The organism is Rheinheimera soli, from assembly GCF_031457405.1.
Lineage (GTDB): Bacteria > Pseudomonadota > Gammaproteobacteria > Enterobacterales > Alteromonadaceae > Pararheinheimera > Pararheinheimera soli_A.
Genome location: NZ_JAVDWR010000001.1, coordinates 461374 through 519044, shown reverse-complemented (window position 1 = coordinate 519044; position 57671 = coordinate 461374). Strand labels below are relative to the sequence as shown.

Here is a 57671-nt window from a genome sequence, read left to right as displayed (position 1 = left end):
CGTATCTCAGCCCAAAGATGCAGAAGGAGTTGCAGCATGAAATTATGGACTATAGCCGTCTTTGAGTTTCAACGTTATTTTAAATGGAAACAAGAGCTTATCACTGTAGCTATACTGGCGGCCTTTTTAGTGTTTTCCGCCCTTTGGCCAGTGGTAAAAACCTGGCTGGACAATGATTATAAAATTGCACTGGTTAGTCAGGCAGCAGCACCCAAGGTCAGTGGTTATAGTTTTAGCCAAATTCCTGCTGATTCTGCAGAAACAGCACTCTCAGGTGTGGGTGATGTCTGGGACTTAGTGGTACAGGTGCAGGACAATAAGCTGGTGATGACAGCACAATCCAGTGCCAGCTGGCAGGACAAACTGACTCCGGAACTGCAGAGCTGGTTGCAAAAGCAACGAATTGGCGAATTACCACTCACTACAGAGCAAAAAGAGATTGTAGATAACCTGCCTGATACAGAGCTGGTTTTTCTGAAAAAAGATTCAGTCCAACAAAACAAAGAACAAAAATTAGTCAGCGGCGGCCTGCTGCTGCTGATGGTTGTTGGTGTATTTTCAGGTTTTGGCTTTATGTTTACCGCCATTACCACAGAAAAACAGCAACGAGTCACTGAACAATTATTGACCCTGATCAGCAGCAAAGAATGGATTGACGGCAAAATTTTAGGTATTTCGCTGTTTTGCTTAAAAAGTATGATCACCACAGGTTTGTTTTTTTACATTATGCTGCAGGCCATTTCTATGATGAAAGGCAAAGGTTTTTTTGTATTGCCGATCAGCCCGTCAGAACTGGCCAGCGCTTTGATTTTTGTCAGTTTAGGTTTATTGATAATCAACAGTTTTATGGCTGGTTTTGCCGCTACTATTGACGACCCAAACCATTCCAGTCGTTCGATCATTATGTTTTTACCGAGCGTTCCTCTGGGCATAGTGTTCAGCGCTATGGATAACGCTGAGGGCACATTGATGCATATACTGAGTTTATTTCCGCTCACCTCTTTTGCAGCTATGCCGATGCGAATGGCCACAGTTTCTGTGCCCTGGTGGGAGTGGGTGTTATCTCTGGTGTTATTGATTGCTTGCTTGTTCTGGTTGAAAAATGCCGCCAGCAGAGTCTTTGAATTAGGGATCCGTATGTATGGCAAGGAACCCGAATGGTCATTGCTGCTAAAAACCTTTTTATTTGCACGAGTGAAAGAGTAGAGCTCCAGGCAACTAGTCTACGCAATTGGTCTGTTAAGCGTTTGAAAACGTACTGAACTCTCTCATACTGTTATACTCTTAGAGCCAAGCCGGACCTTGCTGGTCCGGTATTAACACAAAGGATAGTTCGCATTTTGTTGTACAGGACTCTGGCCATTCTGGCGCTGCTTGCCGCCTCTGCCGCAGCAGCGCATCCACAAATAGAACTCAAGGGCGTTTCAGGCCCCCTTGCCGAGAATATTGAACTTTATCTTGACCGGTTACCGGCGAAAAACAACCTGGGCTCCAGACGTTTTCAAAACAAAGTCATTGAAGATGTCAAACTTGCAGGCCGTGCTGTAGGTTATTACCGCATGACTATTGAACCCAGCCTGGTGGGTAAAGATAAAACACAAAAACTCCGGCTGACTATTAAACCAGGTGAAGCTTTGCGGCTGAAGTCCGTCAAAGTGGAAATTTTAGGTGAAGCCTCCACAGATCCTGAATTCATCCAGTTGGTAAAGCAAGTGGGCCCTAAAGTGAATCACAGGGTGCATCATGGCCGCTATGAAGAAATCAAAAATCAGTTGAACTCTTTGGCGCTTCGCCGCGGCTATTTTCAGGCGAAATTTGTCAAGCAAGAACTCTCAGTGGCACCTCGCTTGTTACAGGGTTTTATTCATATTCAATTTGATTCGGGCCCACGTTATCACTTTGGTGAAGTTGCTTTTGAAGGCAGCCAGATTCGTGACGAACGATTACAATCTATGCTGCCCTTTCAACCCGGCGAGCCTTATTTGTCGAGTCAATTGGGCGAGCTGAATCAACGTTTGGCGGAGAGTAACTGGTTTCGCACTATAGATGTCACAGTCGATGAACCGGAAAATGCTGAACAACAGCTGGCCGTCACTATTAAAGTGGAGCCACAAATCCGTAATACAGTAGAAACTGGTGTAGGTTACTCCACAGATTTAGGTCCACGCGTTAAGCTGAACTGGAACAGGCCCTGGCTAAATGACAGAGGCCATAGTTTTAACAGCAGAATGGCGCTGTCTGGTCCTGAACAAACCGTTGAAGCGGGTTATAAATGGCCAAAGAAAAACGTCAGTAACGACTTCTACAAACTGAACTTTGGTATAAAAAATAAAGATATAGAAGATACCCGCAGTCAGGAATACAACATAGCTCTGGAGCGGCACTGGTTGCTGGCAGACGACTGGTACAGAACAGTATCCTTGCGCTGGCTGTACGAAGACTATGAACAAGGGCTGGAGTCGGGCAGCGCGAATCTGATTATGCCTGGTGTCACTTTTAGCCGAAGCTGGAACAGTGGTGGCAGCATGCCATCAGAAGCCAGCCGCTACTTAATTGCTACAGAGATTTCTGACCCGGCCTGGGGATCAGACAGCAGTTTTGTGCGGATACGCAGCCGGGTCGGCTGGATCGGTTCTTTTTCTGAAGACCATCGTTATCTGGTGCGTTTTGATGCAGGAGCCGTACTCAGAGAAGCCATCACCGAACTACCGCCTTCATTACGTTTTTTTGCCGGCGGTGATAACAGCATTCGTGGTTATTCCTACGAGTCCATTTCACCTGTCGACGCAGATGGCAAGCTGTTGGGTGCCCGTTATCTGGCAACAGCAGCGCTCGAGTATCAATACAGGGTGTCAGGCAATTGGTGGGCGGCTGCATTTTTTGATGCGGGCAGCGCCTGGAATGACAAAGCGGAGATTTACCGTGGTGTAGGTTTAGGTGTGCGTTGGGCCTCCCCTGTTGGCCCTATTCGTATTGATGTTGCCTGGGGGCTGGATGTGCCCTCCGACCAGGCCTTTCAGTTGCATTTTAGTTTGGGGCCAGAGTTATGAGTGTGGAGAAAAATACAGGAGCTGATGTAAAAAACATCAGTTCAGCCTTTAGTATTAAAAAATTCTTTTTAGCCTTAGGTTTAGGGTTGTTGTTGTGTCTTGTTGCGTTGTTTTACACCAACAAACCTTTGCAACTCCTGCTCAAACTTGTACCAGAGCATAGCCCGGTGCAACTGGGTCAGATCAGCGGCACTTTGGCCGAAGGTTTTACGCTGACTGATCTACACTTTGCACAAAAGGGTATTGAACTCAGGGTCAACACCCTGACAGCGAAAGTAGGCTGGTATTGTTTAGGCCGTTTTGAAATTTGTATAGATACAGCCACAGTGCAAGGTGTGCATCTTGTATTCAGTCCGACCGCTGAACCTGCAGCTCAATCGGAAGATACCCTGCTGGAATTCCCCAAAGTCAGTATTAACCAGCTGCACATCAGTGATCTGACCTTGCAACAAGGCGAGCTGCGACTGAGCCTGAATAGCTTAAGCACAGAGCTGAAACTCGGTGGTCAGCAGATACAGTTGGGCGAGACTCTGCTAGAGCAATTACAACTGCAATTGCCTGAAAGTATTCCGCAACAAAGCACAACAGCCAGTACAGAAGCCTGGTGGCATTATCAGGTGCCGGAGCTCAGGCGCATTGAATTGCCTTTATGGCTTAGTATAAAAAAACTCACTTTACTCCAGCCTGAAATCACAGGTGCTCAGCAATTTTCTGCACAGCAGCTTAGTTTTTCACTGCAAGCCAACCCGGATCAATTTGAATTAACTGCGCTGCAACTGATCCGACTGGAAACCAGTTTGCCTGACTTGCAAGGCCATCAGCTCAATGCCGAAGCACAACTTAGCCTGACCAACTCCACTCCTTTTGCAGTGCAGGGGTTTATCAAAGCAGACAGTGGCTCACTGGTGCTTAACAGCAGCATTGCAGGTTCACTTGAGGAGTTACAACTCAAGCTGGAGTTAACAGGCACTCAGCAAGCCACAGCACAGATAGAGATTGCTCCGCTGAGCGCCGGATTACCGCTGTCACTGCAACTGAACGCCAGCAGTTTACAATGGCCACTGCAAGGTGAAGCCTTATACAAACTGCAGGCTGTGACTCTGGATGCACAAGGCTCATTAGCGGATCTGAAGCTTTCAGTGCAAAGCCAGCAGCAATTACCGCAACTGCCCGACAGCCAGTTGCAACTGACAGCACTTTGGCAAGCGCCATTATTAAGCTGGTCAACACTGAGCCTGACCTCTTCTTTGGGCTCTGTCAGCAGTGCAGGAACTCTGGATTTAACCAAAGAATTAGCAGTGGATGCCACGCTGGCGCTGGACAAACTGCAACTGGACCCCTGGCTAAAAGAGTACCCAGGCCAGTTAAGTGGTGATCTTCAAGTCAAAGCCAGTTACCACCAGCAGCAATGGCAACTGGAATTGCCCGCTTTAGCTATTCAGGGCCAGGTGCGTCAGCAGCCATTGTCTTTGTCTGGTCAACTGAGTGCCAAAGGCAAAGCCTTAAATGTAGAAAAATTAAGCAGCAAAACCCTGATACTGCAACATGGCAACAACAGCATCAAAGCCGAAGGTGAAGTCACGGATCAATGGCTGATGCAGCTTTCTGTCACAGCACCTGATCTGGCGAGCTCAATTGCGGGTGCTCAGGGCAGCCTGAGCGCTGAAGCAAAAGTCACAGGGCCACAGCACTCCCCTGCTGTAGATCTAAAATTACAGGCACAAAAGCTGCGCTATAAAAAACTACTGCGTTTGCAGAGCCTAAGCCTGAATGCACAAATCAACAGCAATAATCTGGATCACCAGCTAGAGCTGACGCTGGGTAAAGGCATGCTGTCTGGCCAGACATTAAATTCTGCTCAACTGCTTATGACAGGCAATAAAAACAGCAGCGATCTGGTACTGCAACTGGACGCAGCTGACTACAAAGCCCAGCTGCAGGCAGCGGCCACAGCTAAACCGAAACAACAATGGCAGATCAGCGTACAGCAAGTGCAGCTGCAAACACCTGTAGGTCACTGGGCTTTGGCCGACCCCCTGCCGATAGCACTGGATTGGCCCAAACAACAACTGGCTTTACCAGCGCATTGCTGGACTTCTGAACCTGGACAGCTGTGTCTGGAAAAACCCAGTACCATCAGCAGCAGTCAGGGCGATTTATCTGTGAAACTGCAACAGTTTCAACTGGCGCTGCTGGAGCCTTTTATCGGCGAATCCCAACAACTGACAGGTGAAGCGGCCGCAGATCTGCAACTGAACTGGGGTAAAAAACAAGGTTTAAATGCATCAGTGAAGCTCACAGGTACAGCAGGCCACTGGCGACAAACGGATGTGAATCCGTTGCAACTGCCATGGCAAGGCTGGAATGCAGCAGTGCAGCTGACTCCAAAAAAGCTATCCAGCGACTGGCAAATGCAGTTTAGTGAAGACCGCTCTCTGAAAGGCTCTGCTTCATTGCCGGATTTAACTGCAGAGGATAAAAAACTTGAAGCAGAACTTAGCTTAAATCGACTGGATTTAAGCTTTTTACGTACTTTATTACCGGAGCAAAGTGAATTTGTCGCCACCTTAAACGGTCAGGTTCGTGCCGGCGGTACTCTGAACAGACCTTTGTTATCCGGTCAGATCAACGTCACTGAGGTTAAACTGCACGGTACCAATGCGCCACTGGACATTGAGCAAGGCAGTATGCAGCTGGATTTTTTACAGCAAAAAGCCATATTAACCGCCGATATTCAAAGTGGTGAAGGCAAAGCCCAATTATCAGGCTATGCCGACTGGTTTGATTTAAAAAACTATCAGGCCCGACTGGCTTTAAGTGGTCAGCAATTACCCCTGAACTTGTCGCAAGGCGTGGTCTATATCAATCCAGAAATTACAGTACTGGCGCAAAATCAGGTGGTGGCAGTGCAAGGCACAGTGCAAATTCCGCGTGCTGAACTGGCCATAGATGACTTGCCACAAAACGCTGTGCAGATCTCAGCTGACGAAATTCTGCTGAACAAAGAACTGGAAGTGCGCCGTGGTGCTGTGACCAGTTCAGTTAAATTAGTCACTGAAATGCGTTTGATCTTAGGGGATGAAGTAAGGCTGCAGGCTTTTGGTTTAAAAAGCCGGTTAAAAGGCCAGTTGCTGTTTAGTCAGAATGAGCAGCAACAACGCTTACGCGGCGAAGTGAATATTCTCGATGGTACTTTCCGTTCTTACGGTCAGGATTTGCTGATCCGCAAAGGCAAGCTGATCTTTAACGGCCCTGTTGACCAGCCGTTTTTAAATATCGAAGCCATTCGTAATCCCTCTTCTACTGAAGATGACGTGATAGCCGGGATCAGAGTCAACGGCCCTGCCGATCAGGCCTCAGTGGTCATTTTTTCCGAGCCATCTAAACCTCAGGCCAACGCTTTGTCTTACTTGCTGATGGGGCGTGACCTGTCAGGCAGTGGTGACAGCAAAAGTAACCCACTGACCAGCGGTTTAATTGGCCTGGGTATAGCCAACAGCAATGGTATGGTCAGCCAGTTAGGTCAGGCCTTAGGTTTTGAACAATTTACTCTTGATACTGCAGGCACGGGGGACGACTCACAAGTGACAGTCAGCGGCTATTTATCCCCCAAACTGCAACTGAAATACGGTGTAGGTATTTTTAACTCTTTGGGCGAATTTACCTTAAGGTACGAGCTGATGAAAAACTTCTATCTGGAAGCAGTACAAGGCATAGACAGTGCCGTAGATGTGCTTTACAAGTTTGAGTTTGATTAGGGTTTTGAGCAGATACAGAGATGGTTTCTGGCCCGTCTGATACGACTCAGAGGGGCCGCTTTCTTATAACGGCTTTGTTTTAATGGAGCAGTGTTTTGCTACTGCTTTATGCTTCAGGCTTTTGTAGTTGGCAAAACCACCACTGGAATAGCAGCTACATTGGTGATGACCTGCCGCTGCGGCAAATAAGGCAGTAAAAGTTCTGTTTCTTTTTTCACGACTTCGTAACACTCACAACTCAGCGCTTCGAGCTGCTCTCTGTCCAGCACCTTGATATGTCCACGCGAATAAGTAATAGCTCCCTGTTGTTGCAACTTTATTGCAGCGTGAGTCACACCTTCTCTGCGTACACCCAGCATATTGGCCATAAACTCCTGTGTCATCGACAGGTTGTTATGGGTTAAACGATCCATCGACAGCAGTAGCCAGCGACACAGCTGCTGATCTATGGAATGGTGCCTGTTGCACACCGCAGTCTGAGCCACCTGAGTGATCAAGGCCTGGGTATAACGCAGCATCAGCTGCAATAACTGGCCATGCCGCTTAAATTCTTCCTTTACCTGAGGTCGGGGCAGGCGATAGGCATGACCAGCACTTTGCACCAATGAACGGTTTGGCGTGCTCGCCCCGCCCATAAACAACGAAATGCCCAACAAGCCTTCGTTTCCGACCACCAGAATTGCGGTCGCAGCACCGTTTTCCATAATGTACTGCAATGAGACAATAGCGTCTGTTGGAAAGTAGACATGCCGCATAGGGCGACCAGATTCATACATCACTGAGTTCAGCTGCAAAGAAACCAACTCAAGATGTGGAAATAAACGAGCCTGAACCTCAGGCGACAACGCCGCCAGCAAATGATTTTGCTGCGGATGTGGTGTGGTTTTTGTAGGCATTAAAGTCCTCAGATGAAGTGGATTAGTAAGCACAACGAGGCAAAAAGGGCCTGATCATGCCGCTGTAGTTCACACTAACTTCCGTGCGGTAACGCACACAGCAAAAATTCCGCGCAACAAATTGCAGCTAAGAATCATCAGCCTGTACGTCACAACGTCTAAAGGTTAAATTGGAGAGGGAATGGGTTAAAAACATTTCAGGTTTTTTAACTTTCTGAAATCAGTCAAAGTCTATGGAGGAAGCCCCGGGTGAGAGTCGGGCTTAGAAATGGCAGACTGAAGCCACCATAACACAGTTCATCACAGGGTGTTGGTTTTTAATTTTTCACCCTGTGTTTGTTTTCTTACGGCATCAAGCTTATGTATCAAAGCAGTTTTTACTCTTAAATTCATAAATTTATAAAACAGATGTAACTCCAGAGCGAATTTCAGACATAGAGTTACAAACTTGGGTAACCTCAGGCTAAAAGATCAATCAACGACTTCACTTTGTCTGGATCAATAAGGGCCTCTGCGACTCTGGTTATATCCTCTGACAAAGGGCGGTCCTCTTTGAGTGGCAATGCATACTGCCTTAACCAGGCACACACTACTTGTGACGAATGGCTAAGCGAATGGATAGTTTTTAGCTCAGCCCCTTGCACCAACACCAGGGCTTCAATAGCCAATATTTGATAAAGCTGAGTCAAACTGGTGCTTGCTCTTCTGGCGGCAATAGTACCAAGGGGCACTATATCCTGATTATCAGCGTTGGTCGGGATGGATTGAATTGAGGCTGGCATCGCTTGACTGCGCAGCTCAGCGACCAGTGACGTAGCACAGACTTGCGCTCCCATAAATCCACTATGCAACCCTGTATCAAGAGGCTGCATAAACGCCGGAAGCCCTTTATTTCTTAAAGGATCAGTGATCCTCGCAATACGGCGTTCGCTATATAGCGCCATTTGGATCAGTGCATTGTTTAAATGATCGCTGGCAAAAGCCAGGTGCTGACCAAAAAAATTGCCCCCATGTAAAATAAGCTCATCTTCAGCAAACAGCAGCGGATTGTCAGTCACAGCACTCAGTTCAATATTTACTGTTGTCGCATGCTGGCTAATCACATCAAGAACAGCCCCCAATGCCTGTGGAGCGCAACGTAAGGTATAAGCATCTTGCAACAGCGGCTGATTTTGCTGAATATCCTCGCCCTTCAGATTAAGGTTCCCGGACTCTGCACACCACGGGACTAAAGCATCACTGCTGGCAGACAAACTCCATAGCCAACTGTGTAGCTTTTGTTGACCTGGATGAGGCCGTAACTGTCCAATAGCCGGGTGAAACGCTTCTCTGTGACCATTGAGTAACTCTGCGTATAACAGAACCAGTAAAGTACTAAATTTTAACGCCCGCTCTGCAGCTGTTGCGTTTAATAACGCTATGCCCACAGTTGCTGAAGTTCCATTCACAAGGGAGATAGCATCTTTTCCTTTTAATACCAGTGGCTGCCAACCCAGTTGCTGATGTGCATCCCTACTTTCTATCCAGAGTCCACCTTTTATGCTTACTTTTCCCCCTCCACTCAGGGCTCTTGCCAAATGTGCCAGCGGGGTTAAATCTCCGCTTGCTCCCACAGTACCTCGACATGGAATAAAAGGAACCATATCTGCATCCAGCCACTCTTGCATTCGTTTAATCAGCAAAGGATTGGCACCTGAGTGCCCTGACAATAAACTTATTAAACGAGCAACCATCATGGCACGAACCTGAGGATGAGTAAGAGGCTCCCCCACACCGCTGCACAAATGGTGAACTAAATTTTGCTGTAAAAGAGCTGATTGTCTTGGGTCTACCTCTGTGGTCGCTAAAGGACCATAACCCGTAGTCACACCATAAATTCGTTTTCTGTCCGAAATAGCACGGCAGAGGAATTTATGCGCGTTTTCTACAGCATGCATTTGTTTTTCGGTCACCGCCAAAGTTTGGCGTCCAAGCGCGATGGCTTCAACATCTTCAAGCGTTAGCTGCTCAGAGCGCATAAAAAATTTCCTTCAGGATTTTACCAGTCGGTGAGCTTACCCATCTCATTCGTGGGTAAATCAGCACCATAAGTGATTTGGACAGGACGCTCGGCCGCGGGCCAAAGTTTAATAGCATTGTTTATCTCTGTTGCAGTCTCATCTTCACTGGTTCTGGGGATCACAAAGGCTTTTAAACGAAGCTGAGTTCCTTGTTTAGCTACCCGAACTGTGCAGTCAGCAACACTTTCCAAGGCACGCAACTTCTGCCCTACATAGGTGACACTGACATTGACGCCACCTATGGAGATCACCTCATCAAGGCGGCCTTTTAGTACGAAGTGACGTTCGCTGTCCCACTCTACATTGTCCAGCAGCGGCAGCTCAGCCCCATCATTCTCACGTTGAATATGCTGAGCATCGCAGCCAGGTTGCCAATGCTTTAATAATTGGTACGAGGTTTCCGGCAGCCAACGTGCGGCTATACCACCAGTTTCGGTGCTGCCATAAATATCTAACAGACCTGATAATCCCTGGCTTAGCAAACTTGAACCTGTGTGCTCTGATAGTTCACCTGTGGAGCAGACTCCATAAATAGCAGGCTCCCATGCCCGGCGTGATCTTGCTAAATACTCCCAACGTGGTGGCACTGTGACTAATAAGTCGCCACTTGATAGTTTTGGCAGCACAGCATCAGTCACAGCCAACTGTGGAATAGTTGCCATAGCAGGGAACGCCATTCCCAGCATAAACCCATACAAATGATGTAATGGTAACCAACTGACCACCCGTTTTATAGGCTTGGATGAAAGCAAAACAAAAGCCAATGAATCCACTTCGGCTTTTATATGCTCCCATTTATGGTGATGCGACGTCGGGTTGCCTGTACTTCCAGAGGTTCTGAACATAAGCCCTGAGGTTTCGCATGTCGCGTGGGCAACCAGGGCTGCCCAGTCATCCAGGCTCTTTGTCATTAATAAACGATCTTCTGCGCCTGTCTCGTGTAAACAGAAAAATTCGTTGACGCAACTGGCCAGATGTAAAAGTTCCAGTGAGTCAATATCAGCTGGCTCTTGCCAGTAAGGAATAGCTATCCCCCTGTACGCACTTAACTCAGCACTCAATAATGATTGCAGCACTAGTTTGCAATCTGACACCGTCAGTTGCTGGGCCATTTCAACATCCTTAACCTTCAGGGGTGCATTTGAATAAAAATGCTGGCAAAAGCCAGCACTGGGAGGGACCGAAGCTAAAGCTTATAAGCGTTTAACAAAAATCCAAAAGCTATCGCCTGTCATCGCCTTTTTCATATGCACTTTCACTTTAGTTGGCTTCATTTGATAATCGAACACATATTCAAACATAGTGTTCAGATCGCCTTTCTGAACCCCCTCTTTAAAACGTCCCTGGAATTCTTTACTCTGGGTACAAGGGGCTACATCAGTGAAAAAGTTTTTACCAATCACACTTTTAGGATCACGACCTGTGATCGTTCCTTCTGCAGCGTTGTAATGAATGATTTTGCCATTACCGTCGAGCTGAATGGCACCAAATGCCAGTTTATCAAGAGCTTTATCATCCATTTTAGCCAGCGAGTTTTCGATATCGTCGCCGCCAAATCTTACTGTTTCCAACGTCATAGTTATTTCCTCAGCTACCTGTGCCGAAATCGGCGTAAAAAATTATGAAGAGCATATGAAAACGACAAAATGACCTATGTCTCTTGCCAAGGTATCAGTAAAGCCTGCCCCTCACAAACAAGTTTATCTTGTCCACATTGCTCTTAAACACCGTGACAAATACGTAACACATAGAATATCGATCACCGGACAAAGCAAGGTATTCCGCGCCCCTTGCTTTCTCGTTTGCACAACAACGGTGCCAGTGGCAGGACTTATTTGAATCAGGATGGATGTTGTACAAATAAAACGGACAATTTTTTATCAACGCTGAGCGGACTGAATGGTTGCAATTTGCTTAAAGCAACTTTTGCTGACTGATGCAAAAGACAGGGATGACAAAAAAATGCCCGGCTGATAAAGCCGGGCCAGAACGTGGTCTTTGGATGGGCAAAGACTTCGGAGTCTGACAACAACAGCGGAACAGTTGTTGTCATAGGGTCACAACATGTAATAGAGCGTTTATCCGCCTACGAAATCAAGCTGCCTTCCTGGCAGGGCGCAGACTTCCCACTTGATTGCATACTTTGCAAATGATAACCGTTCGCGTTACGGAATTAATAATAACAGCTTTATTCAGCACTGCAACTGTTTTTTCACATTTAATTTCAAATAGATTTGCAGCGGAAAAGTGGCTCAGCTTTCAAGCCATAAATTAAAGATCAGAGCCTGTGCTCTGATCTTTATAGAGCGCGGAGTAACAGATGCTGATAACGGCCTATAGAGGCATAAGGTTCTTGTCTGTTGTATTGCAGTTCCACCTGCAGCAAGTTGTCGAACTCTGTTTCCTGCTCTGAGCGGTCGCGCAGATAATCATGGAAACAGCGCACTCCGGTTTTACCTTCAATTACAAAACCAGCCTCTTTGCACCAGCGATACACCTCTTCAGGTTGCAGCGGATTTTGCGGGCTTAAACTGACTTTTTTCTTAAAGGCCAAATCGCGCAGCACATAGTTAAAGTTGCCATAAATAATATTGCTCAGGCGTTTAGCATCTTTGTTGTAAAACATCAGCGATACCAGCCCGCCTTTTTGCACTAAAGCACGCAGTTGCCTGATCGCTTCTGCGGGTTCATGCAACCATTCCAACACCGCATGACATAACACCACAGGAAAAGGCTGCCATTTTTGCTCCGACAACTGCTGCAAAGCCAGAGCATGGCATTGGATCTGCGCTTCCACTCCACGCTCTTTGGCATCCTGTAACGCCATATCCAGCATATCCTGCGACAGGTCAGTTAATGTGACCTGATGGCCTTGTGCTGCCAAAGCCAGTGCCAGTTGGCCCTGGCCTGCGCCTACATCCAGAATGCGGCTGGGCTGCTGTAAATCGGCACATTCAGCAAAGTCACGCAAAAGCACTGCCTGGCGCAAGCGGCCTTTGGTGGTCTGGTAAATATTTTTCTGAAACTTGCCCGCTATACCATCAAAACTGCGGTCCTGCTGCTTTTTAGTCACTGTTTATTACTCACTTCGTAAACCCCTTAAGCCGGATTGTCGATATCAATAAATTCACAGACCACACCGGTTTTTTGCTGCACAAATTCAGCCAAAGCTTTGATGCCATAACGCTCAGTGGCATGATGACCTGCGGCAATAAAGTCGATACCAAGCTCGCGTGAGCTATGAATAGTTTGCTCCGACACTTCACCGCTGATAAATAATTCTGCACCTGCTGCATAAGCCTGATCAATATAAGACTGACCACCGCCCGTGCACCAGGCCAGTTCTGTTATTGGCTTATCCAGCACTGAGTGCAACAAGGGTGTGCGGTTCAGCTCATAATGCAACCGATCTGCAATCTGCTGACTGGTCATCGCCTTAGCTAAAGTGCCACGCATCAAGACGCCTGCCGGGCTGGCTCCTGGCACTGCCTGCCACTGGGTTAAGCCCAGCTTTAATGCCAGTTGGGCATTGTTACCAAGCAGCGGGTGTACATCCAGCGGCAGATGGTAAGCAATCAGGCTGATATCGTGTTTTAACAAGGTTTGTAAGCGGCGTTTTTTGATGCCGGTGATCACATAGTCTTCATTTTTCCAAAAATAACCATGGTGCACCAGAATGGCATCAGCACCAGTTGCTACAGCCGCATCCAGCAAAGCCTGAGAAGCCGTTACACCAGCCACTATTTTTTTAATCTGGTTTTTACCCTCGACCTGTAAACCATTGGGGCAATAATCTTTGATCAGACTACTTTGTAGTTCCTGATCCAAGAGTTGAACTAAAGCCTGACGGCTGATTTCACTCATGTGTTGTCTCCTGTGCAAAGCTGTGTTTCAGCTCTGCCAATTTAGTTTTTGCTTCAATCCACTGCGCCATAAATTGCGTGCTGCGATGCTGATGATGTCTGAGCATAGCGCCCGTAAAATTCATTAATCTGTGCTGTGACAGCTGTTGCTGCACCGCAATCAGTTGCTGCCAGACCCTGGGCTGATGTTGCTCTTGTGCAAAACGCTCTGTCAGAATACGGAAGCCTTGTTGCTGCTTTTGCTGCCATAACACCTGGTCCTGATACAAAAGCACGGCGGCTTCTGCGATTTGTGCAGCAGTTTCGCCAATAAGTCCGGCCCACTGCCCCTGATGCAACATGCCTTCAGCGCCTATGGCCGTAGTGACATTGGGAGTACCCTGCACCATGGAGTCAATAAATTTGCCTTTAAGGCCAGCACCAAAAGCCAAAGGGGCCACTAACACCCGGCCATTTTTCACCACTTCAGCTGCACTTTCAGCCCAGCCTTTGACCAGAAAACCCTCTTTGGGCTGATGAAGCTGAGTGGCTTTAGGCGGCGGATAAGCGCCATAAATATGCAGTTCGGCTTTGGGCAGTTGCTTGCGGATCAAAGGCCAGATCTGCTGCTTGAGCCATAGTACGGCCTGCCAGTTTGGTTCATGCCGGAAATTACCAATAGAGACAAAATGCTGGCGCTGCTCAAAAGTTGGTAAATCCGCTTCAGGTTCAGCGTCCAGCCAAAACGGGCTGTAACACAGCAGCTCTGCTGGTACCTTAAAGTGTTCGGTCAGCAGCTGCATTTCAGCTTCTGAAATAATGAATGTCAGATCACAACGGTAAATAGCAGCTATTTCACGCTGCGCCTGCTCGTTGTGTAAATCCTCCAGTGTCACTGCCCTGCCCGCTTTAAACGCCTGCTGACGGGCTAAACGTAAAAAGTGCAGATCTTCAGTATCTAATAACCGCAGCGCATCAGGGCATTGCTGTTCAACACGCCAGCCAAACTGCTCTTCAAGCATAAAACGGTCGAACATCACCATATCGGGTTGCCACTGTTTTAATTGCTCATCAAAGCTGCTGTCGTTCAGCAAAATTTGCTCTTCAGTAATTTGCCACTGGCTTAAATCAAAACGGTGTGGGCTTTTCTCGGCCGGACTTGCAAAAATAACAGTCCAGTTCTGCGCGCGGAACATCGCCAGCAAAGACAACATTCGACTGCCGGCAGCAGAAGAATTAGGTTCAGGCCAGACATAACCGACCACAAGAAGCACAGACATAAAAGACTACTGTTTAGTATAAAAAACAAAGGTCGTTAGTTTACCTCTATCTGTCGAAAATAACGAATCAGGCTGGTTGCTTTTATCCAGCCAGTGTTAACATGATATTTTCAATAACTCAGAACACTATATAGAACATGAAAGCAGCGACCAGTTACAGTGCATCAGAAGAATTAAGCCATGCCATCAGCCATGGTTTAGGGGTGTTAGCCAGTATCATTGGCTTGTATCTGATGCTGCAGCAAAGTGCTGATACCGATTTCTGGCGGCAATTAAGCAGTTGGGTCTTTGGCCTGAGTTTAATTTTATTGTATGGCAGCTCTACGTTGTATCATGCCATTGATAACCTGCAGCATAAGCTGTGGCTGAGAAAACTGGATCATTCAGCTATTTTTATTTTAATTGCCGGCACCTACACCCCTTTTACGCTGGTCAGTTTAAGAGACAACTGGGGCTGGTGGTTATTTGCCTTAGTCTGGAGTATTGCGCTGGCTGGCGTGCTGTTAAAACTTTTTACCGGCGCTAAATATCAGAAATTATCGCTGGCGATGTATCTGATGATGGGCTGGATAGTGATAGTAGCTATCAACCCTATGCTGACCCATGTACCTGCCGCAGGCATGTGGTGGTTATTGGCAGGTGGTTTATTTTATTCAGGTGGCGTGCTGTTTTATGTGCAAAAAACCTTGTTTATGCATCATTTGATCTGGCACTTATTTGTACTGGCCGGCAGCCTTTGCCATTTTCTGGCTGTGTATTGTTATGTATTACCGCTGTCAGCGGCTGCTTAAACAACCTCTGACTGGCTCTCTTGCGTCAGCGGTAATTCAAACCAAAACAAAGCACCTCGCTCTGGTTCACTGTCAAACCCAATAGTGCCATGATGAGCCGCAATAATAGTTTTGCAGATATTTAAACCAAGTCCTGTGCCTTCAGTTTTGCGACTGCTGGAGCCATCGGCCTGAGAAAACTTTTCAAAAATACGATTGCGGAAATTATCAGGAATACCAGAGCCCTGATCCTGCACTTCAAAACGCATAAAACCAGCTTTTTGGCTTAACTGCACCATCACTGTCTGGCCTGAGCTGGAGAATTTAATGGCATTAGACAATAAATTATCCACCACTTGCCTTACCCTGGTCTGATCGGCCAACACTTGACATTCTGCAAGCTGAGTCTGAAAACTCACCTGATATTTGGCAGCATAAGGCGCAATACTGTCCAGCGCCTGAAGTACAAGCTGTTTCATATCTATCACTTCAAAAGACAAACTAAAGTTACCGGATTCAAACTTTTGCAAATCCAATAAGTCGTTAATCAGCTGCGATAATCGTTCACTGTTCCCCAAAGCGGTGTGCAGTAATTGCTGGTAATGCCCTGAATTCTGGTCCACAGCTTTACTGGCAAGTAATCCGACCGCGCCACGAATAGAAGTTAAAGGTGTACGTAGTTCATGGCTGACCGTAGAGATAAACTCATCTTTTAAGTTATTCAGCCGTTTAAGTTCTTTGTTATTTTCGGCCAGTTGCGACAAACTCAGCTCCAGCTGTCGTGAACGCAGAGACAAAGTTGCAGTGCTGTCCTGCAGCGCTTTAGTGCGTTCTTCTACCATAGCCTCCAGCACCGTCTGAGTGCTGGCTCTTTCCTGTACCGACTGCTGCAGCAGCTTATTAATTTGGCGCATATGCCTCAGCCTGTAGCCATGACCAGCCAACAGCAATAGTATTAAAATCAGTGCAAGGCCTGTCATCACCCAGCCGCGCTGCCACCATAAAGGCAAAACTTCGATAGTCAGCGTCTGAGCTTTATCAGTAAATAAGCCATGCTGGTTTGAACCCAGTACTTTGAACCTATAGCTGCCAGGCTCTAACAGGCTGTAATTCACTTTGGTATAGCCAGTATTGTGTTGCCAGCTGTTATCCACCCCTTCGAGCTGATAAATAAACTGATTCCGTTTAGGGTCATGGAAATCAAGACTGGCCAGCTCCAGACTAATGTTTTCACCGGGTTTTAATTCAATATGAGACCAGGGGCCTTGCATAATGCCGGGTTTAAGTTTCTTTTGATCAATCCAGATAGCGGAAATGCGGGTATTGGCTTTGTAGTGGTTTAGCCAGAGCCTTTCGGCGTTCACTATGGCTAAACCTCCGGCTGTGCCCAGATACAAGTTGTCACGCTTCGACACAGAAAATGCTTTGAAAATCATCTCCTTACTATTAAGACCATCTTGTTCCGTGAAGGTAGTTAAGCGCTCCTGCCGGTAAGGTTTTAAGGTTAAACCATAGGCCGATAACAACCAGATATTGTTTTGTTTATCGGTGTAAGCCCCCAGTAATTCAGTGCTGGGCAGTTTGACTGCGTCCACCAGTACAGACACTATGCGATTTTGCAGGTCCAGACTTAGTAAGCCACTTCTGCTGCAGATCAACACCGTATTGTCCGGACCAGGTGCTATGCATTGAATATCTAAAGCTTGCTGAACTGGCAACCACTCAGCCAAAGCCTGTAATTGACCTGTGCCCGGGTTCAATACAAAAGCACCTGAATAGCGGGTGCCCAGCCAGAGTTGCCCCTGAATGTGCTGCACCACCTGCACAGCGTCGCCTACTTTCTGCTGCGCCATGTCCTGCAGCCAGTGCTGATGTTCTCCGGCAGGATCCCAACGCATTAAACCATTTTGCCATAAGCCCAGCCATAAACTGCCATCAGGCAAGCTAATCAGATCCCGCACATTTTGCCATTGAGTAGTGTTGGGCCTTTGCCCGGAATCAAGCTGCACCAGCTGTTGCTTTTTCTCATCAAATTGCCATAAACCATTGTCGAGGCCAAGGTAGAGTTCTCCCTGACTGGTTCTGGTGATCGCATTGACCCGGGCAGACATAGCAAAAGATGCAACAGCACCTGTGCTGCGGTTGACCTGATGAAATTGGTCCGCTGTGCCTAACCATAAAAAATCATCTTCCACTTTCACAGCAGTAAGCTGTTTAGTGGCCAAAGTGGCTGCTTGTTCGCCCCATTCCGTCAGATCAGTAAAAGCAGACGGCTGATGCCTGCCGTAAAATAAACCTTTTTCTCTGCTGCCAACCCATAACAAACCGCTGCGGTCGACCAACAAGGAACGCACATTGATACCGGGTAATAACAGACGGTGCTCCCCAAAAGCTTCAAACCGCCCCGTGGTCAGAGATAATTTGTAGACCCCATCAAAAGTCCCTACCAGCATATTGCCTTGTTGATCACTGACCAACACATTGATGATAGGACTGATTGCATCAGCATAAAAAGGCACAGCACGAAATTCAGATGAGGCAGGGTCAAATTGAAACAAAGCGCTGCGCCCGCCAACCCATAGCTGGTTGCCATGAGCAAACAAGGTACGCATTTCATTGTTAACGTTGCCTGGACCAAATGCCTGATAGGCAACACTGAGTCCGTCTTTTGCTGTCCATTGATGTAAACCGTTACTGGTGGCAATCCAGACGGTGCCATCATCGCTTTGCTCCAGTGCCCAGATCCGCTGATGAACAAGAGGCTGAGCACTGTCCGCTGCACCTATAGTCTGCAGCGTGCCATCGGCTAACAAACGCTGCAGGCCTTTGTTGGTGCCTATCCATAAAGCGCCGGATTTGTCCATCAACAAGCTTTGAATGTAATTGCTGACTAAAGGCAAAGCGCTATCTGGCCGGTCAGAATAATGAGTGATCTCTCCGGTCTGGATAGCCACTTTGCTCAACCCCATGCCCCAACTGCCCACCCAGAGTTGCTGATGTTGATCGATCAATAAGGCATCAATATCTGGTACCAGCATATTCTCACTGACAGAGGACGGTAATATGTCAAAAGCTTCCAGTTCATAGCCGTTGTAACGCAATAAACCTGTGTTGGTTGACCCCAGCCAGATATAGCCATCATCATCCTGTACTATTTTATAGATGCTGGCATTGGGCAAACCATCATCCACGCTGATACGGGTAAAAAGAGCGTTAGCAGACAGCATAAAGCTGCAACTCAATAGCCACAGAAACAGAACATAATGACAGTGCCTGAACCTCATCAATTCAGGCCTCCTGAGTTAAAAAAAGCAGGCAGCGCATAGTGCAATTTCAACATGTGCGGAGGATCAATAGCAAATAGGTGTAAACAAACAATACCATAGCATGGATTCCTTGCCAGAGCCCAAATTGGAAAAATTGCAGTTGTGCTTTATCTCGCTGTTGCAATGCCATAAAATCGGCCCCATTAACAAATCCATTGAATACATCACTGAATACAAAATGCCGGAGTAATGCATGTCCACTATGAAACACAGCCGTTTATTGATTTTAGGTTCAGGCCCTGCGGGCTACACTGCGGCTGTTTATGCTGCGCGCGCCAATTTAAACCCGGTGCTGCTGACCGGTATGCAGGCGGGCGGCCAATTAACTACCACCACTGAAGTAGAAAACTGGCCAGGCGACCCACATGGTTTAACAGGCCCTGCGCTGATGGATCGGATGAAAGCTCATGCTGAAACCTTCAACACTGAAATTCTGTTTGATCACATTCACACTGTCGATTTCCAGCAGCGTCCATTTATTCTGACCGGTGACAATGGTCAGTACAGCTGTGATGCGCTGATTATCGCCACTGGCGCTTCTGCCAAGTACCTAGGCTTACCTTCAGAAGAAACCTACAACGGCCGTGGCGTGTCAGCCTGCGCGACTTGTGACGGTTTCTTTTACCGCAATCAAAAAGTTGCAGTGGTAGGTGGCGGTAATACAGCTGTAGAAGAAGCTCTGTATTTAGCCAATATAGCTTCAGAAGTGCATTTAGTGCACCGTCGCGATACCTTCAAAGCGGAAAAAATTCTGGTTGACCGTTTAATGGCGAAAGTCGCTGCAGGCAACATTATTCTGCACACCCACCGTGAACTGGAAGAAATTCTGGGCGACGATATGGGCGTAAACGGTATGCGCTTAAAATCCACCAATGGCCAGCCGACTGAAGATGTGGCTGTAGCTGGTGTGTTTATTGCGATAGGTCATAAACCAAACACCGACATTTTTGCCGGTCAGCTGGAAATGAACGGTGGTTACCTGAAAGTGCACAGTGGTACTGAAGGCAACGCCACTCAAACCAGTATTGAAGGTGTATTTGCTGCAGGTGATGTGTCCGATCATATCTACCGTCAGGCTATTACTTCAGCAGGCACAGGCTGTATGGCCGCTTTAGATGCAGAGCGTTATTTAGACGCTTTAGCTAAATAAAAGCTCTGAACTTTAAAGGGTAAATAGTGGTGATTTATTTACCCGAATTGTCAAAAGCATCGCTTGAATTCCCTCCGGTCAGTCAGGCTCTGACTGAACCGGATGGCTTATTGGCGATGGGTGGTGATTTATCACCGGAACGTTTGCTTAAAGCCTATCAAAGCGGCATATTCCCCTGGTTTAGTCCGGGCGATCCGCTACTGTGGTGGAGCCCGTCACAACGCGCCATTTTTAAACCCGGTGTATTAAAACCTAACCGTACTTTGCGTAAGTTATTGCACAATTCCAGCTTTCAAATCAGCATCAACAAAGCATTCCCTGCAGTGATCCGTGCCTGCAGCGCACCACGCGCTTCACAGCAAGGCACCTGGATAGTACCGGACATACAACAGGCTTACATCGCTTTGCATCAGCAAGGCCATGCCCACAGTATTGAAGTCTGGTCTGACGGCGAATTAGTCGGTGGTTGTTATGGCGTGATGGTCGGCCAACTGTTTTGTGGTGAGTCTATGTTTAATACCTTACCTAATACCGCAAAAATTGCGTTGGCGGCTCTGCAACAGCATCTGTCATCCTTTGCGACAGGCTATATTGATTGTCAGATGATGAATCCTTTTTTACAGCAGTTAGGAGCAGAGCCTTTGTCACGCAGAACTTATCTGACCTTGCTCGCCAATCATAAAAGCCTGCTCTGCCCTGCTGATATCTGGCGGGTGCAGGATATTGTGTTGGAGCTTTGAGATGTCAGGTTTAAAGCTTGGAGTGAGCCAGCAACAGCCATGCAATTACCTGCCCGACCGTCAGGAGCGTCTCTTATTTACTCTGCCGGACGAGCCCTTAGATGCACAGTTTTACCAGCAACTGCTGACACTGAATTTCAGACGCAGTGGCGAACAAATTTATACCACCTACTGTGAGGGCTGCCAGCAATGTCAATCGGTGCGACTCGAAGCTACGGCATTTCAATTGAACAGCAACCAACGAAGGCTCTGGAATAAAGCCAAACGCACGAGCTGGCGATATCAGTTGGTACAACACAGCAAGACAGAGGATTGCACAGAAAAATACTATGCCTTGTACCAATCCTATATAGACACTAAACATGCCGACAGTTCGATGTCGCCGACCAGTCCAGAGCAAATGTCGTATTTATGGCAAGCTGACTGGCTGAAAATACAGTTTTTAGAACAATATGTAGGCGAAGATCTAGTGGCTGTGACCGTAGTCGACACCACTGCCGATGCCTTTTCCGCTGTCTACACTTTTTACCAGACTGGTCATGCTTTGGCTTTTGGCACCCTGGCGATTCTGGCGCTGATTGAACAAGCCAAAACAGAAAACATCCATTTTGTCTATCTGGGTTATTACATTGAGCACTGTCAAAAAATGAGCTACAAGGCAAAGTTTTTGCCACAACAACGCTTTATAGCCGGAGAATGGCTCTCATTTCGCTAAATCTGTCTATCTTGCTTTACTTATCCGCCCTTTTTCGGCAAAATCTGCGGCAGTTTTTTGAACTAATGAATTTTAATAAGAGGCTGGCACGCTGAATGGCGAAAGAAGACGTAATTGAAATGCAAGGGACTATCTTAGATACCCTGCCAAATACCATGTTTAAGGTCGAGTTAGAAAACGGCCACGTAGTTATTGCCCATATTTCAGGCAAAATGCGTAAAAACTACATTCGCATTTTGACAGGTGACAAAGTCACTGTTGAATTAACTCCTTACGATCTGACCAAAGGTCGCATCGTGTTCCGTCAACGTTAAGATTTGACGGAACCAGATAGCGCTAACGCTATTTGCTCCATAAAGAAAAACCCGGCCAGGCCGGGTTTTTTCGTATTTTAAATCTGGTTATGAGTACGGATCACACCAAAGCTTCTTCTTCGTTATAATCAAACTCCAGCTCATCCCCTTTCAGATCAATACGCACATCACCGCCGTGCGCCAGTCGTCCAAACAGAATTTCATTGGCTAAAGGTTTTTTCAGCTGTTCCTGAATCACCCGAGCCATAGGACGAGCGCCCATCGCCTGATCATAACCTTTGTCCGCCAGCCATTGACGGGCGGCACCACTCAATTCCATCGAGACTTGTTTTTTGTCCAGCTGCACCTGCAGGTCGCAAACAAACTTGTCGACAATCTGCAGAATAATATCGCGGGATAAATGTTTAAACCAAATAATGCCATCCAGACGGTTTCTGAATTCAGGGCTAAAAGTACGGTTAATTTCAGCCAACGCATCGTGGCTGTGATCCTGCTGTTTAAAGCCGATAGTTTTACGCACCGTCTCCTGCACACCAGCGTTGGTGGTCATCACCAGAATCACATTGCGGAAATCCACTTTACGACCGCTGTTATCGGTTAAAGTGCCATGGTCCATCACCTGCAACAAAATGTTGTAGATGTCGGAGTGCGCTTTTTCGATTTCATCTAAAAGCACCACTGAATACGGATGTTTGGACACCGCATCTGTCAGTAAACCGCCCTGATCAAAACCTACATAACCAGGAGGCGCACCAATTAAACGGCTGACGGCATGGCGTTCCATATACTCAGACATATCAAAACGCAGCAACTCTACGCCCATAATTTTGGCCAGCTGCTTGGTGACTTCAGTTTTACCAACCCCAGTAGGGCCCGCAAATAAGAAGTTACCAATAGGCTTTTCTTCATTACCAAGACCAGAGCGGGATAAACGAATAGCCGAAGTTAACACTTCAATAGGCTCATCCTGACCAAAAACCACCAATTTCAGGTTACGGTCTAAGTTCGCCAGCACATCTTTATCAGAGGCCGACACTGACTTTTCAGGAATACGCGCCATTTTGGCAATAATATGCTCAATCTCCGGCACATTAATCACTTTTTTACGTTTGGATACAGGCAATAAACGCTGACTGGCACCGGCTTCATCAATCACGTCTATGGCTTTATCCGGTAAATGCCGTTCATTGATGTACTTGGCTGATAACTCAGCTGCAGCACGTAAGGCTTTTTGGGTATAACGCACACCATGGTGAGCTTCGTAACGTTCTTTTAAGCCCTGCAGGATTTGGGTGGTATCATCCACGCTGGGTTCCACCACATCAATTTTCTGGAAACGACGCACCAGCGCTGTATCTTTTTCAAAGATGTTTTTAAATTCCTGATAGGTAGTAGAGCCAATGCAACGTAAACGGCCACTGGATAACAGCGGTTTAATCAGATTGGATGCATCCATCACACCACCGGACGCAGCACCTGCACCAATGACCGTATGAATTTCATCAATAAACAGCACTGCATCTTTTTCGTTTTCGATTTCTTTCAGCAAAGACTTTAAGCGTTTTTCAAAATCACCGCGGTATTTAGTACCGGCCAGCAATGAGCCCATATCCAGTGAATAAATGGTCGCATTGGCTATCACTTCAGGCACCTGGTTATTGACGATGCGATAGGCCAGACCTTCAGCAATAGCGGTTTTACCCACCCCTGCTTCACCCACCAGTAACGGGTTATTTTTCTTGCGGCGGCACAACACCTGAATAGTGCGTTCCAGCTCCATATCCCGGCCAACCAATGGATCGATCTGGCCATTTTTCGCCAGAATATTCAGGTTTGCCGTAAAACTTTCAAGGTATTTGTTTTCTTCAATCTGCACCTCACCGTTTTCATCTTGCTGCTCGTCCTGATGCTCGATTTTTTCGGTTTTGATCACACCATGAGAAATATAGTTAACGATATCCAACCGGCTGATATCGATTTTTTTCAGCAAATACACAGCCTGGGATTCCTGCTCACTAAAAATAGCCACCAGTACGTTGGCCCCTGTGACTTCAGATTTACCTGAGGACTGTACATGAAACACCGCACGTTGCAGTACACGCTGAAATCCGAGCGTAGGCTGCGTATCGCGGTCTGCGTCGTCTTCAGGCAACAGAGGGGTGGTTGAATCGATAAAATGCGACAGGTCGAGCCGCAGGCGGTCTATATTGGCACCGCAAGACTTTAATGCCTCACCGGCTGCGGGGTTGTCCAATAAAGCTAATAATAAATGTTCAACCGTCATGTATTCATGACGTTTTTCCCGCGCAAACCGAAACGCCAGATTTAAGGTTAACTCAAGATCTTTGTTCAACATACAACATCACTCCTAATCCACCTGAGTTACTACAGCAGTTGTTTGGCGTTAAGCCCGTTCCATAGTACATAACAATGGATGTTCGTGCTCTTTCGCATAAATGGACACTTGCTGAACTTTGGTCTCCGCTACCTCGGCTGTGAACACACCACAAACCGCCATACCTTCATTGTGCACCTGCAACATAATTTCACTGGCTTTTTCATATTGCATATTAAAAAACCGGGTTAACACATCTATGACAAAATCCATTGGAGTATAGTCATCGTTGTGGAGTATCACTTTATACATGGAAGGTGGTTTCACCTGTTGCCGGGTTTTCTCCACCACTCCGTGATCTGTTACGTTGTTTTCTTTATAACCGCTCATAAACTATAGCCACGCCTGTTCAAAGCATCAAAATTGCATTGATGTATTTTTTTTGCCGGACCTAAAGCCACTACAGGCTTTGCGGCCACTTTGTATCCCTTATCTTATAGATAGTACCTGCAACCTCTGTTTACAAGTCTGCAAAAAACTTGACTAGTTGCACAAATTATCTACAGTAAATGGTGGAGTCTGCCCGCAGCTCCCTGTTGCTCCGCCTTAGAATACAGAATTTAGCTAACTTAGAGAAGGAAGTAGTATGGCTACCGGTAAAGTGAAATGGTTCAATAATGCCAAAGGATTTGGGTTTATTCGTGAAGATGGTCGTGACGAAGACATTTTCGCCCATTATTCAACCATTAACATGGATGGCTACCGTACGCTGAAGGCCGGCCAGGACGTGGTGTTTGACCTGTCTGAGGGCCCAAAAGGTTTACATGCAGTAAATATAGCACTGCCAGATGGCGAGAAGCCTGAATAACCACCTGAAGCATAGAGACCTACACGAAATGCCAGCTAAAGCTGGCATTTTTCTTTTTACATAGTGGTGATTATAGATCTACAGCAAGTAAAAAGGCGCACAAGGCGCCTTTATTTACACAGGATAATTGCCCGAAATTACAGTGCTGCTAATGCCTGATTAAAGGTATCGCTTGGGCGCATTGCTTTTGACGCTAAGGCATCGTCTGGTTTGTAGTAACCACCTATATCTACTGCTTTGCCTTGTACAGAGTTTAATTCCTGCACAATTTTGGCTTCGTTTTCTGCTAAAGCTTTAGCCAATGGAGCAAATTGAGCGGCTAAAGCTGCATCTTTGCTTTGCGCTGCCAGAGCTTCAGCCCAGTAGAATGCCAGATAGAAATGGCTGCCACGGTTATCCAGTTGACCCAGTTTACGGGTTGGTGATTTGTCGTTATCGAGGAACTTAGCAGTTGCCTGATCCAATGCATCAGCCAGAACCTGAGCTTTTGCATTGCCTGTCACCTGACTTAAATGCTCCAAAGAAGCAGCTAAAGCCAGGAATTCACCTAATGAATCCCAACGTAAATGGTTTTCTTCAACAAATTGTTCAACGTGCTTAGGAGCAGAACCACCAGCGCCCGTTTCAAACAAACCACCACCGTTCATCAGAGGCACAATAGACAACATCTTAGCGCTGGTGCCTAATTCCAGAATCGGGAATAAGTCAGTTAAGTAGTCACGTAATACGTTGCCTGTGACAGAAATAGTATCCAAGCCTTCTTTAATACGCTGTAAGGTATGACGGGTGGCGTCTTCCGGCGACATGATCTGAATATCTAAACCGGTGGTGTCATGATCTTTTAAGTAACGTTCTACTTTAGCAATCAGTTGAGCATCGTGAGCACGGTTTTTATCTAACCAGAATACCGCAGGAGTTTTGCTTAAACGGGCACGATTGACGGCCAGTTTCACCCAATCCTGAATTGGAGCATCTTTCGCCTGGCACATACGCCAGATATCACCTTGCTCAACGTTATGCTGAATAAGTACAGTACCTGCAGCATCTACTACACGCACCTGACCAGCTGCTTTGATTTCAAAGGTCTTATCGTGTGAGCCGTATTCTTCTGCTTTTTGCGCCATTAAACCCACGTTAGGCACCGAGCCCATAGTACGAGGGTCAAAAGCACCGTGTTCACGGCAGAAATTGATCGTTTCTTGATAGACGCCTGCGTAGCAACGGTCAGGGATAATAGCTTTGGTGTCTTTTAACTTGCCGTCCGGGCCCCACATCTGGCCAGAAGAACGGATAGCCGCAGGCATAGAAGCGTCGATAATCACATCGCTTGGTACGTGCAGGTTCGTGATACCTTTGTCTGAGTTCACCATCGCCAGAGCGGGTTGGGTGGCATACACAGCTTTAATGTCGGCTTCAATTTCAGCCTTTTTATCGGCTGGCAGCTTAGCGATTTTTGAGTACACATCACCTAAACCATTGTTGGCATCTACACCTAACTCAGCAAAAGTAACGGCGTGTTTTTCAAAGACGTCTTTGAAGAATACAGTCACCACATGACCAAACATAATAGGGTCAGATACTTTCATCATGGTGGCTTTTAAATGCACGGACAGCAATACATCTTTAGCTTTCGCATCCACAATTTCAGCAGCGATAAAATCACGCAGTGCTTTTTTGCTCATGGAGGAAGCATCAATAATTTCACCTGCTTTTACCGCAGTTTTTTCTTTCAGTACTGTCACACTGCCATCAACTGCTACGTGTTCAATACGCACCTGACCAGCTGCAGAAATAGTCACTGACTGTTCGCTGCCGTAGAAATCACCTGCGCTCATATGGGCGACATGAGATTTCGACTCTTTACTCCATGCGCCCATAGAATGTGGGTTTTTGCGGGCATATTGTTTGACAGAAGCCGGAGCACGACGGTCTGAGTTACCTTCACGCAGTACAGGGTTTACCGCGCTGCCTTTGACTTTATCGTAACGGCTGCGGGCTTCTTTTTCTTCCGCTGTTTTTGGGTCTTCCGAGTAATCAGGCAGTTTGTAGCCTTTCGCCTGCAGCTCTTTAATAGCAGCTACTAACTGTGGAATAGAAGCACTGATATTTGGCAGCTTGATGATATTGGCTTGTGGCGTATTGGCCAGCTCGCCTAACCCTGTTAAGGCATCAGGTTGACGCTGCGCTTCAGTCAGAAATTCAGGGAACAAGGCAACAATACGGCCAGCCAGAGAAATATCCTGAGTTTCAATTTCGATATCCGCAGTTTTGGCAAAAGCTTCCACTACAGGTAAAAAAGAATAAGTGGCCAATGCCGGGGCTTCGTCCGTAATAGTGTAGATAATTTTTGAGGTGGTCATATCGTTTCCTGGATTTACAGCAAAATTGAGTCGTTAGCCAGGCGCGTCTCACTTGATGCGGCCTATGCTGTTTAAAACGTTACAGTTACTCGCGGTGTGCGAGTATAACAGCGCAATTTGTAAGAACCTAGTCAGGGACAGCGCTTTACGACAGAAGTAGTAGAGGCCCAAGCTCTGTCGCGCCTTATCCTACCTAATTGTCGGGCGAAAAAGCAGTAGGCTGCGGCCCGACCACTGTGGCAACTTTAATGATTTATGGGCTTTTTGCTTCAATTACAACAAAAGATCGGATTTTTTGTTCATATATGGCATAAAGATCAGAGTTTTTGCCATTTTTGCTACTTTTCCTTTGCTTCGGAGCCTGCATGTCCCGTCCTTTATTGCATTTAACTGTGGCTGCTGTGCTGTATTTTCAGGGCCGTTATTTACTGGTGGAAGAAAAAGATAAAGCCTCAGGCCGTCTGGTGTTGAATCAGCCTGCTGGCCATGTCGAAGAGAATGAAGACTTAATCAGCGCTGTCAAAAGGGAATTACAGGAAGAAACAGGCCTGAGCTTAGAACCTGATGCCTGGCTTGGCATCTCTCAGTTGAAAGCCGCCAATGACCATTTTTATGTGCGGGTGAATTTTGTCTTTACCCCCACCGGATTACCCGTTGTTTATCAGCCGCAAGATGAGGATATTCTGGCTTTGCACTGGTTAAGTCTGGCCGAGCTGAACGCACATACCCTGCCCGTGCGTAGTCAACTGGTAATCGATGCTATCACCCAGTTTGAACAAAAACAGCTGCTGCCGCTGAGTCAGATTAAAAACCCGATCATCCATTCAGATTAGAAACAGTGTCGCATATTCCGCCTGATTAACATTTTTTGGCAAAGAATTTGGTGCTATAATCCGCGCCCGTTCCCATCCAGCCAGTTAAAAGTGCGGTGTAATGTCAGATAACAGCAGCAAAAAAGTCATTGTCGGTATGTCCGGCGGTGTGGATTCTTCAGTGTCCGCTTATCTTTTGATCCAGCAAGGTTATCAGGTCGAAGGCCTGTTTATGAAAAACTGGGAAGAAGATGACGACAGCGAATACTGCGCTGCTGCAGAAGACTTAAAAGATGCTCAGGCGGTTTGCGACAAGCTGGGTATAAAACTGCATAAAGTCAACTTTGCCGCTGAGTACTGGGACAATGTGTTTGAATATTTCCTTGCCGAATACAAAGCCGGTCGTACGCCGAACCCGGATATTATGTGCAACAAGGAAATTAAGTTTAAAGCTTTCCTTGAATTTGCCGCCGAAGCTTTAGGTGCCGACTATATAGCCACAGGCCATTATGTCCAGCGCCGCGAAGTGGATGGCCACTGGCAGTTATTGCGTGGTTTGGATACGAATAAAGATCAGAGCTATTTCCTCTACACCATAGGCGAAGAGCATGTGGCACAAACCCTGTTCCCTGTCGGTCATCTGGAAAAACCTCTGGTGCGGGCTATTGCTGAAGAACAAGGTTTAATCACCCACGATAAAAAAGACAGCACTGGCATCTGTTTTATCGGCGAGCGTAAATTTAAAGATTTCCTGCAAAAATATCTGCCAGCTCAACCTGGTGATATTTACACCGTAGACGGCGATAAAATTGGTCAACACGATGGCCTGATGTATCACACTTTAGGTCAGCGTAAAGGTTTACGTATTGGTGGCTTAAAAGATGGTGATGATCAGCCCTGGTATGTGGTGGCAAAAAATTTGATCAATAACCGTCTTATTGTGGCTCAAGGCCATGATCATCCTAGTATGTTCTCCAAAGGGTTAGTGGCGAACCAATTGCACTGGGTAGACCGCTCAGGCCCACAGCATGCGCTTCGTTGCACTGTCAAAACCCGTTATCGCCAGACAGATATTCCATGCACCCTGACTCCTATGCCGGATGGCACTGTGGTTGTGGTATTTGATCAGCCTCAAAAAGCCGTGACCCCCGGTCAGTCTGCTGTGTTTTACAGCGACGAGATTTGTTTGGGTGGTGGCATTATTAATTCGGCCATACAGTAAACTATGCAACACAGTATTCAGACTCAAACCCTTGCTCTGGCCGGTATGTGCCAGGCCCTTAAACTATTACAGCAGGTCACCCGCACTAACGATGTAGCACTGGCCGATTTACAGCTGTGTTTAGCCAGTATCGCCAATTTATCTCCGGCTGAGCCTTTGGATATTTATGGCAAAGATGTTGCTAACTTGCGCGCTGGTTATCAGTGTCTGGTGGATCAGTTAGGTGACAATCAGCGCAAAGATGTGGAGCTGACCCGTTATGTGGTCTCTGCAATAGCACTGGAGCGTAAGCTAAGCAAAAACCGCGATAATCTGGATAACCTGGGCAAGCGTTTATCCCGTTTAGAGCAGCAACTGCAGCATTTTGCTATTACCGACGAAAACATCATCGCCAATCTGGCGGATATTTATGTCGAATGCATCAGTTCTTTAGGCACAAGAATTCAGGTCGCTGGTCAGCCAGAGCTGTTGAAGCAGCCGTTGGTCCAGCATAAAGTCAGAGCTTTGTTATTGGCGGCTATCCGCGCTGTGGTGTTATGGCGCCAGTCCGGTGGCAGTCGTTTGCACTTTATATTCAAACGCAAAGCCTTGCTTAATGAAGCCAAATCCGTTTTACATACTATTGCCCCAACCCATTCATAGGAGCACCTAATGGAATTATCAGCATTAACCGCCATCTCCCCTGTAGATGGCCGCTATGGCTCAAAAGCCAGCGAGCTGCGTGAGTTTTTTAGTGAATATGGTTTAATCAAATTCCGGGTGACTGTGGAAGTGCGTTGGTTGCAAAAATTGGCAGCCACAGCAGCCATCACTGAAGTTCCGGCTTTATCCGACAGTGCTAACGCGCTGTTAAACGGAATTGTCGACAATTTCAGCCTTGCTGATGCGCAGCGTGTCAAAGACATAGAGCGCACCACCAACCACGACGTCAAAGCTGTTGAGTATTTATTAAAAGAAAAAGTAGCAGGTCATGCTGAATTAGCAGCAGTCAGTGAATTTATTCACTTTGCCTGTACCTCAGAAGATATCAATAACCTGTCGCATGGTTTGATGTTAGGTGCAGCCCGTGATGAAGTGTTGTTACCACTGTGCGATCAATTATTAAACGATATCAAAACTTTAGCTCATAAATACAAAGCTATCCCTATGATGGCCCGTACCCATGGCCAGCCTGCATCTCCTACCACCTTAGGCAAAGAGATGGCGAACGTCTATATGCGTTTAAAGCGTCAGCGTGAGCAAATTGCCAAAGTTGAACTGCTGGGCAAAATCAATGGTGCTGTAGGTAACTATAACGCGCATTTATCCGCCTACCCGAACCTGAACTGGCACCAGTTTGCTGAAGAGTTCGTCACAAGCCTTGGTTTAAGCTGGAACCCGTACACCACTCAGATTGAACCACATGATTATATTGCCGAGCTGTTTGACGCCATTGCGCGTTTTAATACCATACTGCTCGACTTTGACCGTGATGTCTGGGGTTATATTGCTTTAGGCCACTTTAAACAGCGCACTATAGCTGGCGAAATTGGCTCTTCCACTATGCCGCATAAGGTAAACCCTATCGATTTTGAAAACTCAGAAGGTAACCTGGGCCTGGCCAACGCCATATTCCAGCATTTATCCTCCAAGTTACCAGTATCACGCTGGCAGCGTGATTTAACAGACTCCACTGTGCTGCGTAACTTAGGTGTAGGTTTTGCGTATACCGTCATCGCTTACCATGCGAGCTTAAAAGGCATCAGCAAGCTGGAAGTCAACGAAGCCAACCTGCTGAGCGAGCTGGATCAAAACTGGGAATTGCTGGCGGAACCGGTACAAACAGTGATGCGTAAATACGGCATAGAACAGCCGTATGAGAAGCTGAAAGAGCTGACTCGCGGCAAACGTATTACGCCAGCAGACTTAGCTGCCTTTATCGATAAGTTAGAACTGCCTGATCAAGTAAAAACAGAACTCAAAGCGTTGCGCCCGGATAACTACTTAGGTGCAGCAATCGAACTTGTTGATTTGTTAAACTAAACTAATCAGCACTTCAAACACTTCAACAGGGCGATATCATCGCCCTGTTTTTATGGTGACTTATGTACCCATTATTTTTAAATGAATTAACACCCCAGCAGTTTTTAACGGACTACTGGCAGAAAAAACCACTGCTGATCAAAGCGGGTTTTAAAAATTTTATCGACCCTATCAGTCCGGATGAACTGGCAGGCCTTGCCGGTGAAGAAGAAATTGAATCCCGTATTGTCAGTAATAAAGATGCGGTATGGGATATGGAGACAGGTCCCTTTGAAGACTTTAGTCATTTAGGCGAAAAAGGCTGGACTTTATTAGTGCAGGCTGTGGATCACTGGCACCCACAATCAGCGGCTTTAATAGAGCCATTCCGTTTTATTCCGAACTGGCGTATCGATGATTTGATGGTGAGTTTCTCCACAGCCGGTGGTGGTGTAGGCCCACATCTGGATCAATACGATGTCTTTATTATCCAGGGTCAGGGCAAACGACACTGGCGTGTGGGTATGCCGGATAGCAGCTTAAAACAGCACTGCCCTCACCCACGTTTATTGCAGGTCTCTCCTTTTGTTGATTGCATCGATGTGATCACTGAACCCGGTGATATTTTATACATTCCGCCAGGTTGCCCGCATGACGGCATCTCATTAGATCCATCACTGAACTACTCAGTGGGTTTCCGCGCTCCGGCGCAAAAAGACTTACTGACAGGTTTAGCCGATCATCTGATTGATCAGGACATTACGGGTCGTCGTTTTACTGATCCAGAGCGTCAGATACCAGAGTCAGTGGGCGCTATCAGCGAACAGGATCTGAGCCAGGTGCAAGATTTGTTACGCCAGTTGGTGGACGATAAAAACTTTGCCGCTCAGTGGTTTGGCAGTTATATCAGCCATGCCAAACATGAGCTGGATGCCACAGAGCCTGATCCACATTATGAAGCCAATGAAATTGGTGAGTACCTGGAAGAAGGTTCTGTGCTGGCCAAACTAGGTGGCTTGCGCACTTTGTATTACCAAACTAATCCAGCAGAAGATATTCAGTTGTTCATCAACGGCGACCGCTTTTTAGTGCCAGTGACTGAACTTGAAACTGTGAAAAAACTAACAGATCAGAGTAGCCTTAGTCAGGAAGACTGCCAGCATTTCGCAGCGGATAACGGTCGTTTGCAGCTGCTCACCCTGCTGATCAATAAAGGCTACTGGTACTTTACTGAGTAGGTTCTGATCTGCTGATGGCCCGAAGACAAAAAAACCGCCAATGGCGGTTTTTTTGTCTGAGATAACATGTAAAGATTTATATACTCTCTGCTGGCTTAACTCTGCTTGCCCCATAACTCTTCTTTATCAAAGAGTTCATACAAACCATGGGCACGTTGCACCAATAAATTCGCAAAGTCGACTTTGGTTTGATCCAAAGCACCGGAATTCATAATTTGCTCGGCTTTTAATTGCCAGTTGAATGAAAAAGCACGTACAGCTTCTCTGGCATCTTTTGCCGCCGACAAAGGCAAATGATCTGTAGGTAAATCACCACTTATCACCCAGTATTGTTGTCTGTTTTGTGCTGTCATCTTCCAGACAGCCAATATTGGTGTTAAATAACGAGATTCTGATACTGCAATAGTATCTGGCAATATGCCTTTTTCTGCCAGGTACTGGTTCGCTTTTTGAAACTGAGTGCGAACCCATTCATTGTTTGCCTGTTCTTGCTGTTCCGGGGTTAACTGATCTGTCATTGGATTATTCCTCTCCTGAAGTGGCGTTACTTTATGTGACTCAATCCAGACAATCAAGAGTTGGCTTACATTGTCGACAATTACCTGGTCTTACCAGATTTTGTTTTTACAGATTGATGGCGAAAGCTTTACTGAAGTGGTACATTCCGCGGCGCAAAAAAGCCCTTACCCTGCCTGGTGCAGTGAGTTATATCAACGGAGAACAAGTCGTGGCTGTATTTAACCATCCTGAATTTGATAACCATGAACAAGTCGTATTCTGCAGTGATGAAACCACAGGTTTAAAAGCCATTATTGCGATTCACAGCACAGCCTTAGGCCCAGCCACAGGCGGCTGCCGTATGTGGGACTATGTGGCGGATGAAGATGCTTTAGTTGACGTATTACGTTTATCCCGCGGCATGACGTACAAAAATGCGATGGCAGGTCTGCCATTAGGTGGTGGTAAGGCCGTTATTATTGGCGATGCTAAAAAAATAAAATCTGAAGCGTTGTTCCGCAAGTTTGGCCAGTTTGTGCATTCTTTAAGTGGCCGTTATGTCAGCGCTGAAGATGTGAATATCACCACAGGCGACATTATGATCGTCAACAAAGAAACACCTTATGTGGCTGGTTTAGAAGGTTTAAGCGGCAACCCAGGTCCTTTCACTGCACTAGGAACTTACCGTGGCATTAAAGCTGCGGCCAAGCATAAGTTTGGTACAGATGATTTGAATGGCCTGACTGTTGCGGTTCAGGGTTTAGGCAGCGTTGGGTTTTATTTATGTGAATACCTGCATAAAGAAGGCGCCAAACTGATTGTGACTGATATCAACCAGGACGCTGTCAGCCGCGCCGTAGCACAGTTTAATGCTACAGCTGTAGGCTTAGATGAAATTTATGCTGTTGACGCTGATATCTACGCTCCTTGTGCTTTAGGTGCCACCATTAACGACATCAGCATCCCTCAACTGAAATGCAAAATCATTGCAGGCTGTGCCAACAACCAGCTCAAAGAAAGTCGTCATGGTGAAATTCTGCGTCAAAAAGGCATTTTGTATGCGCCGGACTATGTGATCAACGCTGGTGGCATTATCAACGTGGCTATGGAAATGCGTGCTCAAGGTTATAACGCAGAAGAGTCCACCACCAAGGTGAACCAGATTTACCATACGCTGCTTAATATCTTCGAACGTGCTGACGCACAACTGAAACCAACCAACGAAGTAGCTGATTTAATGGCGCAGGAAATCATCCGCAACGCCCGTTAACTGTATGCCCCATCGATACCCAAAGTAATTGGAGTTGCAGCGCGACGACAAGCGAGCGAGACCCCAGGAGCATAGTTGTCCTATGTGACTGGGGCGAGTAGCGCAGTCAACAAAGCTGCAGCTTCAAGAACGCGGGGTATACCACTCAGTCCAGTCTTTAGTCAGCCAGTACACCTGCAAACTGGCGGTTTCAGCCGCCAGCTTTGAAAACAAATCATAGTTCGACAAATTCACCGTCAGCAAACAATTCCAGCCACAATTTACCGGTCTGAAGGTTGCACTGGATGCTGCATAGACTTGTGCATTCAACTGGTGCATTTGTGATAACTTTTTCACCCGAAGCGCATGATAGTCGCTGCTGATAAACAGATAGCTTTTAGTTTTATCCAGCTTTTTATCTAAGGACGCAAACTCATGGTACGTGGTAGGACCGCCATCAAAACACTGAATGGCTGCATACTCTGTTTTTTGTTTTAATAAGGCTTCGTAAGGCGCGCAGTGCAAAGTGGTCATATGCACATTCACCGGGCGCTGCTGTGCATTAATCATTAAAGACAGCTGATTGATCCTGTTGATAGCGCAATCCGGCAGACTATGCTCGTTGCCACCACAACCCAACACTACATAGTCGCCGTTGAAGTTAACGGGCAGTGCAGCCGTGCTGATTTGAGAGCTATACCATTCCCGCACCTGATTTGCCACCAGGGTATTGCCTGTCAGATAAAACCAAATCAACAATAACCACAGCCCTTTTCGGCGATAATACAGGCAGGCGAAAAAAAACAACCAAAGAAATATATTCTGTGGGTATAAAAAAGGTTCTAAAAAATCTTTCACTGCATAATCCTTATGACGACTGTGGGCAGTTCATTGCTGCAAGATACCACAGAGTCACTAAGCCGCCATTCAGCTAACACTGTTATTTTATTAAAAAAAATTCTCAACAGTCCCGCTTCGTCATCTAAGCTTTCTGGCGTGTTGTGGTAAGATGTCGGCAAATAAAAACCAACGTAGCAGGTTAATGGAGTTCAGTATGTTTAAGACGGTATCGGTGATAGGTTTAGGGTATATAGGCCTGCCTACGGCAGCCATGTTGGCTTCGCGCAAGCTGCGGGTTATTGGTATAGATGTGAATCAACATGCTGTGGATACCATCAATCAGGGCAAAATTCATATTGTAGAACCTGAGCTGGACATGCTGGTGCATGCAGCTGTGACAGGTGGTTATTTATCGGCACAAACCAGCCCTGCGGCTGCTGATGCTTTTATGATTGCAGTGCCAACGCCATTTTTTGATGATCTGTCACCGGATTTAACTTATGTTGAGGCTGCAGTAAAATCTATAGCGCCAGTGTTGGCCAAAGGCAATTTAGTGGTACTGGAGTCGACCAGCCCTGTTGGCACTACAGAAAAAATTTGTCAGTGGATACGTGAAGCTCGCCCGGATTTAACTGTACCTACCGATTCCTCTCAGCCGGATATTCATGTGGCTTATTGCCCTGAACGTGTGCTTCCGGGCCGGGTCGTGTATGAACTGATTGCGAATGACCGTATTGTTGGCGGTTTAACCCCGGCCTGTTCTGAAAAAGCCAAAGCGCTGTACCAGACTTTTGTAGCTGGTGAGTGTTTAATCTCTGACGCCCGAACTGCCGAAATGTCAAAACTGACAGAAAACGCCTTCCGTGACGTCAATATTGCTTTTGCCAACGAACTGTCTCTGATCTGTGATGAGCTGAAAATTAACGTTTGGGAACTGATTAAAATGGCAAACCGCCACCCTCGCGTAAACATTCTAACGCCAGGCGCAGGTGTAGGTGGTCACTGTATCGCGGTTGATCCATGGTTTATTGTGCACTCAGCACCGGAGCAGGCAAAGCTTATTCGTACAGCCCGTGAAGTGAACGACTTTAAACCTCAATGGGTATTGCAGAAAATTTTATCTACCGTGGCTAATCACGCTTTGCATAAACCTTCTGTCGCCTGTTTTGGCCTGGCTTTTAAGCCGGATATTGACGATTTACGTGAAAGCCCGGCTTTGCATATAGTCAATGATTTAGCCGCTGCTTATCAGGGTAAAATCTATGCGGTAGAACCTAATGTGGACCAGACCAACAAGCTGGCCACCAATGTCGAACTGGTTTCTGTGGAACAAGGTTTAAAAGCAGATATCATTGTGATCCTGGTAAACCACAAAGGTTTTGGTGATTTGGATTTCAGTAAAAACAGCCTGATTAACGTGGTAGGCCCGTTACGCTCAGCCCACTAAGCACTGCACTCAGCAGAACAGATCGATGTTAAAAGGCCGGTGATATAACCGGCCTCTTTATTTTGTGCAATTGGATGCTGGATCTGACACTTAAGGTTTAGTTTTTGCCGCAGATTCTTGCTGAAAATCCTGATAAATCTTTTCCCGTCTGGTGATGTTGCCTTCATCCACCCAGCTGAACATCGCCGTTTTGTATTCTGGTTTTTGCCACAAGCCACTCAGTGCTTTGTTTATCTCAGCGATCAACTTCTGCCCTTGCGGACTTTTATTGCAGATGATGTGCGACACCACAAAAGGGGAAGCATCCTCTACTGCCCTGCTTTGGACCTGCACTTTTTGTGGGTAATCTTTCAGATAAAACGCCATACGCTCCGGATATTCCACCACATAGTCAACCCGCTTTGATAACAGCAGTGCAGCAGCATTTACCTCGCTGGTAAACTCATGAGGAATAAAGTTAGCGTATTGAGTCGCATCCATCACAGAGGCCGGATAAAAACGGTTGGGCTGATAAGCACCAAGCAGAACTTTATCTTGTGCCAGTTGACGCATATCTATACTGCCGTCGTCCTGCATCGCAACATGCTGTTGCATTACCGCAGAAGTCCGGAAATGCACAGCTAAACCGGGAAGTACAGTCACAGGCTGAGAATACCAACGGGTCTTTGCTCTTTTTTCGGTGAAAATAGAACCGAAAGTGCACACACTGTAGTTATTTTGCAGAAAAGCCTGCTCCAGCCTGGGCAAATTAACCACTTTGGTCTGGTGGGTCAGATGCGGCAGTTCTGTGACCAACAACTTATGCAGCACATCAAAAGTGCCCTGATCCTGATAAACACCAGTGGTGATTTGATGAGGCGGCCAGTCTGTTTTGAGCCAGGTTATTTGTGCGGCACCATGACTCTGACAGCAGAACAAGGCTGCGATGATCACAATTTTATACACAGCCACCCCATCGATGTTTCAACAGATCTGAGATTAACCATAGCACAAGCCAAGCTGTTACTTAACCAGCCTTACTTTGCGTTGGACCTTTTTGTTGAAGCCTTATTTGCCAAACACAAGCAGTCACCAGCATTAAAGTAATCAACAGATTCCCAGCAAGAAACAACCAGGCGGTTAATTCCACTGTCAGCCCATAGTTAAACCAGCAGTAAGCCAGCGCTGTGAACACCACAGCGAAAGTGACCAACATGGCTTTATAGTGGTTGGCTCCTAATGAAGTCAGCAGCACTTCAAAATAGGTTTTCAGCAAGGTGATCCACAAAGTCGCCAGTACCAGATGCAGCATCAACAGATGTTCCGGATCCAAAGCTTCATTAAAGGACAACTGATACAACCAATCCCCTACAGGCCACATCAGCACATAAGGCAAAGACAACAGCGGTAAAGTGAAGAAGAATATCTTACGGAAAAACTGCAGTTTAGCGCCCAGATCCGTCAGGCGGCTTAAACGACTTAAAAACACCTGTGAAAAAATCACCGGCAATAAGGTAACAGGCATAAACAAAATAAAGAGTTTTCTGAACTGCCCAAGCGCCAGCAAGCTGCTGAATAAGGCCAGAAAAATAAAAGGAATATTGCTCATAATAATGGCAAAAACATCATGCAAAGCAAAATGCAAACGCCGCCTTATATCCTGCCAGCCAAAGTAGTGGCTGAAATTACGCAGATAAGGACCAACACCAGCTTTCAGCTCAGGCCAGAGCACATTCAATCCCATCACCACAGGCAACAAGCTCGCAACCAGCACAGCTTCGAGCATAGCATCCAGTTCAGTGATCACTGTGCCGAATAGCAACCCTACCACCACCAGCAAACTTAAAGCGCCAACAAACTGTGATTTCACTTCGACAAAAAACTGCTGCCTGCCTTTGAGATAACAAAATATCGCCTGACTGACAGCCCAGACTAAACCTATCAATAAACTCAGCAGGTACAGGTAATAAGGGACACTGTCGTTAATCCAGTAGTCGATAGCAACGACACCCAAACATAACAACAAAAACACCATAAAACTCAGCACCAGGCTGTTCAACAACAAACTGATGTGTTGCTGTCTGGCTGAATAATGGATCAGGTAAAAACTGACGCCAAAAGCTATGGTAGGGAAAAACAAATTGGCCAGCATATAGACATAACTGAAGACACCAAAGTCAGTGGCCAGCAGTTGCCGCGCCACCACCAGATTCAATAGCCAGCGCGAGCCGAAGTTCAGACCATGAGCCAGGCTGTTGTTCAACAGTTTTTGCGCGAAATCACTACGTAACATGCAGAGGCTCCGCCTGTTTTGGCTTGTTATCAGCAGAGCAATGGATCAAAGCCGCTGCGTTAATAAAGCCCCAAACAGGCCACAACATGCCGGAGCTAATCACATGACCCGCGATACAGGACACAAATAACAATAACAGGTTTAACAACACCAGAGTTGCAGCTAATTCGCTGGAAAAAAGCCGGCACAACTTTAAATTCTGAGCAATAAAACCTGTAAAAATCCACAAGAAAAACATCAAACCAGCGACACCATAAAAGATCAATAAATCAAAAGGATCCGACTCAGCCCAGTACTTCCACAAATGCTCTGATACGCCAATAAGCCCTATGCCAAAAAACCTGTGACTGTCGCTGTAGTAAAAACTGGCCATCTGCCAGATCTCTGCCGCGTATTTATCACGGTTAGATAACAAGACACCAAGTAAACCTTGCTGCTGGTAGATATGCTGTAATTTCTCAGCCAGCCCCAGATGAGTTAACAACAAAGGGGCTTGCCAAATCAGTATGCTGACAGTGACCATCAACAAGAGTATCAGCAGCGCCAGACGCGACCAGTTCAGCCGGAGAAGAACCGGCATCAGCGGGATCAACAGCACCAAAATAATGGTTCCGAGCAAACCCGTTTTGGTCAGCATTAAACTGGCGCACCAGAGCGAACTTGCGGCCACAGCCAGAAAAATCAGTTTTTGTTGTCGCCAGTAGTACTGCAATAACCAGGCTGATAACACCAAAAGCACCACGGACAACTCATTGGCGGCATTAAAAAAGCCCTTGCTGCCCAAATCGACCTGGGTCAGGTGGGCTTGGGGTAAATAGGAGGTATAACCATAACCTAAAGCGCCAAAGACAAAATTGACTAATATAATCAGATAGTTGACTATAAAAACCCGGTGCATAGATTGCAGTGCAAAAGCTTTATCCAGTTGGGCCAGACTCAGCAGGTAATAAAAGGCAATAAAAGGTGAAATCAGTTTGAGCATCAAGCCCATATCTGCAGCTAAAGAACCGCCCAATTGCAGCCAGCTATAAAATGGCCCTGGCACCAACAACACAAAAAGTGCCGGAAACAGCAAAAAAGCCTTTGCAGTCCGCAAGCTTAAGCAGGTCAGCATCAGAGTCAGGATCAACAGTTTATACAGAGCAGACAGGCCAAAACTGCGGCCAAACTGATTCAGTAAAAAGCCATTACAGGCATCGATAAGCAAATAACAGCTGCACAATAACAGGATCAGTTTATCCAGAGGCAACACCTGCTGGAAACAAGCAGACAAGCGCATTAAAGCCGCCATAACATCAACACAATAAAAGCACAGCTAAAACCCAAAAATGCACCAAACAATAACATCAGCCACAAGGCTGGACGCTCACTTTGTTCTGGTGCTTTCGGACCTTCTAATTGCTGTAAAGCAAAAGGTTGAGCTTTTTTCGCGTAGTCCAGTTCGTATTGTGTGCGCTGTTGTTGTTGTTGCGCCAGATCAGTAACCGGCAGTTGTTGTAAGGTCGCTAACTCTTGTTGTTTTTGCTGAATAAACTGCTGGCGCCAGCGCTGATCCCAGAGTCTGATCACCAAAGCCAATTCAGTTTCAGCATTGGCTGCTGAGTTGCTGATCCACTTTAAAGTCACCAGATTACCGCGCCTTTTATGGTCCACACTTAACTGCTGTGCATTGGCTGAACGGGCCAGCGACTGAAAAAAGTCCGGGGCTTTTAACCACAACAAAGCTCTGGACATCGCATCTGCCGAAGCGCCACCTACATTGGCAGGATTTTTGTCGTTTGGATCATCGCGTCGGGTTAAACGTTCGGTTTGCCAATCGGTTAAAGTCACAACAGCTGTCGCCTGAAACCGCAGCGCAGTGCTGAGTTGCACTATATACAAAGCAGCCGCACCTAAGACTGCTGCAGCCAGTAACAGCAGCCAAAAGCGTCTGAGTAATACAGCACTCAAACTAACAAAATTGGCATGAGCTAATAAATTCTGACTCATTTTTTCGAAAACAACCCTTTAATGCCTTTGCTTAACAGCTGCTGGCGGAATTTAATCGCCCATTGCAATTTTTGTTTCAGGTAATAACGGATCTTCGTTGACCATAAACCATAACGGCAGAAAAACAGTAAACGCCCGAATGAAAGTTGCTGCTGCTCCATCACCAGACGGTAAAATTGCTGGTTTTGTCTATTCCGTTCATTCATCAGCGGTAAATGTTTTTCAACAAAATAACTTTGTGCAGCCAGACGTTTAGGTGAAGTGGTAATACGGCCCAGTTCATGCCCTACATGCACCACATAAGTGGCTTCTGCCAAACGCAGCGCTTTGCCGTATGCAGCCACTAAGCGGATCCACATGTCGTAATCCTGAAAAGCTGCAAGCCCAATATCAAAACCACCTTGCGCCAGCATACGGCTACGCTTGACCAGCACCTGATTGGATAAACAATGTGCATCCAGCAATTCATTTAAACCCACAATGGCAGAGTCCGGGTACAGCTGTTTGCGAATAGTGCCGTAATCCCAAAAATAACTGGAACAGACAAAAGCATACTGATCGTCATAAGCCTGATACAGGGAACTCAGACGATTTGGCAAAAATTCATCATCATCATCCAGACCTGTGACAAACTCGCCTTTGGCTTGCGCTATCGCCAGGTTGCGGGCCGCACAAGCGCCCTGCCCTTTGTCCTGACGAAACAGACGCACTCTGGGTTCATCAGCATAAACCCGGTTTAACGTCTCCCAGGTATCATCTGTGGAGGCATCGTCCACCACCAATAATTCAAGATTCGGGTAATCCTGCACCAGCACTGAGGCAATGGCACGTTGCACCATATCTACCCTGTTAAAAGTAGGCATATAGACGCTGATCAAAGGTAAATCGGATTGTTGCTGCACTATGCTTCTCTCTGTGATTCTCTTTATGGTTCTCTTTATGATTCTTTTTGTTTTAAACGTTTTTATCAGAGTTTATTCGTCAGATATAACCAGGCGTAAGTCGCCAGATTTGATTGACGACCAATACGGGACGGCTGAGACAAGAGCCGGTAGGCCCACTCTAAATGTAATTTACACCACAAAGCCGGCGCTCTCTGCACATGACCGGTGAACACATCATAAGTACCACCTACACCCATATAATAGGCATCAGGTAATTGCTGCTGGCATTTACCAATAAAAATCTCTTGCTTGGGCGATCCCATAGCCACTGTGACTATACGGGCACCACTTTGAGCTATACGGCTGATCAGCTCATGTTCATCTTTAAAATAACCGTCTTGCGATGCCACCACATTGACGCCCATAGCCGTCAGTTTTTCCACCGTTTCCGCCATCACCTGCGGCTTGGCACCCACCAGAAACACCGGCGTTTTAGTTAGTGCGGCTTTGGCCATTAATGCCTGCCACAACTCACAACCTGGAATACGTTCAACTTTGCGGCCTAATTTACGCCGCATCACTTTCACTACACCCATACCATCGGCATAACGAATATCGGCCTTGTTCAAAATGCTCATCAATTCAGGGTTTTTACTGGCCGCTATCACTTTTTCCGGATTCATTGCAATAGCAGAACCTGCAAAGACAGTACCATCGTCCTGAATAATGTAATTAACCAGTTCAGCCATATCGCTGAACGCCATTACCCCAATGCCACCTACTGGTACCACTTCAGGTTGAATTGCCATCTTTATAGTTACCTTTTTTTATGATCGTTGTTCAGGACATAACGCCTGATACAGCTGTTGTATTTTTGCCGCTACATCATCCACCAGACAGTCTTTTGCATGCTGATGAGCAGACTGCTGTAATGCGGTGTAGTCTGAGTCTGACAAACTTAATAGCTGCTGAATTTTTTTTAGCAAGTTTTGCTGCAAAACTTGTTCATCTGTTTGATCTATCACCCAAAATGAGTCTGCACCCAACTGCTCTGCCGAACCATCAGTGAGGGTCGCAATCACAGGGGTATAACAGGCCATGGCTTCGGTCATCACCAGGCCAAAGGATTCATTGCGCGACAAACTTAAAAAACATTTACTGCGCTGATACAAGGCTTTTAATTGTTCTGCACTTTGGCCAGCTTCAAGCTGTAAATTTGGGTAGTCTTTTTTTAGCTGTTCAAATTGCGCCTGATAAGGCCCGGTGCCTACCAGATAAATTGTTTTATCTTTGAGTTGCGGCAGTAAGGCTATCAACCTGTCCATGCCTTTATTTTTATCCAAAGCACCAACATACAGCAGGTCAATGTCTTTATCTGCTCTGCTGAATTGTGTTGCATCTGCATACAACTGCGCAATACCTGCTGATAACACAACAGCTTTAGGAACAGTGGTAAAGGCCTTCGTCTGCAGTTTTTCACTGGTAAAAATCCACTGCTCTACATGACGACTACACCAACGATACAAAACACCAAAAGGCTGATAGTGATAAATATCGCTGCCATGGCAGGTGACTACTATTTTTACCGAAGGTTTACGCAAATATTTATAGGCCAGAGCCAGCCAGATAGTTGGGTAAAAAAAGTGCACATGAATAATGTCAAAGCTTTTAAAACTCAGAATATAAGACCAGAAAAACTGCAGAAAGAGCACAGGGTATTTCAGCAATTTATTGAGCAGGCTGTCGTTGTGCCAGCTCATATAAAAATAAGCCAAAGCCTGATGCTGTTGCAGTGCCAGCACCTGATTTTTTACAAACTGGCCCTGAAAAGGTGCAGAGGCTTTAGGCCCCATATTGGTGATAATCAATACTGCTTTGGTCACAGCCGGTATCCTGCGTCAACTGCACAAATTCTGATGGGGAAAAACCATAAAAACCTGAGCTCTTCTTAAGAAATAGGGTTCGCCAACGTCTTGATTAACAGCATAAAAATCGGTTAGTACCTTATGCGGTCACTGCAAGTGTGACAGAAATAACAATTAGAGCATTATTTTCTGACAAAGTCGTTATTCCTTTCAATTTTATCTCTGAAGTGCCGTAGTCAGCCCTGTTATCTTCACCTATAATCAGCCCAATTTCGTTTGAGCCAGTTCGCATTATTTCAGGCCAAAAAGCCGATGGAAACCACATGACAGAACATCTGCAGCTGTTTATTACCACTTTTGTTCTTACCCTGACCGCCATTTTTATTCTGATCCCTTTGTCTGTCAAAGTCGGACTGGTGGACAAACCTGCTGGCCGTAAGCAGCACACGGGATCAGTACCACTGATAGGTGGTATTTCTATATTCACAGGTGTAGGTCTGACCTTAGCCTGGTTTGGTTTACCGGAAGATATTCATTATTACTACCTGCTTTGTGGCGGCACTATTGTCATTCTGGGTGTATTTGATGATTTTATGGATTTAAGCGTCAAATTACGGCTTTGTGTCCAGTTGCTGATTGGCTCAGCTATGGTCTATGGTCTGCAACTGCATTTAGGTAATTTAGGCAATTTGTTTTCCCTGGGTGATGTCACTTTGGGGTATATCGGCATTCCTGTCACGCTGATTGCCGTTATTGCTGCTATTAATGCCTTTAATATGATTGATGGTATAGACGGTCTGGCCGGTATGCTCAGTGGTGTTACTTTTGTCTCTGTGACCTTAATGATGGGTATGGGCGGTCAACTAGAGCATGCTGTTTTACCTATGGTGCTGGTGTTTGCGCTTATTCCTTATTTGCTGTTTAACCTGGATGTGGTTGGCAAAGGCAAAGGTAAAATTTTTATGGGTGATGCCGGCAGTATGCTGATTGGTTTAACCGTGATTTGGTTACTGATTATCGGCACCCAAAGTGATACCGCAAGCTTTCGCCCTGTCACAGCCCTTTGGGTCATTGCAGTGCCGCTGATGGATATGGTAGCCATTATGTTGCGCCGTATTCGTAAAGGTCAGTCACCCTTCCTGGCCGACCGTGAACACTTGCATCATATATTCCTGCGTCTTGGCTTAAATTCCCGTCAGGCTTTAATAGTGATCAGTAGCTTCTCCTGTATGCTGGCTACTTTGGGCATCATTGGTGAGTACCTGATGGTACCTGATTTAATTATGTTGCTAATGTTCCTGATAGTGTTCAGTGTTTATTCATACACTTTGCAGCATATTTGGCGCATCACCCGTGCTATAAAACGTTATAAAGCGAAACGACGTGGTTAAGTTTTTAATTAAAGTTGCCAAAGCCAAAGCCGTCGCTTTATTGGGTGAACGTTTAGTTAAGCTGGCTGCAGGCGCCTTAATCACTATTATTGTGGCGCGTATGCTTGGGCCTGAAGCCACAGGTTATTACGCTATCGTCATGACCTGGAGCGCATTTTTAGCGCCTTTAGCCAACTTAGGATTAAACAATCTGGTGCAAAAGTCGGTGCAGTCTGCCACTGACCCACGCACAGGCCAGCAGATTTTATTTACTGCCACCTGGCTTCGATTAATAGCGGGATTTGTATTTGCTGCTTTGATGTTTGTTGGTTTTAGCTGGTATCTGCCAACAGAATTTGAACCTTATCAACTTGGCGCTGCAGTGCTTTTTGTCGGTCAGCTGTTTAATGCTTTTATTTTATTTGAATACCACCAGAATTATTTAGGCCATTTCCGCACCCTCGCCTACAGCAAACTGGCGTTGGGAATCTTGGGTCTGGTTGCCAAGTTGGCAGTGCTTTGGTATGGCTTGGGTATTGGCGCTTTGTTCTGGATAGTAGGTCTGGAGTTTGCCGCTGTCGGCGTATTGCAGTATCAGATTTATAAAGGCCACAACAAAGACTCCGGCCGCTTAACACCGGCCTGGTTTAACTGGCAGCATGGCAAGGAGTTATTGCGCCGCTCCAGCTGGTTATGGGTCTCTGGTATTTTATCTGTGGTCTATCTGCGTATTGATCTGATTATGATTGAACGCCTGATTGATATTGAAGCCGCTGGTGTTTACGCTGCTGTCAGCCGCATTTCTGAGCTCTGGTACGTAATACCAGCAACCTTAGCAGTGCGTTATTATCCTGAGCTTTTAAAAAGCCATCAGGTCAGCTGGTCCGGATATTTATTATTGCTGCGTAAATACACGGGTTACTTTTTTGCGATGGCGTTAACCATTGCTGTAGTTATATTTATTGTGGCTCCGCCTTTGGTACCATTGATCTTTGGTGAAAAATTTCAGGCTGGTATTTCAGTACTGCAGATCCATATCTGGGCCGGTGTGTTTATTTTTATCCGTTACCTGATAGGACAACATTTAATTATTACCGGCCAGGAGCCTTTATCTCTGGCCAGTCATGGCGTAGGTGCAGTATTAAACGTACTGCTGAACTGGTGGCTGATCCCCATTATGGGCATTGATGGTGCAGCCTGGGCAACGCTGATTTCCTATGCCTACGCTTCATTTTTCTTTTTATTTTTTTCCGGCAGAACCCGTCGTCAGTTGTGGCAACTGATCAAGGTAAAAAGAGCCGGTGTGGTGGTAGAGAAAGAGACGGTATGAAAAAACAACTCCAACAAATCAGGCAAAAGCTCGATAAGGTCTTATTACCTTACGCAGCCAAAAGCCGTCTGGCGGCAACGCTGTATTACGCATTTTTTAACCCGCATTTTCGCCGTGAGCAACATGCCACAGCGGCGGGCAGGCATCATTACCATCTGCATGAAGAAAGCAGCAGTATAGCGACAGTTATTTTACGCCGTAATATTCACCGGCTGGAAAAAGGTTTAAGCATGGTACCGCGCAAGTCGTTGTTTGCGTTGGATTATATTGACGAAACTTTAACTGCATTACAAAACCTGTTGGCCGATCATCAGGCTCTGGATTTAGTGTTGCTAAAATACTGTCACGATGTAATGGACAGCTACTTTTCGGTGACAGAGTGGCCGGATGGTGCCAGTCAACCTGTTACTTTTGCCGCCTTAAAAGCTCAGATAGCACCACGTTTGGCGCAAAGCCGTCCTTCAGCTCCAGCCCCTTACGAGCAAAGACCCAGAGCAGATATCAGCTACGAGCAGTTTTTAATTTTGTGCCAGCAGCGTTGTTCAGTCCGTACTTTTTTACCTCAAAGTGTGCCTAAATCCGCGCTGGAACAAGCGGTTTCAGCCGCAGCTCAGGCACCCAGTGCCTGTAACCGTCAGCCCTTTCGTTATATAGCGGCCACCGAAGGCGAAATGCTGAGTAAATTAGCAAACTTACCTATGGGCACTGTGGGTTATGCCAATGGCATTCCTGCCCTGCTTGCCGTGGTCGGTGACTTAAGTGCTTACCCTTTTGAGCGCGACCGCCATGTGATTTATATAGATGCCAGCTTAGGCAATATGCAACTGATGCTGGCATTAGAGACTATGGGCCTTGCCTCTTGTTCTATCAACTGGCCTGATATTGAAAACTACGAAGCCAAAATTGGCCGCTTACTGAAATTACAACCTTTCGAACGAGTCGTGATGCTGATTGCTGTGGGTTACCCTGATCCGCAGGCGTTGATCCCTCACTCCGAGAAGAAAACTGCTACGGAGTTATTAACTTATGTCTGAATCAAAAGCCTTATTAGTCGAAATTAAAGGCGTCCAGTTCCGCAACAAAGGTGCTTACCTGATGCTGCTGGCCTGTTTACAAGGTTTAAAAACCTTAAACAACACAGAGCTGGTGTTATCTCCTGGTCCTAACCTGCCGTATCGTGAACGTGCCTTGTTGGGCGCATGGCAAAAGGTGTCATTCCGCCGTAAAGGTCTGGATTTAACCCCATGGTTTGGAAAATTTCCTGGTTCATTACGTAATCTGATGAAACGTTATGGCATGGTGACAGAGCGTGATGTTGACGTGATTTTAGAAGCCAGTGGCTTTGCTTATGGCGACCAGTGGCCTTTGAAGTTTCTACAAAACACAGCACGTGAAGTAAAACGTTTTAAAGAGGCAGGCAAACCTTTTGTCTTTATGCCACAGGCTTTTGGCCCTTTTAGCAGCGACGAAAGCAAAGCTGCGATGCGCGATATTATTCACAGCGCTGCGCTGATTTACGTACGCGATCCGGTTTCATTCAGCCACTTACAAAGCTGTGAAGCCAATCTGCCGGATACAGTCAAGTTAACCCCTGACTTTACCGTAGGTTTAAAAGGCCACAGCACTAGTGCTTTGCCTGAAATTGAAGGCAAATTTGCTGCTCTTATTCCTAATAGCAAAGTGGTGTCTAAGTTTAACCACGCCAATGCCGAAGCAGAACGCACTAACTATGTCGAAGCTTTTGCTGCTGCGGCCAACCAGCTGGTAGAGTTAGGTTATGCTGTGGTACTGGTCAATCACGAAGGCAAAGAAGATCAACTGCTGTGTCAGGAAATAGCCCGCTTAGCGCCTTGCGACACTATTCAGATTGAAGATCCACTGGCAGTCAAAGCTTTTATCGGTCAAAGCTCCATTACCATCAGCTCACGTTTTCATGGTGCTATTAATGCACTGAGTCAGGGTGTGCCATGTATAGCAACCAGCTGGAGCCATAAATACCACGCCATGATGTCTGATTTTGGTATGGCCGATTACTGCCTGGAAAAACTATCAGCCGTCAGCCTGACTCAAAAAGTCAGTCAGTTATTGGCAGAGCAAGAGCAAATTACTCCTCTTCTGGCCGACAACGCAGCAAAACTGAAGCAAAAAAACCAAACCATGTGGCAGGGTCTATATAAAACTCTGGATAAATATCTGGGCCGTTAAGTTCTGTAAGAGCACGCCATTAGATAGTAAAAAGGGCACTGAAAGTGCCCTTTTTCATGATCGCCATGGAAGGACGGTATGCCGCAACTGCCGGGAGCCTTGTTGCGATGTTCCGTGACAGCAATAGTTAAGACCAACTCACCCAGCCAAAGTACCAGGTCGCCAGGATCACCAAACCAAAGGCGATACGGTACCAGGCGAAAATCTCGTAGCTGTGGTTTGAGACAAAACGTACAAAGGTTCTTACCGCTAACAAGGCACTGAAAAAGGCTGTGACAAAACCAACGATAAACATGGGGGCCTGATCAAAGGCCAGTACATCCCGGTGTTTAAACAAGTCGTAAAAGGTTGCCGCAAACATAGTAGGCACAGCTAAAAAGAATGAAAACTCAGCGGCCACTTTCCTGTCAAAACCAAAAAACAAACCGCCAATAATGGTGGAGCCAGAACGTGAGGTTCCGGGGATCATCGAGATGATCTGCGCACAGCCTACCTTTAACGCGTCTTTCCAGCTGATGTCGTCTACATCATGAATGGTTACCTGATGAGTACGACGCTCCGCATACAAAATCACTAACCCCCCCAGCACCAGCATGGTCGCAACTGTAATAGGGTTAAATAGATACAACTTAATGTATTTAATAAACAACAAGCCAATGATGGCGGCTGGCAGGAAGGCGACAAATAAATTCAGCACAAAATTCTGGGCTTTTTTGTCGTGAGTAATACCTGTCGCAACACTGATAAAACGCTGACGGTATTCAAACACCACTGCCAGAATAGCACCCAATTGAATGGCAATTTCAAACACCTTGCCTTCGTTATGAAAGCCAATCAAATCGCCTACAACAATCAAATGACCAGTGCTGGATACGGGTAAAAACTCTGTTAATCCCTCCACTATGCCTAAAATAAAAGCTTGAACTAACAACCAAAGATCCATCACTACTCCATTATTCTGTTCGCTCTGTGAAGCGCTGTTATTACCAATTGGCTGGCCATAGATACAATGTATAACGGTTAACTATCCAACCTGATGGCGCCATAACGTTGTACTTTTCGCTCTACAGCCTGCGTTAATAAGTCCGGTTTGGCACAAATCAGACTAAAAAGTTTCGCCGCTCTGGTAATACCGGTGTAAATCAACTCTCGGCTTAAAACAGGGCTGAAATTGTCTGGCAATACCAGCACAGCATGACGGAACTCCGAACCCTGAGATTTATGCACAGTAATAGCGTAAGCAGTTTCAACTTGCTGCAACCGGCTGGGTAAAACCCAGCGCACCGCTTTGCTGCTGTCTTCTGATGCAAAAGCCACAGCCAGCATCCATTTGCCCTGATAAGGCCGTAGCAAACAAATACCCACATCGCCATTCATCAGCCCCAGCGCATAATCGTTTTGTGTCACCATCACAGGCCGTCCGGCATACCAGTGGCTGCTGTGCTGAATAAGCCCGGCCTGATGCAGCATTTTCTCTACCGAGAGATTGACTTGCTCTACACCCATAGGCCCTTGTCGTACAGCACAAAGCAACTGAAAAGCGGAAAAATCGGCCAGCACTTGCTGCGCCCATAAATCAATGACCTGATCTTCTGCCTCTAAAGACGGACTTTGCCGCACTGTATTCAAATAAAAACTAAAACCAGCTGCTTCTTTTTGCTCTTCTTTTGCCTTACCTGTTAACACAAATTGTTTTAAATGCTTAAAGTCTGTCGCTTCCAGATACTGCAGATCGGCATAATCTGCACGGCAAATGGCGGCTACTTCAGCGCTATGACCTGCATTCACCGCATTGGCAAGTTTGGCGATGCCACTTTGTGGATCAAAACGATGGCTGACCCTAAGCATACCAATTTGTTGCTCCAGCGCTTTACCTGTATCGCTGATTAAATCTGCCGGAATAGCGGCAGCAGATAATTGATTGAGCCAGGCTGCGGTTTCCGCTAAATAATGCCCCTGCTCTGCCCACTGACAAAGCTCTGCCATTAAAGCGCCCGCTTCCACCGAGGCCAACTGGTCTTTATCGCCTAATAAAATCAACCGGGCATGGGCTGGTAAGGCCGACAACAAAGCGGCCATCAGCTCGACATCCAGCATTGAGGCTTCGTCCACCACTAATAAATCGAGCGCCAAAGGCTCAAAAGCATTTTGCTTAAACTGCCGGCTTTGCGCACGAGCGCCCAAGAGTTTATGCAAGGTCGATACATCAGTTGGCACCTGGCTTTTCATTTCTGCCGATGCAGGCAGTTTATCCAGCGTAGTGCGGATAGAACTTCGAAGCCGCACTGCCGCTTTGCCTGTAGGGGCAGCCAGTTGAATAGTTAAAGGCGTGGCACCTTGTTGCTGCTGCAATTGCTGCAATACCAGCAGCAGTTTCACCACTGTGGTGGTTTTGCCTGTACCAGGACCGCCAGTGATCACACTAAAGCTGCTGCTGGCTGCTATGGCGCATGATAAACGTTGCCAATCAGGATCAGCACTTTTTGTTGCTGACACAGGAAACAAAGGGTCCAATAAGTTTTTCAGCAGCGCCGGATCTATAGCTTGGCGTAGCTGCTGGCTACGCTGGCTGCTTTGTTGCAGATAAAGCGCTATCTGCTGCTGATAACCAAAATAACGGCGCATATACAAAGCATTATTGGCATACACAAAAGGCTGATTACGGTTTTCGCTTAATTCAAACAAATCAGGATAAAGCGCCATCAGCGCCAGCCATTCCTGTTGTGAATGCTGCGACATAGATTTAAGTGGTAAACACAAATGGCCCTGAGCGAGTGCAAAGCTGCACTGGCCAATCAATAACGCTAGTGCTGGCTCCAGCTTTTGCTGCTCACGAAAAAAAGTCACCAGCGCCTTATCCAAAGCCCGCCAGTCTTTGCCCTGCATCTGCAGTTCCAATAGTTCTGAATCAGACATTTGCCAGCTCCTTAGCGACCAACTGACCTTGCAGCAGAGCGTCAAGCTTGTTCACCAGCTCCAGCGGAATATCCACAGCAAGCACACCTTTGGTTGTAGCCTCCCCCCCCCGCAAAAACCAATACAAAGCGCCGCCTAAATGTTCTTGTGGCTTATAGTCCGTCAGACGGCTTTGTAATAAACGATGGATAGCCACAGCGTATAAAGCCGCCTGCACATCGTAACGGTGCGCCAGCATCTGTTGTATTAAGGCATGGCTGTCATACTGGCCATCGGCTATATAGTTTGATTTATAATCCAGCACCCAATAGCGGCCCTCCTGCTCTAAAGTTAAGTCGATAAAACCTTTGAGCATACCTTGCAGTTGCGTGGTTCGAAGTGCTGGCCGTGGCAATTCAGGCCACAAATACTGTTGCACAAGACTATCTAACTGCGCACTGCTGCAGTGCTGAACTGCTAACCAAAACTCCAGTTCGGCGCGGTATGAGCCTTCAGTGAGTGTGCTTAAGCTCGCCTCAACATTCTCCCAGAGCGGTGTTTGAATCAACTCCGTCAGCCAGTGTTGCAGTGGCATTAAAGCGCTGGGTAAATCTGTTGTTTCCGGATAAGGCGCTTGCCGCCCGACCCAATAACGAATTTGCCATCTATGCTCTGGCAGTTGCTGCAATAAGCCATATTTCTGCATCAGAGGTGCCAGGCCTTGTTGCCATAAATCCGGCTGTTGCGCTAACTCGTTAAAACCCAACGCTGCCCCCCACTCCAATACATCATGCAAAAAAGTACCGGCCTGACTGCCACGCACAAAGCCCTGAGCAATAGTCAACATTTTAGGTTCTTGAGGCTCACTATCATGCTGCACTTGCTCTGGCGCCAGCTCCTGAAACAGCTCAGCCGCTTTACTGTCGTGCTGATGTTGCTCCAACAAAGCACTGTAACTGGCTATCCACCACAGCTCTTTGACTGAACGGGTCATTTGGGCATAAGGCAGCAGCTCACCGGCCTGATCCAGCATCAGTACCACAGAGCGCTGTTCTGATAAGTTATCAGCGAGGCGAATATGTGGCTGCTTAAGTAATGGCGATAACTGCTCTTTTAGGGCCACGGGCGATACCAACGCATCATCAGAGAGCAAATAACCTATAGCACTTTGCTCCTTGACTGGCATCAGCCCTACCCAACAATAATGCCGCGCTCGGGTTAAAGCCACATACAGCTTTCGCATATCTTCGGCCAAACGTTCACGTTCTGCTTGTTGTGCTTGCTGCTCGTTGGCTTGTAACACCACGGTCAGTTCACCATCCTGGTGGTAAGTCACAGGGCCTTTGCTGGCATCTACAGCTCGCGCTAAAGCAATAAAAGGTAAAAATACCAGTGGGTATTCCAGGCCTTTGGATTTGTGAATAGTGACAATTTTAATCAGGGCTTCGTCGCTTTCTAAGCGCAGTTTTTGCTGCTCAGCGGCTAAATCGCCCTGACCAGCAAGATGCTCGGCCAGATAACGAATAAGTGCAGCCGGGCCTTCCAGCTCCATAGAGCGTTGTTGTAAGAGTTCTGCTAAATGCAGAATGTCAGTTAACAACCGCTCGCCTGATGGCTGTTGCTGTAGAAATTCAGCCACTGCAAAATCGCGCATCAGTTGCCATAACATCACCAGCACACCTTGTTGTTGCCACAGCGCCTGATAACTGGCAAAACGCGCCAGTTGCTGCTCCCATAACAGCTCATCCTGCAGCAGTTGCTCAAGCTCGGAATAATTTAGCGACAAGCTCCAGCTCGATAAAGCCGAGCGCACTAAGGCTTCACGCTGCGGCTCGGCGCAAGCGCGCAGCCACAGCAGTAAATCCAAAGCCACCGGGCTTTCAAATACGGCGCCTTTATCAGATAAATACACAGAGGCCAAAGCACGCTCTGCCAAAGCTTTTTTAATCGCATTGGCTTCCTGCTGGTTATTGACTAAAACTGCTATATCGCTGGTTTGAAGGGCTGTGAGCTGATTTTCTTGCACAAAACCTGCACGACCTGCTGCACTTTCGGTTAAAAACACTGCTATTTGCTCAGCACAGGCCTGGGCCATCTCCGCTAAACAGGCAGCCTTACTAAACACTTTGCCATCGGGGGACTCTTTAATACAAAACTCCAGCGCTGTGACAGGCTGTTGCTCCACCATAAAACGCTCTTTCCGCCCTTGCGCTTCCACCGGATAAAAACTCAATAAATCAGGCCGGCCCAATACAAAAGCCCCTAAAGCACGCTGTTCGGCATAACTAAATAAGTGATTGACCGCACTGACCATTTCATCAGTAGAACGGAAGTTTTTCGGCAGTTGGAAGTGTCGCCCCACTGTTGCTTGTTTCGCCGCTAAATAACTATAAATATCAGCACCACGAAAGGCATAAATGGCTTGTTTTGGGTCGCCTATCAATAAAATACCGCAGTCCTGTCTGTTTTGATCCAACTGATAAATGGCATCAAAGAGTTGATATTGCACAGGATCGGTGTCCTGAAATTCATCTATCAGCGCCAGCGGAAATTTACGTCGTAAACGCTCAGCAAGTAAACCGCCCTCGTCTTTTTGCAACGCCTGCTGCAAGCGGCTTAATAGCTCATCAAAACCAAGCTCAGAGCGCTCTAACTGCAACTGATGGAAACGTCGCGCAAACCAAAAAGCGGCATGCAGCACTAAATCCTGCTGTGGATCCGGCAAAGCGGCCAGTTCATCCGCCAGTTTTGCCATAGCTTCAAAAGCCGGATGATTCGGCACCGGGCCTTTAAAAGCCTCACTCAAGCCTTGTGGCGTTAAGCGGCTTTGGCCTGTTTGCAAATCCGGGTCGACCATCTCGGTATCGCTTATCCAGGCCACTAATTTTGCCAGCCAACTGTCGAGATAACGCGCCTGCAATTTACGACCGTCCACTTCTTTACGCTCAATAGCACCGTGCAGCAAAATCCGGATTTCACTGACCCAGTTATTCCAGGGCGCTTTGAGCTCAGCTAGTTTTTGCTTACGCTCTGCTTTCACTTCAGGCAATAACACAGCGGGTGTGGCAGGTTCAGTAAATAACGACAAGTGGCTTATCAGCGGCAGAATTTTTTTGCGCAAGGTTTCAGGGTTTTGCAGCTGTTGCCAGACTGTGGCTATATGCTCTTCAGGCAGCGGATAATAAAAATTGCGCCAGTAATCCCGTATCACATCCAGCTGTAACTGCTCGACGTCTGTCACCAGATTTTGTTCAAACAAATAACCGCTTGAGAGCGCAAATTCGGCCAGCACTTTATTACACCAGCCGTGAATAGTAGAAATGGCCGCTTCATCCAGATACTGCACCGCCAGTTCCAGTTGATAGGCACAATGCGGCCATTGATCCGGGCTAAACTCGCTGCGCAAGCTTTGTAAAAACGGATCGGCCTGCCCTTTATTTAAAGAGTCTGTTTGCTCACGGAAATAACGGGCGGCATCGGCTAAACGTTGGCCAATACGTTCGGTCAGCTCCTGAGTTGCAGCTTCGGTAAAAGTCACCACCAGAATATCAGGCGGTAATAAAGCTTTGTCGCACCCATGGCCCAACACCACACGTAAATACAACGCCGCTATGGTAAAGGTTTTGCCTGTGCCTGCGCTGGCTTCAATCAGTTGACTACCTGATAAGGGGAAAGAGAGTAAATCCAGATTGGCTATAGCAGCGCTCATGCAGACACCTCGCTGTAGTTGACGGCGAGCAAAGGAGCGTATAAAGCACTGGCATTTTTTTCTAATTGGCCCTTTTGCCAAAGCGCATTAAAGTCTGCAAAAGCGCGCTGCAAATAAGGGCTACGCTGCAAAGCGCCTGCGTTGAAGTCATCGCCTGTATACAAACGTTCCAGCTTTGATAGCAGTTTGTCGTCCACAGCCACACCTTTTTCCAGCTGTTTTACTAATTCCACACCCACACTAAATTCCAAAGCTAAAGGCTCTGATAGCCCTTGCTGCATTAGTTGTAAAACCTGCCCTAGTTGCTTTTCAGCTTGTTGTTTTTCAATAGGTTGCAACACCAATTGCCCTACTCTGGAGAGCACATACAGCGTAAGCGGCAAACCGCTTGCACAGCACAACAGCAACTTCAGATAAGGCGCGACTATATGCCGCCAGTTTATGCTTCTGTCTTTAATTAAAGCGGTGGGCAATAGCTCGGCATAGGCCAAACCTCCGTTGTCGGGAGTACCTTGCCGAAAGCCTGTTAACTGTTCGGTTAGCTCGCCTTGCGCGTTAACAAAACGCAGCGAATAAAAACCAGCATCCGCTGTTGGATAAGCAGTTAAAAATTGCAGATAGCCAGCGGCCAGTTCGTCCAGCCCTGCCACTAAATCCTGCTGCATTAAGGCAGCGCCTGCCCCCACAGCCAAACGACCTTGCAAGCGGAATAACTCCAGCTGTTGTTCTGCGCTTTGCTGCCAATTTTGGCCTTGTTCTACACTACGCTTTAGCTCAGCCACCAGCTGCTGCTGCATTTGCCAGCGTTCCAGCGGTTCCAAAGCAAATACTTCATCATTAATACTGGCCAGTTCCGGCAGTTCCAGCCGTACTTTTAAACGCTCATTAAAAAAGAACCGCACCGGCTCACGCATAAAGTCGCTGGCTTGTTTTAGCGTCCAATGTAAATCGTTCAGGACTGGCAGCGCTTCAGTCTTTACAGCCCCCCCAGCTTTATGATGCAAACTGGCCCACTCCTGCTGATAGCTAATCAAACCAGAACCTGCTTCACGGTAACGGCGGCTAAAAGGCTGTAATGGATGCTCATAAGTGATTTGCTCTAATAAATCAGTGCCATCCTCCATAGCCCAAGCGGCAGACAAATGATCACGCAGCTGACTGACCAGCACAGAAGGTGCACGGGCGCTGTTATCAAAGACGCTAAAACCGACCCAACTGATATAAAACTGCTGGCGGGCCGATAACAAAGCTTCCAGTAATAAGTAACGGTCATCGTCACGGCGCGAGCGGTCGCCACTGCGATAATCCAGCGCCATTAAATCAAAGTCCTGCCGTTGCTGCACCCGTGGATAAGCGCCATCGTTCATGCCAAGCAAACAAATCACCGCAAAAGGAATAGAGCGCATTGGTAGCAAAGTGGCAAAGTTGACTCGGCCACTAAAAAACTTCTGCTGCAAACCACCGGCCTGCACAGGTTCTAACACCGCCTGACGGGCAATTTGTAAACTTAACTCTTCTTCAAGATCAGCGCCTTTAGTGTTGTCGAGCCAGCTTTGCAGTTGCTGTTGTAATTGCTGCACTAACTGCTGACTTTCCAGCTCGTCTGGCGCAAAAAAGTCTTGCAACAGCTGAGTAAAAAGCAGATGCCAATCGGCGGGGCTACGTTTTACCGCCAGTTGTTGCCATAGCTCGTTGATTTTTTGTAATAAGACCAGCACAGGGCCAAGTTCGGCTGCTTCCAGCCCTGCCACATCAGCGTAAGGCGCTATACCCTGCCATGGCGCTGTATCGCCTGCGACATAACCCAGCAGCATACGGCGAATACCAAAAAGCCAGCTATTTTGCTCAAAACCGTGCTGCAAACCCAACTGCTGGCGATGCTGCTGATCCAGCCCCCAGCGAATACCTGCCTCTTCAATCCACTGCTTAATTTTCGGCAAAGCTGCGGCTTTTAAGCCAAAACGCTGCTGCAAAGCACTGATATCCAGCATATCGAAGACGGTACTGGCATTTAAACGTTGCTGCTCGGGGCTTAACAGCACTTCTAAAGCCTGCAATAACGGCTGCTGCTTTTTGCTGTTTTGATCAGAAATACTGTAAGGGATATAGCGTAAATCCCCCATCGGCACTTTGCCAAACACGGCTTCAATCAGAGGCGCATATAAATTAATGTCCGGCACCATCACCATCACATCTTTAGCGCCAAGCTCCGGGTGTTCAGTAAAAAGCTGCAGCAGATGATCATGCAGAATTTCCACTTCACGAAGTGGGCTATGGGCTTTTTGAAAGCTGATGCTGCGCGCCGCTTCAGCTGTTAAAGCTGGCCACTGGCTTTGGGTTTCAGTGACAGAACGCAGCTGCAAAATGTCGTCCTGCAACTG

The 57671-nt window shown here is 46.8% G+C and carries 45 protein-coding genes (2 of these 45 only partly in view); 21 read left to right on the top strand and 24 right to left on the bottom strand.

Features of this window, described 5'->3' with window-relative positions:
* From J2W69_RS02345 to tamB, 4 genes are all read left to right on the top strand, one after another.
* Positions 1 to 40 carry the final stretch of an ABC transporter ATP-binding protein gene (locus J2W69_RS02345; protein WP_310274175.1) on the top strand. The gene continues 926 nt to the left of window position 1, outside the view, so the window shows 40 of its 966 coding nt (coding positions 927–966); its start codon lies beyond the left edge, outside the window; the stop codon is at positions 38 to 40.
* The gene (locus J2W69_RS02340; RefSeq protein ID WP_310274174.1) at positions 37 to 1206 is read left to right on the top strand and encodes an ABC transporter permease; all 1170 of its coding nucleotides are present in this window, start codon (positions 37 to 39) and stop codon (positions 1204 to 1206) included. Before J2W69_RS02345 ends, J2W69_RS02340 begins: the two co-directional genes overlap by 4 nt.
* A 134-nt stretch (positions 1207 to 1340) precedes the next feature.
* Positions 1341 to 3050 carry an autotransporter assembly complex protein TamA gene (tamA, locus tag J2W69_RS02335; RefSeq protein WP_310274172.1) on the top strand — a complete coding sequence of 570 codons (1710 nt, stop codon included), beginning with the start codon at positions 1341 to 1343 and terminating at the stop codon, positions 3048 to 3050.
* The gene (gene tamB / locus J2W69_RS02330) at positions 3047 to 6808 is read left to right on the top strand and encodes an autotransporter assembly complex protein TamB (RefSeq protein WP_310274169.1); all 3762 of its coding nucleotides are present in this window, start codon (positions 3047 to 3049) and stop codon (positions 6806 to 6808) included. Before tamA ends, tamB begins: the two co-directional genes overlap by 4 nt.
* A 113-nt stretch (positions 6809 to 6921) precedes the next feature.
* Here tamB and J2W69_RS02325 read toward each other — a convergent pair whose 3' ends face one another.
* The 7 genes from J2W69_RS02325 to J2W69_RS02295 all read right to left on the bottom strand — a co-directional run bounded on the left by J2W69_RS02325 (position 6922) and on the right by J2W69_RS02295 (position 14886).
* Positions 6922 to 7704, bottom strand: a complete 783-nt coding sequence (locus J2W69_RS02325; RefSeq protein WP_310274167.1) for a Crp/Fnr family transcriptional regulator — start codon at positions 7702 to 7704, stop codon at positions 6922 to 6924.
* A 458-nt stretch (positions 7705 to 8162) separates the two neighbouring features.
* Complete coding sequence (locus J2W69_RS02320) at positions 8163 to 9722, bottom strand: HAL/PAL/TAL family ammonia-lyase (RefSeq protein WP_310274164.1); 1560 nt, start codon at positions 9720 to 9722, stop codon at positions 8163 to 8165.
* Between the two features lie 20 nt (positions 9723 to 9742).
* Entirely contained in the window at positions 9743 to 10876 is a 1134-nt protein-coding gene (locus tag J2W69_RS02315; RefSeq protein ID WP_310274162.1) for an AMP-binding protein, read from the bottom strand.
* An 81-nt stretch (positions 10877 to 10957) separates the two neighbouring features.
* Positions 10958 to 11341, bottom strand: coding sequence for a photoactive yellow protein (pyp, locus tag J2W69_RS02310; protein WP_310274160.1), 384 nt, complete (start codon positions 11339 to 11341; stop codon positions 10958 to 10960).
* Between the two features lie 722 nt (positions 11342 to 12063).
* A complete protein-coding gene (locus J2W69_RS02305; RefSeq protein ID WP_310274158.1) occupies positions 12064 to 12837 on the bottom strand; it encodes a methyltransferase domain-containing protein in 774 nt (257 codons plus the stop codon).
* 26 nt (positions 12838 to 12863) lie between these two features.
* A complete protein-coding gene (locus J2W69_RS02300) occupies positions 12864 to 13628 on the bottom strand; it encodes a Nif3-like dinuclear metal center hexameric protein (protein ID WP_310274156.1) in 765 nt (254 codons plus the stop codon).
* Positions 13621 to 14886 (bottom strand): glycosyltransferase, encoded by a 1266-nt coding sequence (locus J2W69_RS02295; protein ID WP_310274153.1) that lies wholly within the window; start codon positions 14884 to 14886, stop codon positions 13621 to 13623. The genes J2W69_RS02300 and J2W69_RS02295 overlap by 8 nt, the downstream gene beginning before the upstream one ends.
* A 137-nt stretch (positions 14887 to 15023) precedes the next feature.
* Here J2W69_RS02295 and trhA point away from each other — a divergent pair, with 137 nt between their 5' ends.
* On the top strand, positions 15024 to 15677 hold the full coding sequence (gene trhA / locus J2W69_RS02290; RefSeq protein WP_310274150.1) for a PAQR family membrane homeostasis protein TrhA: 654 nt from the start codon (positions 15024 to 15026) through the stop codon (positions 15675 to 15677).
* On the opposite strand, the gene J2W69_RS02285 is transcribed toward trhA, so the two are convergent.
* Entirely contained in the window at positions 15674 to 18883 is a 3210-nt protein-coding gene (locus J2W69_RS02285; RefSeq protein WP_310274148.1) for an ATP-binding protein, read from the bottom strand. The two genes, trhA and J2W69_RS02285, sit on opposite strands and share 4 nt — an antisense overlap.
* Before the next feature lie 292 nt (positions 18884 to 19175).
* Here J2W69_RS02285 and trxB point away from each other — a divergent pair, with 292 nt between their 5' ends.
* The 4 genes from trxB to infA all read left to right on the top strand — a co-directional run bounded on the left by trxB (position 19176) and on the right by infA (position 21901).
* Positions 19176 to 20132, top strand: coding sequence for a thioredoxin-disulfide reductase (gene trxB / locus J2W69_RS02280; protein WP_310274146.1), 957 nt, complete (start codon positions 19176 to 19178; stop codon positions 20130 to 20132).
* A 26-nt stretch (positions 20133 to 20158) separates the two neighbouring features.
* Entirely contained in the window at positions 20159 to 20872 is a 714-nt protein-coding gene (gene aat / locus J2W69_RS02275) for a leucyl/phenylalanyl-tRNA--protein transferase (protein WP_310274144.1), read from the top strand.
* A 1-nt stretch (position 20873) separates the two neighbouring features.
* Positions 20874 to 21587 (top strand): arginyltransferase, encoded by a 714-nt coding sequence (locus tag J2W69_RS02270; RefSeq protein WP_310274142.1) that lies wholly within the window; start codon positions 20874 to 20876, stop codon positions 21585 to 21587.
* Between the two features lie 95 nt (positions 21588 to 21682).
* Positions 21683 to 21901, top strand: coding sequence for a translation initiation factor IF-1 (gene infA, locus J2W69_RS02265; protein WP_008610216.1), 219 nt, complete (start codon positions 21683 to 21685; stop codon positions 21899 to 21901).
* Positions 21902 to 22001: 100 nt separating this feature from the next.
* Here infA and clpA read toward each other — a convergent pair whose 3' ends face one another.
* On the bottom strand, positions 22002 to 24257 hold the full coding sequence (gene clpA, locus J2W69_RS02260) for an ATP-dependent Clp protease ATP-binding subunit ClpA (protein WP_008899356.1): 2256 nt from the start codon (positions 24255 to 24257) through the stop codon (positions 22002 to 22004).
* Between the two features lie 48 nt (positions 24258 to 24305).
* A complete protein-coding gene (clpS, locus tag J2W69_RS02255; RefSeq protein WP_310274140.1) occupies positions 24306 to 24626 on the bottom strand; it encodes an ATP-dependent Clp protease adapter ClpS in 321 nt (106 codons plus the stop codon).
* A gap of 256 nt (positions 24627 to 24882) precedes the next feature.
* Here clpS and cspD point away from each other — a divergent pair, with 256 nt between their 5' ends.
* Complete coding sequence (gene cspD, locus J2W69_RS02250; RefSeq protein ID WP_008899354.1) at positions 24883 to 25104, top strand: cold shock domain-containing protein CspD; 222 nt, start codon at positions 24883 to 24885, stop codon at positions 25102 to 25104.
* Positions 25105 to 25241: 137 nt separating this feature from the next.
* On the opposite strand, the gene J2W69_RS02245 is transcribed toward cspD, so the two are convergent.
* Entirely contained in the window at positions 25242 to 27464 is a 2223-nt protein-coding gene (locus tag J2W69_RS02245; RefSeq protein ID WP_310274137.1) for an NADP-dependent isocitrate dehydrogenase, read from the bottom strand.
* A 365-nt stretch (positions 27465 to 27829) separates the two neighbouring features.
* Here J2W69_RS02245 and J2W69_RS02240 point away from each other — a divergent pair, with 365 nt between their 5' ends.
* The 5 genes from J2W69_RS02240 (at position 27830) to J2W69_RS02220 (ending at position 32737) form a co-directional block, all read left to right on the top strand.
* Positions 27830 to 28297, top strand: coding sequence for an NUDIX domain-containing protein (locus J2W69_RS02240; protein WP_310274135.1), 468 nt, complete (start codon positions 27830 to 27832; stop codon positions 28295 to 28297).
* A gap of 100 nt (positions 28298 to 28397) precedes the next feature.
* Complete coding sequence (gene mnmA / locus J2W69_RS02235; protein ID WP_310274133.1) at positions 28398 to 29498, top strand: tRNA 2-thiouridine(34) synthase MnmA; 1101 nt, start codon at positions 28398 to 28400, stop codon at positions 29496 to 29498.
* Between the two features lie 3 nt (positions 29499 to 29501).
* On the top strand, positions 29502 to 30140 hold the full coding sequence (hflD, locus tag J2W69_RS02230) for a high frequency lysogenization protein HflD (protein ID WP_310274131.1): 639 nt from the start codon (positions 29502 to 29504) through the stop codon (positions 30138 to 30140).
* A gap of 9 nt (positions 30141 to 30149) precedes the next feature.
* Entirely contained in the window at positions 30150 to 31520 is a 1371-nt protein-coding gene (purB, locus tag J2W69_RS02225; RefSeq protein ID WP_310274129.1) for an adenylosuccinate lyase, read from the top strand.
* A 62-nt stretch (positions 31521 to 31582) separates the two neighbouring features.
* Entirely contained in the window at positions 31583 to 32737 is a 1155-nt protein-coding gene (locus tag J2W69_RS02220) for a ribosomal protein uL16 3-hydroxylase (protein ID WP_310274127.1), read from the top strand.
* A 95-nt stretch (positions 32738 to 32832) separates the two neighbouring features.
* Here J2W69_RS02220 and J2W69_RS02215 read toward each other — a convergent pair whose 3' ends face one another.
* Positions 32833 to 33255 carry a DUF4826 family protein gene (locus tag J2W69_RS02215; protein ID WP_008899347.1) on the bottom strand — a complete coding sequence of 141 codons (423 nt, stop codon included), beginning with the start codon at positions 33253 to 33255 and terminating at the stop codon, positions 32833 to 32835.
* A 116-nt stretch (positions 33256 to 33371) separates the two neighbouring features.
* On the opposite strand from J2W69_RS02215, the gene J2W69_RS02210 reads away from it, so the two are divergent.
* The gene (locus J2W69_RS02210; protein WP_310274124.1) at positions 33372 to 34505 is read left to right on the top strand and encodes a Leu/Phe/Val dehydrogenase; all 1134 of its coding nucleotides are present in this window, start codon (positions 33372 to 33374) and stop codon (positions 34503 to 34505) included.
* Positions 34506 to 34628: 123 nt separating this feature from the next.
* Here J2W69_RS02210 and J2W69_RS02205 read toward each other — a convergent pair whose 3' ends face one another.
* Positions 34629 to 35342: a hypothetical protein gene (locus J2W69_RS02205; protein ID WP_310274122.1), complete on the bottom strand. Its 714-nt coding sequence runs from the start codon at positions 35340 to 35342 to the stop codon at positions 34629 to 34631.
* A gap of 196 nt (positions 35343 to 35538) precedes the next feature.
* Between J2W69_RS02205 and wecC the strand changes: the two genes are divergently transcribed.
* Positions 35539 to 36771, top strand: a complete 1233-nt coding sequence (gene wecC, locus J2W69_RS02200; RefSeq protein WP_310274120.1) for a UDP-N-acetyl-D-mannosamine dehydrogenase — start codon at positions 35539 to 35541, stop codon at positions 36769 to 36771.
* Positions 36772 to 36861: 90 nt separating this feature from the next.
* Here wecC and J2W69_RS02195 read toward each other — a convergent pair whose 3' ends face one another.
* The 7 genes from J2W69_RS02195 to J2W69_RS02165 all read right to left on the bottom strand — a co-directional run bounded on the left by J2W69_RS02195 (position 36862) and on the right by J2W69_RS02165 (position 43799).
* The gene (locus tag J2W69_RS02195; RefSeq protein ID WP_310274118.1) at positions 36862 to 37716 is read right to left on the bottom strand and encodes a transporter substrate-binding domain-containing protein; all 855 of its coding nucleotides are present in this window, start codon (positions 37714 to 37716) and stop codon (positions 36862 to 36864) included.
* A 61-nt stretch (positions 37717 to 37777) separates the two neighbouring features.
* Positions 37778 to 39043, bottom strand: coding sequence for a lipopolysaccharide biosynthesis protein (locus J2W69_RS02190; protein WP_310274116.1), 1266 nt, complete (start codon positions 39041 to 39043; stop codon positions 37778 to 37780).
* On the bottom strand, positions 39033 to 40334 hold the full coding sequence (locus tag J2W69_RS02185) for an O-antigen ligase family protein (RefSeq protein ID WP_310274115.1): 1302 nt from the start codon (positions 40332 to 40334) through the stop codon (positions 39033 to 39035). The genes J2W69_RS02190 and J2W69_RS02185 overlap by 11 nt, the downstream gene beginning before the upstream one ends.
* Positions 40322 to 41032 (bottom strand): hypothetical protein, encoded by a 711-nt coding sequence (locus tag J2W69_RS02180; RefSeq protein ID WP_310274113.1) that lies wholly within the window; start codon positions 41030 to 41032, stop codon positions 40322 to 40324. The genes J2W69_RS02185 and J2W69_RS02180 overlap by 13 nt, the downstream gene beginning before the upstream one ends.
* Positions 41029 to 41934, bottom strand: a complete 906-nt coding sequence (locus tag J2W69_RS02175; protein ID WP_310274110.1) for a glycosyltransferase — start codon at positions 41932 to 41934, stop codon at positions 41029 to 41031. Before J2W69_RS02175 ends, J2W69_RS02180 begins: the two co-directional genes overlap by 4 nt.
* 65 nt (positions 41935 to 41999) lie before the next feature.
* On the bottom strand, positions 42000 to 42725 hold the full coding sequence (locus J2W69_RS02170; protein ID WP_310274108.1) for a WecB/TagA/CpsF family glycosyltransferase: 726 nt from the start codon (positions 42723 to 42725) through the stop codon (positions 42000 to 42002).
* An 18-nt stretch (positions 42726 to 42743) separates the two neighbouring features.
* On the bottom strand, positions 42744 to 43799 hold the full coding sequence (locus J2W69_RS02165; protein WP_310274106.1) for a glycosyltransferase family 4 protein: 1056 nt from the start codon (positions 43797 to 43799) through the stop codon (positions 42744 to 42746).
* A 305-nt stretch (positions 43800 to 44104) separates the two neighbouring features.
* Here J2W69_RS02165 and wecA point away from each other — a divergent pair, with 305 nt between their 5' ends.
* Genes wecA through J2W69_RS02145 form a run of 4 tightly spaced genes read left to right on the top strand, consistent with a single transcriptional unit; the run spans position 44105 to position 48686 of the window.
* Positions 44105 to 45172, top strand: coding sequence for a UDP-N-acetylglucosamine--undecaprenyl-phosphate N-acetylglucosaminephosphotransferase (gene wecA / locus J2W69_RS02160; RefSeq protein ID WP_310274104.1), 1068 nt, complete (start codon positions 44105 to 44107; stop codon positions 45170 to 45172).
* Complete coding sequence (locus J2W69_RS02155) at positions 45165 to 46481, top strand: flippase (RefSeq protein WP_310274102.1); 1317 nt, start codon at positions 45165 to 45167, stop codon at positions 46479 to 46481. The genes wecA and J2W69_RS02155 overlap by 8 nt, the downstream gene beginning before the upstream one ends.
* On the top strand, positions 46478 to 47515 hold the full coding sequence (locus tag J2W69_RS02150; protein WP_310274100.1) for a nitroreductase family protein: 1038 nt from the start codon (positions 46478 to 46480) through the stop codon (positions 47513 to 47515). The genes J2W69_RS02155 and J2W69_RS02150 overlap by 4 nt, the downstream gene beginning before the upstream one ends.
* Positions 47508 to 48686 (top strand): polysaccharide pyruvyl transferase family protein, encoded by a 1179-nt coding sequence (locus tag J2W69_RS02145; RefSeq protein WP_310274098.1) that lies wholly within the window; start codon positions 47508 to 47510, stop codon positions 48684 to 48686. The genes J2W69_RS02150 and J2W69_RS02145 overlap by 8 nt, the downstream gene beginning before the upstream one ends.
* A gap of 127 nt (positions 48687 to 48813) precedes the next feature.
* Here the strand turns inward: J2W69_RS02145 and J2W69_RS02140 are convergent, their stop codons facing one another.
* From J2W69_RS02140 to recC, 4 genes are all read right to left on the bottom strand, one after another.
* The gene (locus J2W69_RS02140; RefSeq protein WP_310274096.1) at positions 48814 to 49629 is read right to left on the bottom strand and encodes an undecaprenyl-diphosphate phosphatase; all 816 of its coding nucleotides are present in this window, start codon (positions 49627 to 49629) and stop codon (positions 48814 to 48816) included.
* Between the two features lie 77 nt (positions 49630 to 49706).
* Entirely contained in the window at positions 49707 to 51602 is a 1896-nt protein-coding gene (recD, locus tag J2W69_RS02135; RefSeq protein WP_310274095.1) for an exodeoxyribonuclease V subunit alpha, read from the bottom strand.
* Positions 51595 to 55290 carry an exodeoxyribonuclease V subunit beta gene (gene recB, locus J2W69_RS02130; RefSeq protein ID WP_310274093.1) on the bottom strand — a complete coding sequence of 1232 codons (3696 nt, stop codon included), beginning with the start codon at positions 55288 to 55290 and terminating at the stop codon, positions 51595 to 51597. Before recB ends, recD begins: the two co-directional genes overlap by 8 nt.
* Positions 55287 to 57671: the 3' portion of an exodeoxyribonuclease V subunit gamma gene (gene recC, locus J2W69_RS02125; RefSeq protein WP_310274091.1), read on the bottom strand. It continues 1068 nt past the right edge of the window; only the last 2385 of its 3453 coding nucleotides appear in the window; its start codon lies beyond the right edge, outside the window — the gene reads right to left on this strand; the stop codon is at positions 55287 to 55289. Before recC ends, recB begins: the two co-directional genes overlap by 4 nt.

Bases quoted from the DNA above. Each gene is read 5' to 3' on its own strand.
- J2W69_RS02340 (WP_310274174.1), top strand. From the start codon at position 37: ATGAAATTATGGACTATAGCCGTCTTTGAGTTTCAACGTTATTTTAAA.
- tamB (WP_310274169.1), top strand. From the start codon at position 3,047: ATGAGTGTGGAGAAAAATACAGGAGCTGATGTAAAAAACATCAGTTCA.
- J2W69_RS02325 (WP_310274167.1), bottom strand. From the start codon at position 7,704: ATGCCTACAAAAACCACACCACATCCGCAGCAAAATCATTTGCTGGCG.
- J2W69_RS02320 (WP_310274164.1), bottom strand. From the start codon at position 9,722: ATGCGCTCTGAGCAGCTAACGCTTGAAGATGTTGAAGCCATCGCGCTT.
- J2W69_RS02315 (WP_310274162.1), bottom strand. From the start codon at position 10,876: ATGGCCCAGCAACTGACGGTGTCAGATTGCAAACTAGTGCTGCAATCA.
- pyp (WP_310274160.1), bottom strand. From the start codon at position 11,341: ATGACGTTGGAAACAGTAAGATTTGGCGGCGACGATATCGAAAACTCG.
- J2W69_RS02300 (WP_310274156.1), bottom strand. From the start codon at position 13,628: ATGAGTGAAATCAGCCGTCAGGCTTTAGTTCAACTCTTGGATCAGGAA.
- J2W69_RS02295 (WP_310274153.1), bottom strand. From the start codon at position 14,886: ATGTCTGTGCTTCTTGTGGTCGGTTATGTCTGGCCTGAACCTAATTCT.
- trhA (WP_310274150.1), top strand. From the start codon at position 15,024: ATGAAAGCAGCGACCAGTTACAGTGCATCAGAAGAATTAAGCCATGCC.
- J2W69_RS02285 (WP_310274148.1), bottom strand. From the start codon at position 18,883: ATGCTGTCTGCTAACGCTCTTTTTACCCGTATCAGCGTGGATGATGGT.
- trxB (WP_310274146.1), top strand. From the start codon at position 19,176: ATGTCCACTATGAAACACAGCCGTTTATTGATTTTAGGTTCAGGCCCT.
- J2W69_RS02270 (WP_310274142.1), top strand. From the start codon at position 20,874: ATGTCAGGTTTAAAGCTTGGAGTGAGCCAGCAACAGCCATGCAATTAC.
- infA (WP_008610216.1), top strand. From the start codon at position 21,683: ATGGCGAAAGAAGACGTAATTGAAATGCAAGGGACTATCTTAGATACC.
- clpA (WP_008899356.1), bottom strand. From the start codon at position 24,257: ATGTTGAACAAAGATCTTGAGTTAACCTTAAATCTGGCGTTTCGGTTT.
- clpS (WP_310274140.1), bottom strand. From the start codon at position 24,626: ATGAGCGGTTATAAAGAAAACAACGTAACAGATCACGGAGTGGTGGAG.
- cspD (WP_008899354.1), top strand. From the start codon at position 24,883: ATGGCTACCGGTAAAGTGAAATGGTTCAATAATGCCAAAGGATTTGGG.
- J2W69_RS02245 (WP_310274137.1), bottom strand. From the start codon at position 27,464: ATGACCACCTCAAAAATTATCTACACTATTACGGACGAAGCCCCGGCA.
- J2W69_RS02240 (WP_310274135.1), top strand. From the start codon at position 27,830: ATGTCCCGTCCTTTATTGCATTTAACTGTGGCTGCTGTGCTGTATTTT.
- mnmA (WP_310274133.1), top strand. From the start codon at position 28,398: ATGTCAGATAACAGCAGCAAAAAAGTCATTGTCGGTATGTCCGGCGGT.
- hflD (WP_310274131.1), top strand. From the start codon at position 29,502: ATGCAACACAGTATTCAGACTCAAACCCTTGCTCTGGCCGGTATGTGC.
- purB (WP_310274129.1), top strand. From the start codon at position 30,150: ATGGAATTATCAGCATTAACCGCCATCTCCCCTGTAGATGGCCGCTAT.
- J2W69_RS02220 (WP_310274127.1), top strand. From the start codon at position 31,583: ATGTACCCATTATTTTTAAATGAATTAACACCCCAGCAGTTTTTAACG.
- J2W69_RS02215 (WP_008899347.1), bottom strand. From the start codon at position 33,255: ATGACAGATCAGTTAACCCCGGAACAGCAAGAACAGGCAAACAATGAA.
- J2W69_RS02210 (WP_310274124.1), top strand. From the start codon at position 33,372: ATGGCGAAAGCTTTACTGAAGTGGTACATTCCGCGGCGCAAAAAAGCC.
- wecC (WP_310274120.1), top strand. From the start codon at position 35,539: ATGTTTAAGACGGTATCGGTGATAGGTTTAGGGTATATAGGCCTGCCT.
- J2W69_RS02190 (WP_310274116.1), bottom strand. From the start codon at position 39,043: ATGTTACGTAGTGATTTCGCGCAAAAACTGTTGAACAACAGCCTGGCT.
- J2W69_RS02185 (WP_310274115.1), bottom strand. From the start codon at position 40,334: ATGGCGGCTTTAATGCGCTTGTCTGCTTGTTTCCAGCAGGTGTTGCCT.
- J2W69_RS02180 (WP_310274113.1), bottom strand. From the start codon at position 41,032: ATGAGTCAGAATTTATTAGCTCATGCCAATTTTGTTAGTTTGAGTGCT.
- J2W69_RS02170 (WP_310274108.1), bottom strand. From the start codon at position 42,725: ATGGCAATTCAACCTGAAGTGGTACCAGTAGGTGGCATTGGGGTAATG.
- wecA (WP_310274104.1), top strand. From the start codon at position 44,105: ATGACAGAACATCTGCAGCTGTTTATTACCACTTTTGTTCTTACCCTG.
- J2W69_RS02150 (WP_310274100.1), top strand. From the start codon at position 46,478: ATGAAAAAACAACTCCAACAAATCAGGCAAAAGCTCGATAAGGTCTTA.
- J2W69_RS02145 (WP_310274098.1), top strand. From the start codon at position 47,508: ATGTCTGAATCAAAAGCCTTATTAGTCGAAATTAAAGGCGTCCAGTTC.
- J2W69_RS02140 (WP_310274096.1), bottom strand. From the start codon at position 49,629: ATGGATCTTTGGTTGTTAGTTCAAGCTTTTATTTTAGGCATAGTGGAG.
- recD (WP_310274095.1), bottom strand. From the start codon at position 51,602: ATGTCTGATTCAGAACTATTGGAACTGCAGATGCAGGGCAAAGACTGG.
- recB (WP_310274093.1), bottom strand. From the start codon at position 55,290: ATGAGCGCTGCTATAGCCAATCTGGATTTACTCTCTTTCCCCTTATCA.